This window comes from Xanthomonas fragariae (assembly GCF_900183975.1).
GTDB classification, from domain to species: Bacteria; Pseudomonadota; Gammaproteobacteria; order Xanthomonadales; family Xanthomonadaceae; genus Xanthomonas; species Xanthomonas fragariae.
Window position 1 is genome coordinate 737,501 of sequence record NZ_LT853882.1, and the last position, 57,285, is coordinate 794,785.

Genomic DNA, 57,285 nt, shown 5'->3' on the forward strand with positions numbered 1-57,285 from the left:
ACAGCTAAGGTCCCAAATTCATTGCTAAGTGGAAAACGATGTGGAAAGGCACAGACAGCCAGGAGGTTGGCTTAGAAGCAGCCACCCTTTAAAGAAAGCGTAATAGCTCACTGGTCGAGTCGGTCTGCGCGGAAGATTTAACGGGGCTAAGCAGTGAACCGAAGCTTGGGGTGCATAAAACTTGTTTTATGCGCGGTAGAGGAGCGTTCCGTAAGCCTGTGAAGGTAGATTGAGAAGTCTGCTGGAGGTATCGGAAGTGCGAATGCTGACATGAGTAACGATAATGCGGGTGAAAAGCCCGCACGCCGAAAGCCCAAGGTTTCCTTGCGCAACGTTAATCGACGCAGGGTTAGTCGGTCCCTAAGGCGAGGGCGAAAGCCGTAGTCGATGGGAAGCAGGTTAATATTCCTGCACCTCGCGTGAGTGCGATGGAGGGACGGAGAAGGTTAGGTGTACCGGGCGTTGGTTGTCCCGGGGAAAGGCGGTAGGTTTGAATCTTTGGCAAATCCGGGATTCTTTAAGACCGAGCACCGAGACGAGCCTTTATGGCAAAGTCACTGATACCACGCTTCCAGGAAAAGCTTCTAAGCTTCAGCTCACGAAGACCGTACCGTAAACCGACACAGGTGGGTAGGATGAGAATTCTCAGGCGCTTGAGAGAACTCGGGTGAAGGAACTAGGCAACATGGCACCGTAACTTCGGGAGAAGGTGCACCCTTTTTGGTGGCTCATGCGAGCTATAGCTGAAGAGGGTCGCAGAAACCAGGCCGCTGCGACTGTTTATCAAAAACACAGCACTCTGCAAACACGAAAGTGGACGTATAGGGTGTGACGCCTGCCCGGTGCTGGAAGGTTAATTGATGGGGTCAGCCGCAAGGCGAAGCTCTTGATCGAAGCCCCAGTAAACGGCGGCCGTAACTATAACGGTCCTAAGGTAGCGAAATTCCTTGTCGGGTAAGTTCCGACCTGCACGAATGGCGTAACGACAGCGGCGCTGTCTCCACCCGAGACTCAGTGAAATTGAAATCGCTGTGAAGATGCAGCGTTCCCGTGGCAAGACGGAAAGACCCCGTGAACCTTTACTATAGCTTTACACTGAACGTTGAGTTCGTCTGTGTAGGATAGGTGGGAGGCTATGAAACTGTGGCGCTAGCTGCAGTGGAGCCATCCTTGAAATACCACCCTGTCGTGCTTGACGTTCTAACCTAGATCCGTTATCCGGATCAGGGACCGTGTATGGTGGGTAGTTTGACTGGGGCGGTCTCCTCCTAAAGAGTAACGGAGGAGCACGAAGGTACGCTCAGCGCGGTCGGACATCGCGCACTGTGTGCAAAGGCATAAGCGTGCTTGACTGCAAGATCGACGGATCAAGCAGGTACGAAAGTAGGTCTTAGTGATCCGGTGGTTCTGTATGGAAGGGCCATCGCTCAACGGATAAAAGGTACTCCGGGGATAACAGGCTGATACCGCCCAAGAGTTCATATCGACGGCGGTGTTTGGCACCTCGATGTCGGCTCATCACATCCTGGGGCTGTAGTCGGTCCCAAGGGTATGGCTGTTCGCCATTTAAAGTGGTACGCGAGCTGGGTTCAGAACGTCGTGAGACAGTTCGGTCCCTATCTGCCATGGGCGTTGGAAGTTTGAGAGGGGCTGCTCCTAGTACGAGAGGACCGGAGTGGACGAACCTCTGGTGTTCCGGTTGTCACGCCAGTGGCATTGCCGGGTAGCTATGTTCGGAAGCGATAACCGCTGAAAGCATCTAAGCGGGAAGCGCGCCTCAAGATGAGACTTCCCGGGGCACAAGCCCCCTAAAGGAACCATGTAGACTACGTGGTTGATAGGTCAGGTGTGTAAGTACAGCAATGTATTGAGCTAACTGATACTAATGATCCGTGCGGCTTGACCATATAACCTCAAGTTGCCTTGGTCCCAACGAACGTTGGTAGATCATCAAATGCAAGCTACGTCACAAGTTAACTATGCGAGACGAGCGCCGTATGCGCTTCAACGCAGACGCTTGCACCTATGTGCGAACGCTTGCTGCGAAGCAAAAACTGGCGACTCTCCAAACGTCTCCCTGGTGAAATTAGCGCTGTGGAACCACCCGATCCCATCCCGAACTCGGAAGTGAAACGCAGCTGCGCCGATGGTAGTGTGGCTCAAGCCATGCGAGAGTAGGTCATCGCCAGGGGCTTTAACCGAAACCCTCTATCCGTAAGGATAGAGGGTTTCTTCTTGCCCGAAAGGTGATGTCGCGATCGATGGACCAGGCCCGACGTCCCCCCGCCCTGAGTAGCGGCCGGGTTTAGAGTCCGGGCCTGATGATATCGGTGTTTGCCAGATGTTGGGCATAAGCGGCCGGCGTCATGCCGCCGATTGCTTTCTTGGGTCGGTCCTCGTTGTATTCGCGTCGCCAGTGTTCGATCTCGGTGCGCGCGTGCAGCAGTGTTGGGAACCAGTGCTCGTTGAGGCATTCGTCGCCTAGTCGGCCGTTGAACGATTCGACGTAGGCGTTCTGGTTCGGTTTGCCCGGCTGGTGTTCGCTACGCTGAAGGCTGGTTTCTGGCAATTTTCACTCATGCGTACACGCCGTCCTGCTGCCGAAGACAGACCCGCCGCCGAGTTGTTTCGTTCGTGGCTGGAGAACCAGATCGATCTGCGTCATCCGCTGGCGCGGCTGAGCCAACGGATGCCGTGGACGGCATTGGAGCAAGCACTTTCATCGCGCTTGCCGGCCACCCAGGCCGGTGGCGGTCGGCCGGCATTGCCGGTGCGGCTGATTGCCGGTTTGCTCTACCTCAAACACGCCTACGACCTGTCCGATGAAGCGGTGTGCGAGCGCTGGCTGGAGAATCCGTACTGGCAGTTTTTCACCGGTGAGGTCGTGTTCCAGACGCGTTTGCCGTGCGATGCCAGCTCGCTGACGCGCTGGCGGCAGCGCCTGGGTGAGGCCGGGATGGAAGAGCTGCTGGCGCACACCATCAACGCCGCGCATGCGATGCAGGCGGTGGACGCACGCGAGTTGTCGCGGGTGATCGTGGACACCACGGTGCAGGAAAAGGCGATCGCCTATCCGACCGACAGCCGTTTGCTGGAGGTGGCACGCAAGAAGCTGGTGTTACTGGCCAAGCGGCACAGCATCGGATTGCGGCAGAGCTACGCGCGGCAAGGCCCGGCCCTGAGCCGCAAGGCAGGTCGGTATGCGCATGCGTGCCAGTTCAAGCGGATGCGGCGCGTCCTGCGACGTCAACGCACAGTGCTGGGACGGCTCGTGCGCGACATCCAACGCAAACTCGATCAGGTAAACACCGGCGTGCGCGAGCGCATCGCTGTCTGGCTGGAACGTGCGCAACGGCTGTACACGCAGCGTCCGAAGGACAAACAAAAACTCTACGCATTGCATGCCCCGGAAGTGGAATGCATCGGCAAGGGCAAGGCGCGTCAAGCGTACGAATTCGGCGTCAAGGTCGGCATTGCGGTCACCGCCTGCAAGGGATTGGTCGTGGGTGCGCGCAGCTTCCCGGGCAACCCGTACGACGGCGATACCTTGGCCGAGCAGCTGGAGCAGACACGCGGGTTGCTGCAGGATGTGAGCGTAGAACCGACGGTGGCGATCGTGGACCTGGGCGATCGCGGGCGCGAAGTCGATGGCGTGCAGGTCCTGCATCGCGGCAAGGCCAAGACGCTGACGCGACGGCAATGGCGCTGGATCAAGCGACGGCAGGCGGTGGAGCCGGTGATCGGACATCTGAAAGACGACTGCCGGTTGCGTCGCTGCAGGCTGAAAGGTGCCCAAGGCGATGCGCTGCACGTGCTCGGCTGCGTGGCCGGCTACAACCTGCGTTGGCTGCTGCGCTGGATCGCGTTTTTGCGTGCCTGGATGCGGGCGATGGGATGGTCATCCTTGAGCGCCGTGCCGCTGTCACCGACGGCACTTGGCGCTTGAAGGGGATTTTTCAGGGACGACTTTATAGGCTGCACAGGCGGACCAGCACTGTCAGTGTGCTTGTGGCTGGCCTCCTGTATCTGTGGATGCACGCCAGTTCAAGCGGATGCGGCGCATACTGCGACGTCAACGCACAGTGCTGGGACGGCTCGTGCGCGATATCCAACCCAAACTCGATCAGGTAAACACCGGCGTGCGCATCGTTGTGCGGTTGCAACGCGCATAACAGGTCCATGCGCAACGTCCCAAAGAAAAGCGAAAACTCGACGCATTGCATGCGCCGGAAGAGGCCCAGACCCTGACGCGACGGTAAGGGCGCTGGATCAAACGACGTCAGGCAGTGGAACCGGCGATCGGACATATAGACTGCCGGTTGAGTCGTTGCAGGCGCAAAAGCGCCCAAGGCGATGTGCTACACGTGCTCGGCTGTGCCGTCGGCTACAACCTGCGTTGGCCGATGCGTTGGATCGCGTTTTTGCGCGCCTGGATCCGGGCAACGGGATGGACATCCTTGGGTGCCGTGCACCGCTGACGGTTGGTGCTCGAAAGGAGTTTTTCAGGAACGACTAGGTATTTCAACGGCCTGCTACCAATAACGACCGCCACATCACTGGCAGCATGTGAAAAGCTGCGAGTGATGTGCCGGCTGCCCACCTGCAGCGAGCGCATTCGCCAACGATTGGAAGGCTTCGCGTTGTACGGCCCGCTTCGTAGGTGGACCGGTCAAAATCCGCGGCATGGCACCCGTCACCTTCAAGCCGGGCTCATCCGGCACAAACTGGTCTCTCCCTCGAGAGCAGCATCCGCCCAGCCAGATCTGGGAGCAGGCTGAGGCCAGCACTAGCGGCAGTAGGCCGCCGCTTCCACGGCCGCTGCCCAAACGGCGACGGGTAGAGCAGGAGGAGCCTGGGACGCCGCCGCAACGCAAGGCGCCCGTGCATGTGCGACCCGGAGCACGTGGCGGCGCATGGGACGGGCGCGCCCAGCAGCAGCCGGCAACCCACTCGCATCGACGCAATGATCCCACCCACTGGCGCGATACCGCGCCCGGGCGGCGCCCGGACAAAATGCCCGCTGACGCCGGCGCTGCGTCGTCGCATCTGCGGACACAGCGGCCAAGTCATGGCTTGGAGCTGACGACAAAGGATCTCTGCCTGGCCGAACAAAAGCTCGACCCGACGGCAAAAGAGCGGCTGTGGGAAGAGCGAGAGCGGTATCGGCGACCGTTGGAAACAGACAGCCTGATAGATCAGACGCACAACGCTCGCCTGTGCGTCGCCATGGCACGGGACAACGAGCTGGTGCGTCGTATCGTCGGCTGCAAGCTGGCCCTGCCCTTCCTGTATTGGAGAGACAGCGCGGAAGCCAATGCGCAGCGGCTCGGCAAATATCTTCAGATGCTTGCCAATGCAAGGCCGGCCGCAGGCGTAACGCAACGCGATCTTGATCATTGCACCGACCTCGCGGCGAAGTATCTCTACGAGACCGGGTGGTTCAACGGTGCACCGCTGGGACAGCTGGCCCATATGGGCAACAAGCTGAGCAAGCACCCGGACCAGCCGGCGTGCATGGAGGCAATCGCGTGGATCGCCGTACAGGTGGAGCAGGCCGATGGTCGGTTGGGCCTGAATGGCCGCGAACTGGCCCTGTTACTGAACGCCTTTGCCAAGAACACCAACAGCGGCAGATGCGAACGCGCAGCGGCTCGCCTGGCACGTTACCTGCGGCGTGAACCCCGGGCCCGGCAGTCTCTGAACGCACAGGGCATCAGCCTGGCACTCAATGCCTTCAGCAAGTGGTTCGATCACCCGGACTGCCGGTCCATGGCGCACTCGCTCGCCGCGCGGCTGGCCGACGATCGCCGTTTGCGCATCGACCTCAATCCGCAAGGCGTGGCCAACGCGTTGAACGCCCTGAGCAAATGGCCCGACGCGCCGGACTGCAAGGCCGCCGCCAGCGCGCTGGCCCCGCGGCTGGCCGACGAGCGCCGTTTGCGCAACGCCCTCAAAGCGCAAGAAGTGGCCAACGCGTTGAACGCCCTGAGCAAATGGCCCGATACGCCGGCCTGCCAGGCCGCCGCCAACGCGCTGGCCTCGCGGCTGGCCGAGGATTTCGGTGTGTGCAACGCCCTCAACCCGCAAGGCTTGGCCAACGTGTTGAATGCACTGAGTAAATGGCCCGACACGCCGGACTGCAAGACCGCCGCCACCGCGCTGGCCTCGCTGCTGGCCGAAGGCAATTCCGATTTGTGCAACGGCCTCGACCCGCAAGGCGTGGCCAACGTGTTGAATGCGCTGAGCAAATGGCCCGGATGCGCGAGCTGCAAGAAAGCCATCGACGCCTTGTCCGGGCGGCTGGCTGCGGACCACGATTTGCGACGGGCCCTGGATGCGCAACACGTGGCCAACGCGTTGAACGCATTGAGCAAATGGCCTGATACGCCGGTCTGCGAGGTGGCCGCCAGCGCTCTGGCCCTGCGGCTGGCCAACGAGCGCGGTTTGTGTAACGCCCTCAACCCGCAAGGCGTGGCCAACGCGCTCAACGCACTGAGCAAATGGCCCAAAACGGAGGACTGTGAGGTCGCCGCCAGCGCGCTGGCCCCGCGACTGGCCGACGATCCCCGTTTGCGCAACGCCCTCGATCCGCAAGAAGTGGCCAACGCGTTGAACGCACTGAGCAAATGGCCCGGACGCGCGAGCTGCGCGAAGGCCATCCACGCCTTGGCCGGGCGGCTGGCTGCGGACCACGATTTGCGACAAGCCCTGGATGCGCAACACGTGGCCAACGCGTTGAACGCCGTGAGCAAATGGCCCGACACGCCGGACTGCGAGACCGCCGCCACCGCGCTGGCCTCGCGGCTGGTCGACGACGATTCCGCTTTGTGCAACGCCCTCAACCCGCAACACGTGGCCAACGCGCTCAACGCCGTGAGCAAATGGCCCGACACACCGGACTGCGAGACCGCCGCCACCGCGCTGGCCTCGCGGCTGGTCGACGATGCCGGTTTGCGCAACGCTCTCAACCCGCTAGGCGTGGCCAACGCGCTCAACGCCCTGAGCAAATGGCCCGGACGCGCGAGCTGCGAAAAGGCCATCGACGCCTTGGCCGGGCGGCTGGCTACGGACCACGATTTGCGACACGCCCTGGAAGTGCAGGACGTGGCCTTGTCGCTCAATGCGCTAAGCAAATCGCTTGGAGGGGCTGCCTGTCGTCAGGCAGCGTTGCTGCTCGCCGAGCGCCCAGGCTCGGCCGAGTTGCCGTGGCAGCAGTTCGACATGCTCGGGCTCGCCCAGTTGGGCAACGCGCTGTCCCGCCTGCTACGGGTAGACGAGGAAGAGTTTCAAACCTTGGGCAGCGACAAACTGAAGGCGCTGGCCGGGCACCTGGAGCTGCACCGCGCGCGTTTTGAGTCCGCCTCGGTCTCGGAGATCGGGCTGATCTTCAAGGCCCTTTCATCGGCCCAGCTTCATTGCCAGATGCGTCCGCTGGCGCGACCGGCGCTGGAGCGGGTTGCCGCGCTCATGCACGAGGATGGATTACGCGCAACGAACCTCGAGGGGCTAGGCAATCTGTGCATGGGCCTGCTGCCGCTGATCCGCAGTCCGGAGCTGACCCCTCGCCATCGCAGTCACGCCCTGAGCGTATTCAACACGTTGCAGCCGATCGTAGAGCGCAAGATCGCCTTGTACCTCACGGTCGGTGGCTCACCTGCATCGGCTCAGACCGAACAGCACGCCACACGTTGCCCGGCGTTGACGTTCTTCCAGGTGCTCAAGGCCTATGCGGTGGTGAGTCGGCAATGGAAGCCGCGCCACGTCCAAGGCGCGCGCCAGGAACTGCACCAGCGCCGCGAGCAGCTGGCGCAATGGGTCGACCAGACGCTCGAGCGCACGCGCGAGGCCATCGAGGCGGACCTCGGCGAGATGAGCTGGAACCTGATCGCGCAGATCGAGGCGGGCGACCAGGTGTTCGACGCCCTGGACCGGCGCATGGCCAAGGAGGCGCCAAGGATCGCGCAGGCCCATCCACCGAGCCGCTTCGACCTGGGCGCTGGGCGCCTGGGCATGCGTTCGGCACCCGGCCAGCCCGTCGCGCCGGCACCCGGCACCGGCAGCACGACCCACATCGTGGTCGATCTGCGTGGCAAGCAAGTGTCGACCAACGCGACCGAGACGGACAAGCCTTACTCGCTGTTCACGCGGCTGACGGGCCTGCCGCTGGTGGAGGTTCAGCTGCCGGGATCGATTTCAACGTTCATGCTCGCGCGCACGCTCACCTACCAGGGCCAGCCCTGGCGCTTCGACATGTTCGGCGGCAGCCGCGCCACGCGCGGCCACCTGAGCCGCCCCTCCGACCTGCTGTCCGGCGCATCTGCATCGCCGTCGCTGCTGCCGGCGATCCGCTATGCCGACACCGTCCCGGGCAGCAGCCTGATGAAGCTCATCACCAAGCTCGCCCCGCAGCGCGAGGACTGGTCGCGCATGCAGCGCTCGCTGCTGGAGATGGTGCCAAGCGACCACGTCGTGGAGGGCACGCTGCGCCTGGGCTTTTTCGACGACGTCAGCGGCCCTGCGCACCCATTCAAGCCCACAGCACCCGACGGGCGCCCCCTGGCGCTGTGCCCCAACGATGGCTGCGGCTTTCTGAAGCTGGAGGTGGCCCAGCGCATCCCTGCCTTCCGTGCGTACTTCTCCGCCTGGGAAGCGGTGCAGGCCGGCCGGGCTAGCCAAGCCCAGCGCGACCTTCTGGCCAAGGACAAGGGACCCACGCGGCTGGCACCACAGGCGCTGCAGCACTTCCCACGCGACCAGGCGGCGCTGCAGGAGGCGCACGAAGCGATGCAGCGCCGGCTGCAGGCGCTGCCGCCCGAGCTGAGCCAACTGGTGCTGTACGAGCTGGCCACCAGCGGCGGCTACGAGGGCCAGAGAGTCCGGGCGGTGCCCTCCGCCGACAACCAGGTGCACCTGCCGCGCGAGCGCAGCCAGGCCTTCGACGCCGCCGGCGGCGCCTTGCTGATCGGCAAGCCGCCTTACGACAAGGAGAACCTGCTGCCGGTGCCGCAGGAGTATGTCGCTACCGCGGCGCAAGGCGATGCCACGGCCGAATTCCTCTCGCAGTGCTTCGGCATCCAGTACAGCTACACCGGCTTCGACGACAGCGCGGGCGACGCTGCTGGCAGCGACCCGGCGATGCTGCACAGCAAGGGCATGCTCATCGTAGTGCCGGCGCAGAACTGGCCGGCGCAGTTCGCGGACGTGGACCTGGCCTGCTCCAAGGAAGATCTCAAAACCCTGTCGCGCTGGACCGCCGGACGCGACCGCAGTGCCGTGCCGCAGGACATGCTCAGCACCGGCAGCCTGCGGCTCAAGGACATCGTGGAACCCGGGCGTATGGGCGCACTGCCGATCCCGGAGCTGCGCAAGCGCAACATGGACACCGACGGTGACGATGCGTTCGTGTACGCGGGCTACCCCAGGCTGGCGGAGCTGATCGCGCGCGAGATGGACGATCGTGCGGCGCGGCGCGGCCAGCCACGCTCTTTCAAGCCGCCGAAGACGGCCACGCCGGCCATCGACCCAGACAGCGGCCACTACCAGGCCGGGCGGCTGTCCGAGATCATGTCGCTGCAGCGTGGCGGCCAGATCATGGGCGCGGCCAGCACCCTGGCGGCGCGCTTCATGGCGCAGCCCGACCAGCTGCGCAAGGCGATGGCGCGCAAGATGATGTTCGGTACGTACGACGGCATCGAGCGCGACCTGCGCAACGGCTTGCGCCAGGTACTCGACGGCGAGACCACAGATCGCGAGGTGTTGTTGGCGCAACTGCGCGCCCAGGCGCACGAAGCGATCAGCCGCGCCCACATGCCCGAGGCGCGTGAAGTGGCCGAACTGCTGCACGCGCAGCTGCTTGAGCTCGAACTGGCAACGGCTCGCTCAGCCGAGGCGCCAGGCTTGCCCGACGCACTGGCTTCAGCCGAGGCGCCAGGCCTGCCCGACGCGCCGGCTTCAGCCGAGACGCCGCGCCTGCCCGACGCGCTGGCTGAGGCGTTCCCAACGCTCGCCCGGGCCTACATGGCTGCGCCTGATGCCGACGCACGTCTGCGCGCCATCCTCGACAACTACCCGGTGTGCCTGTTATCGCACGCACAGTTCCCGGAGGGGCAACCGGGGTTCATCCCCAACGAGCCGGAACTGAGCATGCGCAACCTCTTCACCATCGCCATCAAGGTGGGCACCGATGCGCTGAAATCCGACACCGGCACAGCGCTGTTCGCCAAGATCGTGGAGTCTTGCGAACGCTCCGAGCGAGCGTTCGCCGAGCGGGTACGCAGCGTGCCCTACGGCAAGACGACTGCCCGGGCCATGCACGAGGGCCGCTTCGACGCCGAGCAGACCAAGGTGCTGCTGCAGAACATGCCGACGATGGCGGCGGGCGTCATGCAAGACGCGCTGCACTCGCTGCAGCAGGCAGGCCTGATCGACCCGCCGCCCCCGCCGGCCGAGCGCCTGCGCGCCGTGCAGCACGAGGACATCGTGCGTGCGGCCGAGGCCCTGCGGACACGCGCCGGCGAGATGGAGCCCGTAATCACCAAAATGCTGATCGGCGCCGCCAAGCTCCATGGTGGGCACCTGGAGGGAATGGGCCATAAATTCAAATCGACCGGCTCGCTGGCGGAAAAATTCAGACAGCAGATTGCTTTGAAACACAAGACCCTGGAAGAAGCGGCCGCTTGCATCAACGACGCGCTGCGCTACAGCGTGGTATTGGAGCCGCAGCACTTCACCGCCGGCCTGCGCGGCGTGCTGGCCTCACTGGACAATCAAGGCCATGTGCGCGTCAAGCTGCTCAACCTGTTCACGCGGCAGCGGCAGGCATTCAAGGCAGTCAACGTCACGCTGCGCAGCCCGGAAGGCGCGCTGTGGGAGATCCAGTTCCACACGCCGGACACCTTCAAGCTCAAGGAGAAATTCCACGACGTGTACAAGGAAAGCTTTGCGCTGCAGCTTAAGAGCGCCTCACAGGTCGATCAGCACCAACTGCAGGCGTCTGCGCAGGCGGCCTTCAGCGGCGTGAATGCGCCGCCGGGCTGCGAGGAGATCGACGATTGGAAATAGCCCTGCCTTTGGCGCGGCGCACGCCGCAGTAGGAGCGGTGTGAGGCGCAGTGGAACGGCAAACCGGTATAAGCCCAGTACCAACCAGGCAGGACCAACCAGGGTTGTTGACGTATTGCGGCGTGCCGACGCCGGCACCGGGCGTGAGGTTCTGGCGCACGCCGGTCATGAATGCGCCGAACCTGGCAGTGCAGCACGGCGATGCGCGTCGCAGGCCGCCACGGCCTAGTCACGCAAACGCGAGCTTGCAAACGTGTGCTCTGCAAGCTGCTGCGCGTGTCCACGAGTACGTGCTCGTGGGCAGCACCATAATAGGTATTCACTCAAGCGCTCAGGCGTCTTTCGCTATTATCGCGCAATGACTTCTGCCCCCTGTCTTGCCAGTGTTTTCGTCGGCCTGCTGTGCCTTGGCAGCACTGCGCTGCATGCCCAAAGCCTCGACCCGCCGTTGATGGCCATGCACGATGCCATCGCTGCCGCAGAGCGCGGCCAGTCCGATGCCGGTCAGCTCAGCGCGTTGAGCCGCCATCCGCTGTATGGCTGGCTGGAACTGGCCACGCTCAAGCGCACTATCGACAACGTCTCAAACGCACAGGCGCAGGGATTTCTGCAGCGCTACGCAGGCCAGCCGGTGGCCGAGACCTTTCGCAGCATCTGGCTGCCGGCGGTGTCCCGTCGTCAGGACTGGACCACACTGCTGGCGAACTGGAAGCCCTCCGACAACGTGGGCCTGCGCTGCGCACAGCTGACCGCGCGCCAAGCTACTGGCAAGGCCGATGCGCAGTGGAGCCGCGATGCGCTGACGCTGTGGCGCAACGGCAAGGCAATGCCCGATGCGTGCGACCCGGTGGTCGCCGGGCTGGATGCACGCGGCGATCTGACGCCCGCATTGCGTTGGGAGCGCGTGGAAGCGGCCGCCGATGCGCAACTGCCTGCGGTGATGCGCACTGCCGCGCGCGGATTGCCGGCCACCGAATTGGCGCTTGCCAACGATTACGCCGCCTTTCTCGACAAGGTGCATCCGCGTGCCTTGACTTGGCCGAAGACCGAGCGCAGCCGCCGCATCGCCGTCGATGGCCTGGCCACATTGGCCAAGACCGACCCGGACGCCGCCGAGCAGCAGCTTCCCCAATTCGCCACAGCGCTCGGCTTCAGCGAGGCGCAACGTGGGCAAGTGCTGTACCAGATCGCGTTGTGGACGGTGGCCTCGTACTTGCCGGGTTCGGCACGCCGCCTCAACGCAGTGCCCGATGCGTTGTACGACGAACGCCTGCACGAATGGCGCGCGCGCGAGGCGATGTCGCGCGGCGATTGGCCTGCGGCGTTGGCCGCGATCCGCAAGATGCCCGCGACCCAGCGCAGCGATTCGCGCTGGCAGTATTTCGAAGCACGCCTTACAGAGAAAACCGGCACTGCTGCTGCCGCACAGCCCCTGTATCGCGCGGCCGCGCAGTCGCCGACCTTCCACGGCTTCCTGGCCGCCGACCGCCTGCAGCAGCCGTACCGCCTGTGTCCGTGGGAGCCCAAGGACAGCCCGCAGGCCAAGGCCACTGTTGCGCGTGATCCGGCCTTGATCCGCGCGATCGCCTTGTTCCAGATCGACCGCCCCGGCTGGGCGGTGGCCGAGTGGAACGATGCTGCGACCCGCTTCGACGACACGCAGCGCCGCCTGGCCGTGGAAGTGGCCAGCGACAACGGCTGGTTCGACCGTGCGGTGTTCGCGCTTGGCAAGCAGCCGGACGAACAGCGGCTATATTCGCTGCGTTTTCCGCTGCATCACGACGACAGCATTCGTCGCCAAGCAGCCAAGAACGCGATCGACCCAGCCTGGGTAGCGGCGGAGATTCGTGCCGAAAGTATCTTCAATCCACGCGCGCGCTCGCCTGCCAACGCGATGGGCCTGATGCAGGTGTTGCCGGGCACCGGCGCGGCCGTGGCCAAGGGCATCGCCCTGCCCGGCTACGCGGGCGCGACCAGCCTGTACGAGCCGGATACCAACATCGCCATCGGCACGGCCTATCTACGCCAGCTGCTCAACACCTATGGCCTGCCCTATCTCACCATCGCCGCCTACAATGCCGGCCCCGGTCCCACCGGCCGCTGGCAATCGCAACGGCCGGGCTTGGAGCCGGATTTCTGGATCGAGACCATCAGCTACAAGGAAACCCGCGAATACGTTGCGCGCGTGCTGGCTTTCAGCGTGATTTACGACTGGCGCCTCAATGGCGACATGCTGCCGCTGAACGATCGCCTGATGGGCAAGCTGGCGGACAAGCGCTTGAAGCCGGTGTGCACACCGGGTCAGGCGGACAATAACGCGGCCCAGAACTGAGAGCGACCGACAAACTACTGCGCTCACCGTCAGGCGGGCGTGGCCGGTGCCTGGAATCGGCATGTACCACTCGTCCACTGCGGTTCTGAGCGCGCCGTCCGCACTCCACTAACGACTGCTCGCTAGGTGTTGTTAGCCACTCCAGGAGCGCGCACGCCGCATCGGGCATCATGTGCGCATGAAGACCTATCTCGTTGGCGGCGCGGTCCGCGATGCTCTGCTTGGTCAGCCAGCCGGGGACCGCGACTGGGTCGTGGTCGGTGCCGATCAGGCACAGATGGACGCGCTGGGTTTCAAGCCGGTCGGTAAGGATTTCCCGGTATTTCTGCATCCGCGCAGCGGCGAGGAGTACGCGCTGGCACGCACCGAGCGTAAATCCGGGCGGGGCTACCGCGGCTTCGTGGTGGATGCCGATCCGTCGGTAACACTGGAAGAGGATCTGCTACGTCGCGACTTCACCATCAATGCGATCGCACGCGACGAAGACACTGGCGAGTTGTTCGATCCTTACAATGGCGCACGCGATCTGCAGGCGCGCGTACTGCGCCATGTGGGGCCAGCGTTTGCCGAAGATCCCGTGCGCGTGTTGCGCGCGGCGCGCTTCATGGCGCGGCTGGCACCGCTTGGTTTCACTATCGCGCCGGAAACGGCTGCATTGATGCGCGAAATGGCAGCCAGCGGCGAACTGGACAGCCTGGTGCCGGAACGTGTGTGGCAAGAGCTGCGTCGCGTGTTGGCCAGTGCACAGCCATCGGCATTCCTGCGCACCTTGCACGATACCGATGCACTGCGCAGCATCCTGCCCGAAATCGATGCATTGTATGGCGTGCCGCAGCGCGCCGATTTTCACCCGGAAGTGGACACCGGGATTCACCAGGAAATGGTCAGCGACATGGCCGCGCGATTGGCACCCGGCGATGCGCTGGTGGGCTTTGCTGCGCTCACCCACGATGTGGGCAAGGCACTCACGCCACCTCACGAATGGCCACGCCACGTGATGCACGAACAACGCGGCGTCGCGCCATTGCAGGCACTGTGCGAACGCCTCAAGGTGCCGCAGGATTATCGGCAACTCGCCGTCACTGCCTGCCGCGAACACTTGAACGTGCATCGCCTGGCAGAACTCCGCGACCGCACCGTGCACGAGCTGCTGGTGCGCTGCGATGCCTTCCGCCGGCCGGAGCGCATCGCACAACTCGCACTTGTCTGCGAAGCGGATAAGCGTGGCCGACTAGGCAGCGAAGAGGCCGCCTACCCGCAGGGCGAAGAACTCAAACGTTTGCATGCTGTCGCACTGGCGATCAATGCGCGCGATCTGGCAGCAACAGGATTGCAGGGCCCGCAGATCGGCGAGGCATTGGCCAAGGCACGGATCGCTGCGATTTCCGAGGCGCGCACAAGGTAGATATCGGTGGATGCCGCGGCTGGATTTGCCGCGCATTTCAGCCACGGTGCACGCCGCAACCGGCAGCCCCTAAACCGTCGCGTCACATAGTCATGCTGGGCTGTGATTGTGATTGCAGGCGGTCTTGGGCGATGCGCTGGGCGATCTGTGCATGCTGCAGATCGCCGGCCTGGGCCACCTGCATCGATTCTTGGATCGACGGTGCCGGCGCGTGCATAGGCACGCATGCGCAACCGAGCGGGTGGTCGTTATTGGACGCATACACCGTATCGCGCGCCACATAGAATTCGCCCTTCCAGCCGGGCTTGAAGTAGGACTCGTTCAGCGCCGCGGTGATCTGGATCAGACGCTCTTCTGAAAACTGATGGCCTTGCGCCTGCATCCGCTCCTGTACGTCCGCATAAAGCGCATGCCGGGGATGGGTGGGGTCGCTGTAGGGCAGCAAACCAGGCAACGCCTGCGTGCGTTCGCTCTGGGCCGCAGTGGCAGTGGCCGACTGCTCCGTGTCGCGTTGCGCATCGCGGGTTTTTTCGTCTTCGGCGCGTCGCTCCTGCTCCCGCTGCTGCTCTTGTTGCTGCTGCTCTTGTTGCTGCTGCTCTTGTTGCTGTTGCTCTTGTTGCTGTTGCTCTTGTTGCTGGAGCTGCAGTTGCGATTACTGGTTCTGCTGCAATTGCCACTGGCGTTGCTGTTCTAGCGCTTGCGCGTGCATGTCCTGCTGCTGCCCGGACTGCGCGCTGGCATGCGGGTTCGGCGCTGCTTGCATCGCTGCGGTCTGCTGAGGTTGCGGCGGTTGCACGGTCATAGCAGGCAGCGTCGTCACAGCCTGTGCTGGTGGCGCAGACGCATCGCGCATGTCTTGCACATCGGTTGCGCGCTGCTGCGGCGCATCGTGCGATGGCGCCTGCGCCTGATGGCGTGCCTGCACCTCGCTCATTGCCTGGCGGATGTCTTCGCTGCTGGTGGTTGCTGCGACACGCACCACAGCATCGGCATCGCGACGTAAATGCTGGATCGGGCTATCCACCGAATAATGCCCAAAGGCATCGCGTTGCAACGCCAGCGAGGTGGTTGCTGCATCGATCCGGTTCGCATCGCGCGTGCGTTGCACGGCAAGCTGGATCGCTGCTGCGGTCGTAGCGTTGGGCGCAACGCCATAAGCAATATAAGTTGCCTGAGTGTTTGCTTGGTCCTGCTGTTGCAGCGTTTGCCTCTGCCGCGTGGGCATCTGCGCCATCGCCTTTGCATGCTGCTCCAACGCAGGTTGCAGCCGTGCGCGCGTGGCTTCCAGTTCCAATGCCACATTGCCTTGGGCAACATCATCTTGGTGCCGCCACTGGCCTTGCGCATCACGCTGATAGTGTTCGCCGTTCGATGCTTGCAGCGAGTCCGGGTTCAATGCGGTTTGTACAGCGGCAGGCATGGGCCCAACGTGGTCCCAGCCGTTGCGCTGGTGTGCGGCTTGATAGGTCGCTGCAATCACCGCTGGTCCACGGGCGATGTTCGCTTCCACCACTTGAGCCGCTTGTTGGTCCAACGCGGCATTGCGCTCGGGGCTTGCACAATCAACCGTCCATATCGGCCGATCGTTCTGGTCGACTTGGTCGGCCACCATCCGTGACCACTGGCCACTCGCAGGATCATGTCGCCAATCCCTTTGATAAAGATGCGAGGCGTCGGTCTCGCTGGATAGCTGCACATACGGATTACTGGGCTGCACCTTGCCCAGCGCCTGCTCCGTCGCTTCGCGACTGGCGTGATAATTCAGCTCGCGTGCTTTTTCTGGCAGCGCGAACATCGCCTGCTTTTGCAATGTATCCACGCCATCATTCGGCAGATCGGCTTTTTGTTGCCGCAACCACTGATTACCGTTGAACTCCCAGCTCACGCCCTCTTTGTCGGTCTGCGTATAGATCTGACGGTTATCCCAACGTGTCGCGGCCTTGTCGGCAGCTGCACTGAACAGATAACCATCGGCCACCACCAGCGCGACTGGGCCCGCACCTGTTGTGCCCACCACGGCAGCGGCGGCGGTTCCTCCCGCCCAACCGCCCACGCCGCGGGCGCCGAAGTGCAATGCTTCTGAGCGTGCAGCGGTGAGGTTGTCCTGTGACAGAAGCGTGCTCACGCGCTCGCCGGTCTGCACCGCATCGTAGGCGCTTGCCGCGACTCCCAAACCTGCCAGGCCTGCGGTCATTCCTGCGCGGTGCAGGCCCGGGATTTCAGGCTCTGGCACGGGAACGCGCGCGGGCGGAGCGCCTGGGCGCACGAGTTCGTCGATGGTGGCGATGCCTTCCAGCCGACTGGCAACCCCGTCGCTGACGTTGAGCTCAGCGTGCTCGGCGAGCAATTTCGCGCTGATGGCAGGGTCGGAATTAGGAATATCTTGCGCATGTGCTGGCAGATCCCAATGCCAATCGGCTTGTTGCTGCCATTTCTCGCGCAGCTGCTGTGTGACGGTAGGATCCTTAAACCACGCATTGCGCGCTTGCTCTAATGCCTGTCCGGGCGGACGCGCGTCGGTACGGCTGTCGTAGAGCTCTGCACTCTGACGATTGAAAATGCGGATTGGCGCAGTAGTTTGTTTGTGTACGGTGTCCAGGCTGATCGGCAGTTTGGTGTAGATGGCTTCGCGTGCGCCTTCGGGGACGTAGCGGCCGTAGCCGCGCTGATCCAGCGATGCTGAAAAGCGCTCATCGACTCCATGTTCGCTTTCCAGCTTGTGCGCGGCCATTGCACGCACTTCGACATCATAACCTCGTGATTGCAGATTCTTGATCAGATCCGAACTCCACTGGCCATTGCTGAGCGTGGTGTCGAAGATCAGGTTCTTCTTGTCTTCGATGGTGGCCTGCAATAGCTCGTCGGCCCAGCGGCTGGCGTCGGGGTGGGTGTAGCCTGACCATGTGTAGGGGTGGGCGTTGCGTAGGACTTTTACGTGAGGGTGCGCTTCACGCAATTCGTCGGGATCGATTACAACGACATCCCCGCGCAGTTCATTATCTGCGGCTCTTGCAAGGTTTCCTTTTCCTGAGCCGGGCTGACCCGCGAGGATGATTGCTCTTGGTTTTTCAAAATGATGACTTTGTTTCTAGTGAGGCATCATCAAGAATCTTTTGCTCAAACACCTTGCGATGCTCGGCATCACTGAGACGAGAATCCTGTTCAGTCATTTCAGAGACTCCTTATGCGCTTCGATGTAATGCCAAAGTTCGTTTAGGTCTGACATGCCACGATTTCTTGACCTGGCATGACGCGTGGCACGCTCTTTTTCTTCAGCTTTGATTATTGCACTGGGTGCACCGTCCGTCTGCGCTACGCGAAGCTCCTCCCGGGCTTCGGAGATGAAGGAGCTAAGCTCATCCTCCAACATCCATATCGCCCACTCAAATATAGGGGGCACCTTTGAAGGGCGTTGCATGACATTATTTAATTGCTGCTGAATCCGTTCAATAAGCTCCGGATAGTCCTTGAGTATTTCCCGCAATTTCTGCGGCACGGGCGGCGGCGGAATTGGTTTTTCCTTGAATGGATTATTGAACTTGAACATGTCGGAGTCGCCGATATCGGAGAGGGGAGCTTGCGGCTGAGCAGGCGCATCGGCATCGAGTGTAGACGTATCCAGCACCGGCTGCTCCCACGGCGCGCGTTTCGGTTTGCGCTTGACCTGCACCGGCAGGCCATCACGTGGCAACGGACCAAGCTCGCGCACCGTGCGCTCGTTGATGATTTGCAGATCGCGCAGTGGCTGCGCTTCATGCGCCTCCACAACGCGGCGCGCCAATGCAGCGTAACGTGACTCTGGCGTATCACTCATCTGCTTATCGCCCTCCTTCGCAATGGGTCTGATTGAACGCAGCAAAGCACATTCTTCCATCTGCGCTGCGTCTTATGAATAGCGTTGAGGTTAAGAATGTATCCGCAAATAGATAACCTATCGATTCGAGCCGCATGGTACGCGGCGCTGGATCTAGATCACGGCCAAACGTGTAGCGTCCTGGGTGGTAAGCGATGAGTTCTGGTAGCGGGTGGAACCGCTGATTCCTGCGCGTGCAGTGGCTGACAGGGTCTACCGGTGCAGACCGATCTGCGAGGCCGTCTCGACTGGTGTTGGAGGCCATCGTCTATGTGCTGCGCACCGGCTGCCACTGCCAAGGAACGCTTCGGCAGCTCAAGCGCCATTCATAAGCGCTTGCTGGAATGGGAAGCTGTGGGCTTCTTTGAGGTGCTGTGGAAAGCGGGCCTGGCCGAGTACGACCAGATGCGGGGCATTGCTTGGCGCTGGCAGAGCGTGGACGGCGCGATGATGAAGGCGTCGCTGGCACAGCAGGCCGCGGGGCCCAACCCAACGGATCGTGGAAAAAAGCAGCAAGCGCCACCTGCTGGTGGACGGCCGTGGCGTTCCGTTGTCGATCGTCGTGACCGGGGCCAACGCCCCTGACTGCAAGCGGCTTGATGAGGTGCTCAACGCCATTGTCGTCAAGCGCAAGAACCCGCAACACCGGCGAAGCCAACATCTGTGCGTCGACGCGGGCTATCGCGGCGCGGCACACCTTCGCACCATCGAGGACCACGGTTACATCCCTCATGTTGTTGACCGGCGCAAGGCAGCCGAAACCAAACGGCGCGATCGGAAAAACAAGGCCAGGCGCTGAGTGGTCGAGGTATCTCATAGTTGGTTCAGCCGCTTCCGCAAACTGCTCGTGTGCTTCGAAAAACGCGAACGCAGTTTCCTCGCACTCAACCATCTTGCCGCGGCGATCATCGCGTTCTGCAAGGTGCCTTCGAGCGTTAATATTATTTACGGATAAGTTCTTAGAACCTGTTCACGATCTTTCCTGATTGGTGCAGACTCTGCGGATGCGCCAAAAAACCTATCCGAGCGACATGAGCCGGGAGCGTTTCGAACACATCCTCCCGATCCTAGAACAAGCGCGCAAGCGCACCAAGCCACGCCGAGTGGATATGTATGAGGTGTGGTGCGCAGTGTTGTACGTGCTGCGAACCGGTTGCCAATGGCGAGCGCTACCCAGCGACTTTCCGAAGTGGCGGACCGTGCACGCGTACTTTGCCAAGTGGAGCGAGTGCGACGATGAAGGAGTGAGCCTGCTGGAGCGGGCGCTCAAAAAATCAGGTTGGCGTGGCCCGCCAGAAACAGGAGCGCAACATCTTCAGCAGGTTCTTGATCGTGGACGCGCAGAGCGTCAAGAACACGGACACAGCCGGGCAAAAGGGATATGACGCGGGCAAAAAGGTGTCGGGCATCAAGCGGCATATCGCTGTTGATACCCAGGGGTTGCCCCATGCCATCGCGGTGACGACGGCGGAGGTGACCGACCGCAAAGGTGCGCTGCAGGCGCTGGAGCGCTGTCAGTCAAACTTGACGCATGTACAAAGCCTGCTGTGCGACAGTGGTTACACCGGAGTACCGTTTGCCGAAGGCGTACGAGAGATTCTAGGCGAGCAGCTCACGGTGCAGATTGCCAAGCGCAGCGAACTGCACACCTTCAAGGTCATGCCCAAGCGCTGGATCGTCGAGCGCAGTTTTGCCTGGCTGGAGAAAAACCGAAGGCTGTGGAAGAACTGCGAGCGCAAACTCAACACCAGCTTGCAGTTCATCCATCTGGCCTTCTTGGCGCTTCTACTCAAAAGATCGTGAACAGGCTCTTAGTTAGTCGCACCTGAAAAACCCCAACCACCCAACGACCGCAAGGCCTTGATGTCTGCACCGGCGTGCCAAAACTACCAGTGTTCGCTACGCTGAAGGCTGGTTTCTGGCAATTTCCGCCCATGCGTACACGCCGTCCTGCTGCCGAAGACAGACCCGCCGACGAGTTGTTTCGTTCGCGGCTGGAGAACCAGATCGATCTGCGTCATCCGCTGGCGCGGCTGAGCCAACGGATGCCGTGGACGGCGTTGGAGCAAGCACTTTCATCGCGCTTGCCGGCCACCCAGGCCGGTGGCGGTCGGCCGGCATTGCCGGTGCGGCTGATTGCCGGTTTGCTCTACCTCAAACACGCCTACGACCTGTCCGATGAAGCGGTGTGCGAGCGCTGGCTGGAGAATCCGTACTGGCAGTTCTTCACCGGTGAGGTCGTGTTCCAGACGCGTTTGCCGTGCGATGCCAGCTCGCTGACGCGCTGGCGGCAGCGCCTGGGTGAGGCCGGGATGGAAGAGCTGTTGGCGCACACCATCAACGCCGCGCATGCGATGCAGGCGGTGGACGCACGCGAGTTGTCGCGGGTGATCGTGGACACCACGGTGCAGGAAAAGGCGATCGCCTATCCGACCGACAGCCGTTTGCTGGAGGTGGCACGCAAGAAGCTGGTGTTACTGGCCAAGCGGCACGGCATCGGATTGCGGCAGAGCTACGCGCGGCAAGGCCCGGCCCTGAGCCGCAAGGCAGGTCGGTATGCGCATGCGCGCCAGTTCAAGCGGATGCAGCGCGTGCTGCGACGTCAACGCACAGTGCTGGGACGGCTCGTGCGCGACATCCAACGCAAACTCGATCAGGTAAACACCGGCGTGCGCGAGCGCATCGCTGTCTGGCTGGAACGTGCGCAACGGCTGTACACGCAGCGTCCGAAGGACAAACAAAAACTGTACGCATTGCATGCCCCGGAAGTGGAATGCATCGGCAAGGGCAAGGCGCGTCAAGCGTACGAATTTGGCGTCAAGGTCGGCATTGCGGTCACCGCCTGCAAGGGATTGGTCGTGGGTGCGCGCAGCTTCCCGGGCAACCCGTACGACGGCGATACCTTGGCCGAGCAGTTGGAGCAGACACGCGGGTTGCTGCAGGATGTGAGCGTAGAACCGACGGTGGCGATCGTGGACCTGGGCTATCGCGGGCGCGAAGTCGATGGCGTGCAGGTCCTGCATCGCGGCAAGGCCAAGACGCTGACGCGACGGCAATGGCGCTGGATCAAGCGACGGCAGGCGGTGGAGCCGGTGATCGGACATCTGAAAGACGACTGCAGGTTGCGTCGCTGCAGGCTGAAAGGTGCCCAAGGCGATGCGCTGCACGTGCTCGGCTGCGCCGCTGGCTACAACCTGCGCTGGCTGCTGCGCTGGATCGCGTTTTTGCGTGCCTGGATGCGGGCGATGAGATGGTCATCCTTGAGCACCGTGCCGCTGTCACCGACGGCACTTGGCGCTTGAAGGGGATTTTTCAGGGACGACTAGTTATCCAAACGCATTCGAAGCCGAGCGGGAGTTTGCTAAGACTGGAATTCCAATCTCAGAGAAGAAGCAACGTTCAGCATCTATACGTATAGAAGATTGGCAGTGTGATACGCCCAGGGTTCCGTAGACCCTCAAGACCCTCGTTGCGCGTAGCGCCGTTCAAACTCTACAGGGGACAGGTCGCCAGTTGAATCGTGGCGGCGGTTGGGGTTGTAGAACATCTCGATGTAGTCGAATACCTCGGCGCGAGCGGCGTGCTTGGTGGAATAGGTCCGCCGCCTGATCCGCTCGCGTTTGAGCAGTCCGAAGAAGCTCTCCACGGGTGCGTTGTCGTGGCAGTTGCCACGCCGACTCATGCTGCACACCACGCTATGGGACGCCAGGAAACTGCGCCAGTCATCGCTGGTGTAGACAGACCCTTGGTCCGAATGAACCAAGCAACCAGCGTTGGGTTTGCGCCGCCACACCGCAGACAACAAGGCCTGCACGACCAACTCGGTGTCGGCCCGATCGCGCATCGCCCAGCCGACGACCTGCCGGGAAAACAGATCGATCACAACAGCCAGGTACATCCAGCCTTCATGCGTGCGGATGAAGGTGAAATCGCTCGCCCAGGCCGTGTCCGGCTCAGTCACGTCGAACTGTCGGTCAAGCAGGTTGGCCGCCGCCTTGCACTGCATTCCTCCATGGAAGCGCGGTTTGCGACCATAGCCCACCTGGGCACGCAGTCCCTCGGTGCGCATCAGCCGATGCACCCGATGGCGACTGCAACGCTCACCCAGATCGCGCAGATCCCTGGTGATCTTGCGATGCCCATAGACACTGCCGCTGGCCAGCCAGTGGTGCTTGATCAGTCCAAGCAAGCGCTCATCTTCCTTGGCGCGCTCACTGTTGGGCGAGCACAACCAGGCGTAATAGCCCGACCGGTTGACCCGCAATACCCGGCACATCGCACACACCCTGAATTCCCCACAGTGGGCTTGCATGAAGGCGTACTTTGCCCTTACCCCTTGGCAAAGTACGCGGCGGCCTTTTTTAGGATGTCGCGCTCCTCGGTCACTCGACGCAACTCTGCCTTCAGCCGCCGAACCTCGGCGCTCTGGTCCACCTCGGCGCGCTGCACCACGCCAGGCTTGCCGAACTTGCGCAGCCAGGCGTAGAGGCTGTGCGTGGTGACACCCAGTCGCTCCGCGACTTCTGCCACCTTGAAACCACGATCGGTCACTTGCCGGACCGCCTCGATCTTGAATTCATCCGTATACCGCTTGCTGCTCATAGACACCTCCGAATTGACCATTTTCCATGGCCTTGAGATGTCTAGGAAACCCTGGGCTTATCAGTGGGCGTCTCGTACATCTGACTCTTTTACGAATAGACGGATGTCCGTGGCAGGCCGATTGCGCATGTTCTCAACCAGAAGGTTGAGTGCAATTCCGTCCTTGCCAAACTTGTGCGCTGTGACACGTGATGAAATAAGCGGACTGTTAGAGCGTGTTATGAACTTTGAAAGAGGGTGGCTGCATTTCCAAGCATCAGGATCGTGAAGACGACGAAGTGCAAACCGGCCAAGGTTTCCGGCAATCGCTCGTAGTCGCGTGCCAGCCGTCTGAAACGATTGGCCCATCCGAAGCTGCGCTCGACAACCCAACGGCGCGGCAGCAAGACAAAGCCTTTTTTCGCTTCTTGCAGCTTGATCACGTGCAACTCAATGCCTTCTTCCGTGGCCGCCTGCGCCGGTTCTTGACCGGTGTAGCCCTGATCAACAAAGGCGATCTTGACCGTTTCACCGGTCACGTGTTGTACCTCTTGTGCCAACGATCGGACTTGCGCGCGCTCCTGCTCATTAGCCGGCGTCACCTGGACAGCGAGCAGATGTCCAAGCGTATCGACGGCCATGTGTACCTTGCTGCCTTTCTTGCGTTTATAGCCATCGTATCCAGCACGCGGCCCGCTTTCGCAGGTGGACTGCAGCGTGCGAGCATCGAAAATGACCGCGCTCGGCTGGCCTTTTTTCCCTTGCGCCACACGCAAGAGTGAGCGCAGATCACTGACCATGGCCTCAAAGCAGCCCGCTTGCAGCCAGCGCTGTGTTTGCTGATACACCGCTTCCCAGGGCGGAAAATCGTTGGGAAGCAATCGCCATGGTGCGCCGGCGCGCGCGATCCACCGCAGTGCGTTGAACATCGCGCGTAGCTCATACTTGCGCTGCGGTGCCTGCACGTCCATCAGCGTCAAATAGGGAGCCGCAAAGGCCCATTCTTCGTCGGAAATATCGGTGGAATAAGGCTTACGAGGCTTCATCCGTATACGTTAGCGTGACAAGGGCAAAGTTCATAACACGCTCTAGGGAACTTCTGAACAACGCACTTCAAATGCGCGACACTACACACCTACGTTGAGGAGTCATCCATGCAACTGACGTTTGGTGACGCTGAAGGTTTGGGCAAGCGCAAGCAGACTCGCTGCGAGATCTTCCTGGCCGAGATGGAGCAGGTGGTTCCGTGGAGGCATTTGCTCGGACTGATCGCGCCGCACTATCCGGTGTCGGGGCGGCCTGGTCGACAGCCGTACGCACTGGCGACGATGTTGCGGATTCAATCGTTTCAGAGCGGTTGCCAAAACGTAGCGAGCGGCATTCAAGTGGGTGCGGACGGCGCGAAGGAACCGCAGTGTACGCGTGGGACATGCCGATTCCGAGCACCGGATGCGCCCGCCTGGCGGTCGCGCAGTCGTTTTGTCAGGCTTTCCTGGTATCAAGGTAATAAGCTGCCACCTCACCCTTGATCTTCACCGTCATCGGATTGCCGCGACGGTCGCGCGCCTTGCCGACCTGCACCTTGATCCAGCCCTCGCTGACCGAATACTCCTCCACGTTGTCGCGTTCGACACCGTTGAAGCGCACGCCGACGCCGCGGCTGAGGGCATCGGCGTTGTGGAACGGGCTGCGCGCGTCGATGGCCAGATGATCGGGAGGGGTATCGCTCATGGGGAAGGCGTCATAGCGGCCGGGATGGCCGTCTTCGACCGCACAGGATACGGGCCTGCGCCGTGAAGACCAGCCCCGGCGACGCAGCCGCGCGCCGATCGGTTTGCTTGCGCGGCGCCAAGCCTCACACTTGCGCCTTGCAATCTTTAAGTGAGACCCGCAATGCCCGACAACAGTGCCGACTACGAAGACGACGAAGGCCTGCAGCCCGAGAGCGACGAAGACGATGTCGACGACCATCCGGCGCGGGTGTGGAATTTACTGGTGCTGATCAATCCCGGCGACGAAGACACTGCACTTGCCCAGTTCGATGCCTGGCGCGAGACGCAGGCCGATGAAGGCGGCGATGAAGTCGACGATGCCTGGTTGTGGGCATTGAAGGATGCGATCGACTGGCGCTCGGGTTTCTATGTGGACGGGAAGGACACCGACGCGTTCATTGCTGCCATCGACGAACTCAGTGCGCGCTGGAACCTGCGCATCGACTGGGGCGGGGATCTGGACGACGAAGAATTTTCCCGCGGTCTCAGTGTGCCCGACCTGATGGCGTTGGCATTCGATCGCCTGCGCGAGCACGGCTATTCGCTGTGGAACTGGAACACCGACGGCGACGCGTATTCCGGCTGGATCGCGCTCAGCCGCGACGATGAAGCGATGCTGGCACTGACCTCGCTGCTCGGCGTGGAAGTGCGGCTGGGGAACGAGGCGTTCTGAGAGTTTGGTGATTGGGAAATCGGCAGTGTGGATCGGCAATGCGCAAGAGGGGAAGTGCGGTGCTAAACGCCGTGGCTCTTGTCATTCCCAATCCCTAATCACCACACCTCGCCCCGCGCCTGCGCACGTGCATTGACAATCGATGCCTTGAGCAAGATGCGGTCGGTGTGACGCGAGATCGGGATGGCACCGAGGGCGATCGCCTCGGCGCGTCGCGGAGCAGGCACATCGTAGTGCGCGCCGCTGAGTTTGTTTTGAAAGGCGCGGCGGGGAATGCCCAGCCGCGCCGCCATCGCATGCAGCTCGTCCAGCGTATCGCCTAGCAGATGCGCCCAGCGCTGATCGCGCCACAGATGCACCGCATCGTCAAGGTAGACGGCCACAGATTGGCCTTAGGGCTATTTGCTCTGCTTTTTCGTGCTGCCATCGGTCGCATCTGCGTCATCGGATACGTCCTGCGCGTCGTCGTCGGCGGTGTCGGCAGCGGCATCTTCGGCCGCGTCGCCAGTTTCGGCAGCTGCCTTGGCACCGGTTGCTACGTCGGCGCCGGCCTCGTCGCCAGCGCCGTCTTCATCAGCCTCGTCGTCTTCACCGGCTTCAACGTTCTCGAATTCGGATACCAGCGTGGTCAGGTATTCCTCGGCGGTCTTGCCGTCCTCGGCAGCCAGGTCGTCGATCATCTGCTGCAGCTGGGTCGAGTATTCCAGCGAGATGGTCTTGCCTTCCTTTTCCTGCAGGTTGGCCAGATGCTTGAGCATGGCCAGCATCGGCACCGGATTGTCGGCGCTGCCCATGGTCTGGCCGCCAATCGACAGCATCCACTCGCTGCCACCTTGCAGACCGATCGCGGCCACCACGCGGTCTTCGGCGTCCCGCAATACGGCATGGTTGATGACCTGGGGCGCTTGACCCAGACGGACGATGGGGCGCTGGGGTTGGGACTTCTTGCGCTTGTCGCGCTTGGCCTTGGAATTGCGGGACACGGTGTTCTCGACGCTGTGAATGGCCGGCCATTCTAGAGCGCTTGTGCGTGGTGCCGTTCACGCGACGCTGCCAGGCTCGGCAACGGGGCGACCTCGCTGATCGGTCCTTCCAGCATCCTGCAGGCCTGGGAAGCTGGCACGTCAGCCCACCTGGAGCGTCCTGGAATTCTTGCGCTCACCGTCAGGCGGCGCGGATGGTTGTCAAAAATGGGCGCCTGAGACGGCGCGCTGCACGCAGCCAGCTGACGACTATTCGCCAGGTAACGTTGGCCACGCTTAGCGCTGCTCGGGCGCCTTGCTGACCGACGTACGTGGCGTAGCCGCGGCGGCTTCGGCAGCCTTGGCCAGCGCAGTGGCCGCGGCCAGCTGGGTGCGCGTGGAAACGCGCGGTGCGGCCGGCGCCGCGTCGCTGACAGTGCCCGCTGCCGCAGCCGAAGCAGGCGCCGTAACCGGCGCTCCCACCGCACCCGTCGCAGCGGCACCGGTGGCGGTCGCCACGCTCAGGTCCGGCACATGGGTGTCGGCGTCGTGGGTGGACTTGCCCAGCGTCACGCCCTGACCGGCGCCGTCCAGCGCGGTCTGCTCGGCGTCCTGAGTCATCACCACGATACTGATGCGGCGGTTGATCGGATTCTGCGGATTGGTCTTGTCGAACAGTACCGATGACGACAGCCCCACCACGCGGCTGACCTTGGGATCGGCCATACCGGCGCTCACCAGCGCGCGGCGCGCTGCGTTGGCACGGTCGGCGCTCAGTTCCCAGTTGGTGTAACCGGCATCGCTGCTGTAAGCGGTGGTGTCGGTGTGGCCGGTGATGCTGATGTGGTTGGGCACCTCATTGATGAAGCTGGACAGCTCGCGCAGGATATCCACGGTGTAGGGCTTTAGCTGATCGCGGCCGATGTCGAACATCGGGCGATTCTGCTTGTCCACGATCTGGATGCGCAGGCCGTCGGGGGTTAGGTCGAGCAATAACTGGTCCTTGAACGGCTCCAGCGCCTGGCTCTTGTCGATGGCTTCCTTCAAGTCCTGCATCAGCGTTTCCAGGCGCTGCTTGTCCTTGGCGCGGCTGTCTTCGTTGGTGTCTGTGGCGTTGTCGCGCTTGCGGCCCATTTCGTCCTTTTGCCCCTTGGCCATGTCGGCGGTGCCGCCGAGCTTGATCATCGAGGTGCTGGCGCCGCCTGGGCCGTTCATGCCCGGCGAAGGCGCGGGCGATTTGCCCGACAATGGGCTGGGATTGCGAAAGTATTCCGAGATCGCCGCGCGCTGTTCCTTGGTGGTGGCGGCCATCAGCCACAGCACCAGAAAGAACGCCATCATCGCGGTCACGAAGTCGGCAAACGCCACTTTCCACGCGCCGCCGTGATGGCCGCCACCCTGCACCTTCTTGATCCGTCGGATGACGACGGTGGATTTGCCCTCGGCCATGACTGCGGGCCTACTTGATCGTCTTCAAGTGCGTTTCGAAATTGCCGAAGCTCGGACGCACGCTGGAGGGCAGCGTCTTGCGTGCGAATTCCAGCGCAATCTTCGGGTTGTAGCCACGCAGGCAGGCCAGCAGCGCGGTCTTGACCGCTTCGTACATGCGTCCATCCTGGTCTGCGCGCGCTTCCATCGCCGCCGCGAGCGGTGCCACAAAGCCATAGGCCAGCAGGATGCCGAGAAAGGTGCCAACCAGCGCGGCGCCGACATGATGACCGATCTCTTCGATCGGCCCGCCGATCGAGCCCATCGTGATCACGATGCCTAGCACCGCCGCCACGATGCCGAAGCCGGGCAGGCCGTCGGAAACCTTGCTCAAGGCATGCGAGGGCGCCATCGCCTCGTGGTGATGTTTTTCCAGTTCCAGTTCGAGCAGCGGCTCTAGCTCGTGCGGCTCGATGTTGCCGCCGGTCATCAGGCGCAGGCAGTCGGTGATGAAGTCCAGCAGGTGATGGTCGGCAAGCACCTTTGGGTAGTTACCGAAGATGGTGCTGTCCTGCGGCTTTTCGACGTGATCTTCCAAGGCCATGAAGCCGTCGCGGCGGGCCTTGTTCAACAATTCGTAGACCAGGCTCAGCGTGTCCCTGTAGTCATCGGACTTGTACTGCGGGCCCTTGAATACGCCCAGGACGCTGCTGAAGGTTTCCTTGACGATCTTGGCCGGTGTGCTGACCAGGAAGGCGCCCAGCGCCGCACCACCGATGATCAACAGCTCGTACGGCTGCCACAGCGCACCCAGTTTTCCATGCGACAGCACATAGCCGCCGAGGACACTGACGATGACGACGATGAAGCCGATGATGATGAGCATGGCGCAGCCAGAAGCAAACAGAGGTTGCTGTTGTTTCGGCTTGCGCGGCGGATTCTTGAAGCGCGCGGTGTGAAGATGTGCGCTGTGACTGAACGATCAGCCGATTGTCGCTGCAGCTTCATGCACGTAAAGGACCGGCCGCGCCGTCGGCCGATGACAGCGAGAGCCTTGGGTCGGCTGCGGTGATGCCTTGTCGTCGCATTGGGCCAGCACGCAGATGCCTGCAGTGGCGTCGTCTTTGGTAGTTGCCACAACGTCTTGCCGCAGACATCAGGCCGGCTGCGCTTCGGCACCACCGCGCTGCAATGGGTTGGGCAGCGTTTGGCCGTTTTCGGTAAAGCCCAGCGACACCGAATTGAGGCAGTGGCGCTCGCCGGTCGGCGGCGGGCCATCCGGAAACACATGGCCTAGGTGGCTGTCGCAGCGCGCGCAGACGATTTCGGTGCGGATCATGCCGTAGCTGATATCGCGGATCTCGCGCACATGGGCCGGATCATAGGGCGCAAAGAAGCTCGGCCAGCCGGTACCGGACTCGAACTTGGCGCTGGAGCGGAATAGCGGTAACCCGCACAAGCGGCAGGTGTAGACACCGTCCAGCTTGTTGTCCAGGAACACCCCACAGAAGGGCGCCTCGGTGCCATGTTGCAGCAGCACGCGCTGTTCCTCGCCGCTGAGCCCGGCGGTCAGCGCATCGCGTTGGGCGGGGGAAGGAGGGGTCAGATCGAACTGGCTCATAAGGCTCTCGCATACGCTCGCCCGCGGGGTGCCGACGCCTGCCCCCAGTGATGTGGGCGGCGGGCGCATGGTTCAATCTGGCCGCGCCGCAAGCCCCTCTCCCGCGGAAGGGGTTGGGGTGAGGAATTGCCTGAGAAGGGAGGAGTCAGGCGGGGGGGCAGCGGAATTGCGTCTTCGCGCTGCAATAACCTAACGAAAGCGTTCATCCCGTAGCCGACTCCCTGCATTGCTGCCGCACGCTGGCGCCCCCATCGAAGTAGGACTCCTCGATCACTTAAGGTGCTTGTCATGGCGACCTATTCTTCAATGCGCGGTTTGCTGCTGTGCGGCCTGCTGACCATTGCCGGTACCGCGGTGGCGCAATCGGCAACCGGTACGCGTTCGTCCAATACCCTGCAGCCCGTTACCACGCCGACTCCGGTGCAGCCCATCGTCACGGCGCCGCGTGCCGTCCAGCCGGCCGCGGCCAGCACGCCGGTTCCGTCGCAGCTCGGTCAGCGCCAGTCTGCTCCGACCATCCCGACCCGCGGCCCGGCACAGACCCCCGTTGCGCCCGTCGGCAGCCAGGTCGCGCCGGCCACCGCACCGATGGTCTACGACCGCAACGGCCGCTTGCTGCAAGGCATGCAGCCGGCCGGTGCCAACCGGGTGCTGGACACCAAAACCGGGCGTTACTACGACGCAGTCCCGGCCGGTGATGGCATGCGCGTGGTGCGCTGAACGTTATTCGACGAATGCGGCAGGAAGGCTGGCGACCGCTGCGGATCGCTGGCGACGCGCAGCCGGCCTGGACTCGCGCACATGCGGCATGGTCGGCAAGGTGCTGCCGAGCAGTTTGCGATACGACGCCATCTGGCTGATGCGCGCCTTGAGCGGGTAATCGAAATCGCCCGAAACCGGGTGGCATTCCAGCACGATGGGGAGCTTGAGCGCGGCGCGACGGAATTCTTCGAAGATGTCGCCGGATTTGTAGGCCAGACTGATTTCAATGAACACCAGCAGGCTTGCTTTGAGAGAGTGCGGGTCCAGTCGCGTGTAGTAATCGGCGATGGCGCCGCCGCGCTCCAGCCGTCGCACGCGCTCGGTGCAGGGAGTGGTCGACAGGCCGATGCGTTCGCCCAATTCGGTAAAGGTAATTCGCTCCTCCTGCTGCCGGATGCGCAGGATCTTGCGGTCGATCTTGTCCGGTTCGCGCAGGCGGGCAGCCATGGGGTCTGTCTCCACAAGGTGTGACAGGAGGTTTCACGGCAAAGGCGTGCCGATTTCCGAAATGGCACTGCCTGGCTCGCAATATACTGCGCCCGACCGTCTCCCCCGGCGCTTGGTTGTGGGGGAATATCTTTTCCAGGAGAACGACATGCGTGTGCTCATTCTCGGTAGCGGCGTCATCGGCACGACGACTGCGTGGTATCTGGCGCAGGCCGGCTGGGAGGTCACCGTGGTCGACCGTCAGCCAGCGGCGGCGCTGGAAACCAGCTACGCCAATGCTGGGCAGCTGTCGTTCGGTTACACCTCGCCCTGGGCAGCGCCCGGCGTGCCCGGCAAGGCGATGAAGTGGTTGTTCGAACAGCATGCGCCGCTGTCAATCCGGCCCACCCGCGACCTGCGCCAGCTGGCGTGGCTGAGCCAGATGTTGCGTAACTGCACTGTCGAGCGGTATGCGGTGAACAAGGCGCGCATGGTGCGCATGTCCGACTACAGCCGCGATTGTTTGAACGAGCTGCGTGCCAGCACCGGCATCGAGTTCGAAGGCCGCCAGCTTGGCACCACCCAGTTGTTCCGCACCCAGCAGCAACTGGATGCTGCCGCGCAGGACATCGAAGTATTGACGCAGTATGGCGTGCCGTATGAGTTGCTGAGCCCGGCGCAGATAGCGCAATTCGAACCCGGCCTGGCTGGCGGTGGTGCGCAGATGGCCGGCGCCTTACGCCTGCCCGAAGACCAGACCGGCGACTGCCGGCTGTTCACCCAACGCCTGGCTGAGCTGGCCGCGCAGGCCGGTGTGGAATTTCGCTATGGGCAGCAGATCGAGCGACTTGAGCACGATGGCCGCCGCGTCACCGGCGTGCAGATCGATGGCCGCATCGAAACCGCCGACCGTTACGTGCTGGCGCTAGGTAGCTATTCGGCCGACCTGCTGCTCTCGCTGGGCCTGCATCTGCCGGTCTACCCGCTCAAGGGCTATTCGCTGACGATTCCGATCGTCGATGCGCAACGCGCGCCGACCTCCACGGTGCTGGACGAGAGCTACAAGATCGCGCTCACCCGTTTCGACGAACGCATCCGCGTCGGCGGCATGGCCGAGGTGGCCGGCTTCGATCTGTCGCTGCCTCCGCGTCGTCGCGCCACCTTGGAAATGGTGGTCAACGCTCTGTTTCCCGGCGGTGGCGATCTGGCCCGGGCCGAGTTCTGGACCGGCCTGCGCCCGGCCACGCCAGATGGCACACCGGTGGTCGGCGGCACGCCGTATGCCAATCTGTTCCTCAATACCGGCCACGGCACCCTGGGCTGGACCATGGCCTGCGGCTCGGGCCGCTATCTGGCCGACGTGATGCAGGGCCGCCCGCCCGATATCGATAGCGAGGGCCTGGACGTGTTCCGTTACCTGTCGCCACGCAGCGCCCGCACGCAGCAGGAGGCCGCGTAGTGCGCCCTGCGCAAGCGTCGATCGATTTGAATGCATTGCGTCACAACTACCGTCTGGCCAAGCGCCTGGGCGGCAGTAAGGCCTTGGCGGTGGTCAAGGCCGACGCTTATGGCCACGGCGCGGTGCGCTGCGCACGGGCGCTGGACGGCGAGGCCGATGGCTTTGCGGTGGCGTGTATCGAAGAAGCTCTGGAGCTGCGTCAGGCCGGCATCCGCGCACCGATCTTGTTGTTGGAAGGCTTCTTCGAGCACGACGAGTTGCGCCTGATTGCCGAGCACGATCTGTGGACGGTGGTGGCCACACCACAGCAGGTGCGTGCGCTGGCCGATTTCCAGAGCCCGCGTCCGTTGCGGGTGTGGTTGAAGTTGGACAGCGGTATGCACCGGTTGGGCCTGTCGCCGGAAGATTTTCGTGCGGCGTGGTTGCGTTTGCGCGGGTTGCCGCAGATCGCTTCGATGGTGCTGATGACCCACCTGGCGCGTGCCGATGAACTGGAGTGCAGCCGCACCGACGAACAGGCCGTCGCCTTCGCCTTGACCGCTGGCGGGATGCGTGCGGAAACCAGTCTGCGCAATTCGCCCGGGCTGCTCGGCTGGCCGGCCTTGCGCAACGATTGGTCGCGTCCGGGGCTGATGCTGTACGGCGCAAACCCGTTCGCGCGGGAAACCGACACCACCGCGCAACTGCTCCCGGTGATGACGCTGCGCTCGCGCATCATCTCCGTGCGCGAACTGCCAGCCGGCGAGCCGGTCGGCTACGGTGCCCGTTTCGTAGCCGAACGGCCGACCCGTGTCGGCGTGGTGGCGATGGGTTATGCCGACGGTTATCCGCAGTTCGCGCCCAACGGCACGCCGATGCGGGTGGATGGCCAGGTCTGCCCGTTGATCGGGCGCGTGTCGATGGACATGCTGACCGTGGACCTGACCGATCATCCGCAGGCCCAGATCGGCGCCAGCGTGCAGTTATGGGGCGAGGCGCCGCGTGCGAGCCCGTTGGCTGCGCAGTGCAACGTCAGCGCGTATCAACTGTTGTGTGGACTCAAGCGCGTGCCGCGGGTGTATGTGGGTGAGGGTGAAGCAGGCTAGGGTTGACGTGGTAAATCGGTTAGAAACTGCACGCTGTCGTCGCGGTGCGATGCGTCGAATCACAACCGAGTTGATGTTCCGGCGACGCCAGCGCCAACCCATCACAACCCAGCAGTACTGCGATCGCCCCGGAATTGCTTGCGCACCCAGTCATCGATCATTGCTTTTTCGAAGCGCAGCGGGTCGCTGTCGGTCAGTGGCGGTCCGCTCATCAGAAAGGCTGAATCCACCAGCTTGCGTTCGCCCTGATCGATCACCCGGCCGTCGGCCCCGGTCAGCGTGTACGTGAAGCTCAAACGCGGCGGGTAGATGTCCTTGACAACGCGCACGTTTTGCATGCGTGGTCCATGCCAGGGCTCGTACTGGCCGGCGCGGCGGATGTTGGTAATGGTCACGCTCAGGTGCTGGCTGTCTGGTAGCTGCCGCGCAGCGCTCTGCTGAAAATGCGTTGCCAGTTGGGTCACCCAATCGCCACGTTGCGCTTCCCAGCGGTTGCCGCTGAAGCGCACTTCAGAGAATTGAGCGGGGTCGGTCCAGCACACATCGACCTTGCCATCGCTGCGCAGCGCGCGTTGCGCTTCGGGGTCGGTGACGTTGTGCACTCGGGCCTGCACACCGGCCGCCGCGGGCAGTCCTGCCAGCAACAGGCTGGCCCCGGAAAGACTGTAACGTTTCATGCAAAACCTCCAAGCGGAAGGTACGCGGCGTACCGGGCGTTCCAGCAGTGTGGGAGTGCGCCCGGTCGCCCGCAACGCTTGGCGCGCCAGGGCTCGCAAGCGTGTTGCCGCGCGGTTAATTCGCATCGGCCAGGCCGTGACGGTGGGTTCACAGCGCCTGCGCCCGCGCTTCACGGCATAGTCCAGAAGATCATTCGCATGGGCACCCACTCTTTCCGCACAAAGTCAGCTTCTTCGGCGCCGGCACACATGCCGTCGGACGTGCGCCTGCAGTTTATCGACTGGGCGAAACAACACGGTCATAACCCCGCCACCGGCGCTGCAACATTTGTGGCCCTGCAAAGCGATGTGGATCTGGATCTGGCCACGCGCGCGCTGCGTCTGAAGCCGGGCACCGATGCGCGTGATGCGCTGCGCGAGCACTTGGCCGCGCTGGCGCGTCAGCTCGATGTCGCTGTGCAGTTCCCGCCGGTTTATATCTACACCGCTGCCAATGGCCTGGATTACCGCTATTCGCTGATGCTGGTGATTGCTGAGGATTGCGTCGAGTGGACTTGTCGGGTCTGGCAGGACCTTGACTATCAGGGAATGCTCACCGGCCGTGGACAGTGTCCGCGCGCCAACTATTCACAACTGGCGCGGATGGCGCTGGAACACGAGCTTGATCAGGAGCGCCCGCGTTATGTCCAGGCATGAATTCGAATTGCAGCTGCTGCTGGGCGCGCAGATCGCCAGCGGCCAAGACGGCTTCAGTCAGCGCTGCCGCAGCGAATGTGTCGAGCTGGGGCTGCCGCGGGTGCGCCTGTTGTTGCTGGACGCCGACGACGTACGTTCTAGCGCCTGGCGCCAGGAAGCACAGCGCTGGATGGACGAGCAACTGCGCCGCCAAGGCGAGTGGGTGTTCCGCGGCGTGATCGCCGGAATCGTGGTGTCGGCGGCCTGCATTGGCTTGGCCGCTGCGAGCTTGTGGTGAAAGACGGGCCGGTCGAACGCCCGGCTGGCGGCAGCGTGAGCCGGGTCAGACTCCTGTGCACCCGCTGACGACATCAAGCATGGTTTTATCCGCTCGTCATCCGCACTGGCATTATCCGTGGCCCCCGATTTGAGCACCTCGACCCCCAGTCCCGACCCGGCCACTGGCCTTCCCGCGGCTATCGCGCAGCCATTCCTAGACCAGGGGATGTACCACGAGATTTTCCATAACGTAGACGCAGGTTTCTGCGTCATCGACATGGTGTTCGAGGGCGACCAGGCGGTCGATTACGTCATTCGCATGACCAATGGCGCGTTTGAGCGCTATACCGGTCTGTCCAACGTGGTGAATGTGTCTATCCGCGGCATGCTCGCCGAGCATGAGCAGGAGTGGTTCGACCGCTACGGCCATGTCGCGCGCACCGGTAATCGCATCCACTTCGAAATGCAGGCCAGGGCGCTGCGCCGCTGGTATTCGGTAGATGCGTTCCGGGTCGGAGAACCGGACCAAGCGCGGGTCGCGGTGCTGTTCATGGACATCACCGAGCGCAAACGCGTCGAGCGCGAACTGGCCGAGAGCGAAGCGCGTTTCAGCGCGCTGGCCGACGGCCTACCGATGCCGGTGTGGGTGCTGGACGCGCAAGGCGTGGTGCGTTTCGTCAACAGCGCCTATGGTGAATTCTTTGGTCTGGATATTTCCAGCGGCACGGTATCGGCGTGGAGCGAGTTGCTGCATCCCGACGACTTGCCGATTTTCCAGTTCGAACTTGCCGCTTCACTGGAAGAACAACGCGGCCTGCGTGCGCTGGTGCGCGCACGTCGCCACGATGGGCAGTGGCGCTGGATCGAAATGACCGCCACGCCGCGCTATTCGGCCGATGGCCGGTTTATCGGCCTGGCCGGTAGCAGCCCGGATGTGACCGAGCAGCGCGAAATCGAACTGGCGCGCGAGCAATTGCTTGAATCGGAGCGCAGCGCGCGCAGCGAAGCTGAGAGCATGGCGCGGCTGAAGGACGAATTCCTGGCTACGCTATCGCATGAATTGCGCACGCCGCTGACCACGATCCTGGGTTGGAGCGAATTGCTGCTGCAGCGGGTCGAAGAGGGCCATCCCAACTACAAGGGCCTGTCGGTGATCGCCAGCAGCGCACGTGCGCAGAAGCGGCTGATTTCGGACATGCTCGATCTTAGTAGCATGCTGCTGGGCAAGGTGCAGCTGGAAGTCGAATCGCTGGATCTGGCCGAGCAGGTGCGCGAAGCCTTGACCACCCAGGAACTGGCGGCCGAAGGCAAGGACCAGGTGCTGGAGTTGCATGTGCCGTCCACGCCCTGCCTGGTGCTCGGCGACGCCACGCGCCTGCAGCAGGTGCTGTGGAATCTACTTTCCAACGCAATCAAGTTCACCCCGGCGCACGGCCGTATTGACGTCAGCATCGAACGCGACGACGGCCATCTGCTGGTGGCCGTGCGCGATTCCGGCGACGGCATTGCGGCCGAATTCCTGCCGCATCTGTTCGGGCGTTTTCGCCAGGCCGATGGCACCACCACGCGCCAGCACGGCGGCTTGGGTCTGGGCCTTGCGATCGTGCAGCAGCTGGTGGAAATGCACGGTGGCCAGGTCGGTGCGACCAGTGGCGGCCGCGGCAAGGGCGCGACATTCACCGTGCGCCTGCCCGAACATATTCCCGACCAGGCCAAACGCCCGCGACGCGAACTGCGGCGGCGCCTGATGTCCGAGCAGATCGTCGAAGCGCGCGCGCTCAACGGCCTTCGTCTGCTGGCGGTTGAAGATCAGCCGGACATGCTCGATTATCTACGCCGTCTGCTCGAAGAGCAGGGCGCCGAAGTGATCACTGCCGGCAGTGCTACCGATGCGTTGGCGCTGATCGATCATCGCGGTTACGCACGCTTCGATCTGATCCTCACCGATATCGGCATGCCGGGCATGGATGGCTATGGGTTGATCCGTACCGTGCGCGAAAACATGGGTCTGGATGCCACTGCACTACCGGCTGTGGCAGTGACCGCGCTAGCCCGCGACGATGATCGCAAGCGGGCGCTGGACTCTGGCTTTCAAGAGCATCTGGCCAAGCCGTATAGCGTGGCGCAGTTGGTCACCGCAGTGCGTGCAGCGCGCGAATCGGTGGAGTGATGCACGTGCGGCGCGAATGCCGCGCAATTGCAGGTACAGCATAAACACGCAGTTTGCTGCGTCTTTCACGCACACTGGCCTAGCGTGGCACGCTCCTGTGGTGGAGATGTCACGATGCCGAAATACGCCCCGCATGTTTATTCGGAACAGGTACAGATCGCCACGCTTGAGCACTGGGTGTCCTTGCTCGATGGACAGGAACGCGTGCGCATCGAACTCGATGACGGCAGCATGATCAGCGGCACGGTTGCAGTGCGTCCGAGTATCCAGACCTATCTCGATGATCAGGACAACGAAGGCTTGAACGGGCAACTGCGTCTGGATCAACTGGATGCCTCGCAGGAGCCGCAGTGGATCTGGATGGATCGGATTGTGGCGGTGCACCAGCTGTTGTTGGGAGCCGATCCGCAAGTCATGCCTTGAGGCCGGTGTGTTGACGGTGTGTTTACTTCTCACCGTCGTGCTGTCGGCATGATGACCGACTGTCGCAACCGTTCAGGATTCCTCGCAATGAATGCACCCGTGTTGAAGTTCGCTCGCTGGCCGCTGTCGTTGATGGTTGTCGCCTTTCTTGCCGCGTGCGGCGATACCGCCACGCTGGCCATCGAACAGGGTACCGGGCCAAATCCGCAATTACCCCAGCCGGTCAAACGTGTGATCCCTACTGTCAAGGTGGCGCCGGTCAAGCGCTGGGCCGCAAACGCCAAGCCCATCGCTGCCGATGATCTGCAGGTCAACGCTTTTGCCCTCGACCTGGATCACCCGCGCTGGCTATATGTGCTGCCCAATGGCGATGTGTTGGTGGCCGAGACCGCCGAGCCGCCGAAGCCGGAAGGTGCCGAAGGCGACAGCGGTCTGCGCAAGAAAGTGCAGGGCGCGATGATGAAAAAGGCCGGCGCCGTGGTGCCCAGCGCCAACCGCATCACCTTGTTGCGCGATGTCGATGGCGACGGCGTTGCCGAGGTGCGCACGCAATTCATCAGCGGCCTATTTTCGCCGTTCGGCATGGCGCTGGTCGGTGATCGTTTCTATGTCGCCAATGCCGATGCGCTGGTGAGCTTTCCCTACAAGCCCGGCGATACGCATATCACCGCCAAGCCGACGCTTGTGGCCAATCTACCCGGCGGCCTCAACCATCATTGGACCAAGTCGCTGCTGGCCAGCCCGGACGGCAGCAAACTGTACGTGGGCGTCGGCTCCAACAGCAACGTGGCCGAGAACGGCATGGAGGCCGAACTCAACCGCGCGGCGATCCTGGAGATCGACCCGGCCACCGGCAGCAGCCGCGTATTCGCCAGCGGCTTGCGCAATCCGGTTGGCACTGCATGGGAGCCGCAGAGTAAATCGCTGTGGGTGGTGGTCAACGAGCGCGATGAAATTGGCAGCGACCTGGTGCCGGACTACTTGACCTCGGTGCGCGACGGCGGCTTTTATGGTTGGCCGTACAGCTATTACGGCCAACACGTGGACGAGCGGGTCAAACCGCAAAACGCCGAGCTGGTGGCCAAGGCAATCAAGCCCGATTACGCGCTGGGCCCGCACACCGCCTCGCTCGGTTTGACGTTCGCCAGAGGCAGCTTGCTGCCGGAACGTTTCCGCCAGGGCGCCTTTATCGGCCAGCACGGCTCATGGAATCGCGATCCGCCCAGCGGCTACAAAGTACTGTTCGTCCCGTTCGTCGATGGCAAGCCCAGCGGTACGCCGATCACGGTACTTGATGGATTTCTGGATGCCGAAGGCAATGCCCAGGGACGTCCGATAGGCGTCTTGCCTGACAACAGCGGCGCGCTGCTGGTAGCCGATGACGTGGGCAATGTGATCTGGCGCGTGACGCCGAAAACGCGCTGAGCGCGGCTGGCACACGCACTGGGCAAGTGTGTCCAGTGAGTCTGAGCGAGGTTGCCGGTGAGAGCTCAGGACTGCGATGCGTGCCTGCTGCGAGCGCTCATCGGCTGGGTCGCGTAGCAGACGCGTCACTCGCTGAAGGCACGCATTCGAACAACGAAAAACCGGTCGTATACCCGGTTTTTTCACATACGTCGCTTATGTGCATCTGTGAGGCAAGCCAATCAACGCGGCGCCTCTGGCGATGCGCTGAAGCGGCGTGCATATCCGCGCTCTTCGGTAATGCGGCTGATATCGTCGTCAGCCATTTCCGGTGCGCCGTAGACCGCGTAGGCCACGCTGCCGTTTTCGCGCTCGCCCACCTGATGCAGGCGGTAGCGGGGCCGGCCGGCCCCGGTGTTTTCGGGGTAGTGCATCGGTGGCGGCGTGTCGTCCAGATCCATTTCGCTGTTATCGACAACTCCACCCACGAATAGGGCTCGCATCGCGTCTCTCCGGTGTGGGGGCTGATTTCAGCCTAGGTGGGCGGATGTTGCGTACGCATCAATAGTCCGTACAGGCATTGGAAGACATTCGGCTGGAGTCCCTAAAGTCGACAAACCCCTCCTTTCCTTTTGACGGCGCGGCGGGCAACCGGCAGCGGTCCCTTACAATGGCGGCCTGTTCCTTACCCGATGATGTGATGGCTGGCCCGCACGATGCCCCGCTTCAAGCCCTGTTCCTGCCCTTCGCCCAAAGCGTGCTGCCGTGGCCCCAGGGGCCGGTGCTGTTCCTGCGCGCGCGCGACGGTTTCCCGTTGCGCGAGCGGGCCACTGCCGACACGCTGACCTGCGAGCAGAGCTTTCGCCCATTCGCCGAGGCGCTGGAGCGCAGCGGTTGGACCGTGCGCGAAGAGAGCGAGATCGAGGCCGACAGCACGCGCTACGCGTTGGTACTGGTGTTGCCGCCGCGTCAGCGCGAAGAAGCGCGTGCGCTGTTTGCGCGTGCAGTGGCGCTGACCGCGCCGGGTGGCCGGGTGGTCGCCTGCCAGTCCAACAACGAGGGCGCGCGCTCAGGCGAAGCTGATCTGCGCCAGCTCACCGGCTTGGCCGGCAGCCTGACCAAGCATCACTGCCGCACCTCTTGGAGCCTGCCGCTACCTGCCGACACCGATGTCGCGCTGCAGGCGCGCTGGGCGGTGCTGGATGCGCCACGCAAGATTCTGGATGGGCGCTTCATCAGCCGGCCCGGCGTGTTTGCCTGGGACCGCATCGATCCTGCATCCGCCTTGCTCGTCGAGCATCTGCCGGCCACGCTGGCCGGGCATGGTGCCGATCTGGGCGCAGGCTTCGGCTATCTGTCGGCCGAAGTGCTTGCACGCTGCCCCAAGATCACTGCGCTGGATCTGTATGAGGCCGAGGCGCGTGCGTTGACGCTTGCGCAGCGCAATCTGCAGGACATCGCGCATCCGGCGCAGCTGCAATACCACTGGCGCGACGTCACCGCCGGCCTGGTGGCGCAGTACGACTTCATCGTCAGCAATCCGCCGTTCCACACGCCCTCGCGTGCGGACCGCCCGGATATCGGTCGGCGCTTCATTTCCGCGGCAGCGCAGGCGTTGCGCCCCGGAGGGCAGCTGTTGTTGGTTGCCAATCGGCATCTGCCGTACGAAAAAGTGCTCAACGAAGGTTTCGGCCAGGTGCGTGTGGCCGCCGAGCGCGACGGTTTCAAGCTGATCTTTGCCACACGCGGCCGTGGAGCGCACGTATGAAGCTGGTCAAGCACATTGCCAATCTCGGCTATGGCAGCCGCAAGCAGGTCACCCAGCTGTTCCGCCAGGGCGCAGTCACCGATGTGCAGGGTGAGGTGTTGTATGCCGACGACCAGGTGGAGCACGACGCGATCCGCATCGACCGCGAGCCACTCGATCCGCCACCGGGTTTCAGCCTGCTGCTGCACAAACCCAGCGGCTACACCTGCTCGACCAAGGACACCGGCCGGCTGATCTACGAACTGCTGCCAACGCGCTTCCGTTCGCGTGCGCCGGTACTGGCGCCGGTGGGGCGGCTGGATCGCGAGACCAGCGGCATGCTGCTGATGACCGACGACGGCGCGCTGTTGCACCGGATCATTTCGCCCAAATCCGCGCTGGACAAGGTCTATGAGATCACGCTGGCCGACGATTTGCGTGGCGATGAAGCCGCGCTGTTTTCCAGCGGCACGCTGCTGTTAGAAGGCGAAACCAAACCACTGCTGCCGGCCGAACTGGAAGTGCTCGGCCCACGTCAGGCACGCTTGACCTTGCACGAGGGCCGCTACCATCAGGTGCGGCGTATGTTCGCTGCCGCCGGCAATCATGTGGCGGCGCTGCACCGCAGCCGTATCAGAGGGCTATCGCTGGATGCGCTGCCATCGGGGCAGTGGCGCGCGTTGGAAGCAAGCGATCTGGAAGTGTTGTTCGGGCCGTCTATATTCTAAAGATCGATCCGTACAGCATGTATTTTTGATTAACCCTTGCCTCGCTCTACTTCCATAAGCTCCCTGCTCCCGAATGCTGGACTAGGGAGCCATCTCCCAAAAATAACGATAAGGATTAAAATGGCTGTGTGGGATTGTCGATGTCCCCCCTGCTGGTGGGTCCCCTGAATTGATAGCCGGTTAGCTGCCAAGATCCGCCAGACTGTTGACCTTTCCACTCATAATCCCATTGTTCGAATGCACCGCCGGGAAATTCGTTGCGGATGGTTATTTTTTCGCCATTGATTCCACCGGCCGGCAGAGGGGCAGGTGGGCCCCCCGGTCCGGACTGAATGTTCATGAATCCCGATGAGGAAAAAGTGCGAGAGACGCTGAGATTGCCAATTTTCAAAAGAGGCGGATATTTTGGAGATTGCTGTTTAATCCAGGACGCTATGAAGTTGGATTCGGTGGTTCCAGATTTAGAGCGTCTAACAAAACCCCTTGAATCTTGTCTCGCCGGTGGCAAAATTGCGGACATGACACGTCGCAAAGAGATCCCCATTGCGCTGTGGAAGCGCATCGAGCCGCTGATTCCGCAAGTGAAGCGTTCGCCCAAAGGTGGACGGCCGCGTATCAGTGATCAGCAAGCCCTCAACGGCATCGTCTATGTCCTGCGCACGGGCGTGCCGTGGGAAGACCTGCCTATGGAGCTGGGTACGGCAGCGGCATGACCTGCTGGCGCCGGTTGCGTGATTGGCAGGCCGCCGGTGTGTGGCATCGTCTGCATCAGGTGTTGCTGGCCGAGCGACGTCGCGCTCAGACGCTGGACCTGAGCCGAGCTGGTCTGGACGCCGCTAGCGTAGCCTCCCCCCGGGGGGCCCATATACCGGGCCGAACCCGACCGATCGCGGCAAACTCGGCAGCAAACGGCATCTGATCGTCGATCGCAACGGCATCCCCTTGGCGGTGTGCGTCACCGGCGCCAATCGGCACGACTCGGTCGTGTTCGAGGAGTTGATCGACGCCTTGCCGCCAATTGGTGGCAAACCAGGGCGCCCGCGACGTTGGCCAGACAAATTGCACGCCGACAAGGCTTACGACATCGACCGCTGTCGCGCCTTCCTCAAGCAGCGCGGCATCATTGCGCGGATCGCACGCAAGGGGATCGCGCGCAACGACCGGTTGGGCCGTCATCGCTGGGTCGTCGAGCGCACCCATGCCTGGTTCGCAGGCATGGGCAAACTGCGCATCCGCTTTGAACGCCGCATCGATCTCCACTTGGCGTTGCTCTCGCTTGCTTGCTCCATCATCTGCTTACGGTTTCTTCCCGGGTTTTGTTAGCCGCTCTAAGAGCCTGTTCACGATCTTTTGAGTAGAAGCGCCAAGAAGGCCAGATGGATGAACTGCAAGCTGGTGTTGAGTTTGCGCTCGCAGTTCTTCCACAGCCTTCGGTTTTTCTCCAGCCAGGCAAAACTGCGCTCGACGATCCAGCGCTTGGGCATGACCTTGAAGGTGTGCAGTTCGCTGCGCTTGGCAATCTGCACCGTGAGCTGCTCGCCTAGAATCTCTCGTACGCCTTCGGCAAACGGTACTCCGGTGTAACCACTGTCGCACAGCAGGCTTTGTACATGCGTCAAGTTTGACTGACAGCGCTCCAGCGCCCGCAGCGCACCTTTGCGGTCGGTCACCTCCGCCGTCGTCACCGCGATGGCATGGGGCAACCCCTGGGTATCAACAGCGATATGCCGCTTGATGCCCGACACCTTTTTGCCCGCGTCATATCCCTTTTGCCCGGCTGTGTCCGTGTTCTTGACGCTCTGCGCGTCCACGATCAAGAACCTGCTGAAGATGTTGCGCTCCTGTTTCTGGCGGGCCACGCCAACCTGATTTTTTGAGCGCCCGCTCCAGCAGGCTCACTCCTTCATCGTCGCACTCGCCCCACTTGGCAAAGTACGCGTGCACGGTCCGCCACTTCGGAAAGTCGCTGGGTAGCGCTCGCCATTGGCAACCGGTTCGCAGCACGTACAACACTGCGCACCACACCTCATACATATCCACTCGGCGTGGCTTGGTGCGCTTGCGCGCTTGTTCCAGGATCGGGAGGATGTGTTCGAAACGCTCCCGGCTCATGTCGCTCGGATAGGTTTTTTGGCGCATCCGCAGAGTCTGCACCAATCAGGAAAGATCGTGAACAGGCTCTTAGAGTGGCTAACAAAAACTACCGCGCACTCGCCGTGCGGGCGCGGCCGGTGCTCGGAATCGGCGTGTACCACTTGTACACTGCGAATCCTTCGCGCCGTGCGCACCCACTTGGCGACTGCTCGCTACGTTTTGTTAGCCACTCTCATAAATATTTTTTTGAGTGGTGACCGACGTCGAGGAAACGATGTCGCCGCGATTGCTCTGGCCGTATACAGTGCTCGACATGCCTGACATTAGGGTCAAGATCGCAGCCAATGTTGTGAATTTCACTTCAATCCTGTTGTCGAAACCAGCTCATTTTTGCTGCAATCGACTCTTGCATCGCCTTTGACAATTGTCAACAGAATGCTGATGCTATTGAAAATTTATATTTCAATAGTGTATATAAAATGTGGGTCCTATAATATAAAGCTTGGTGCGCCATCGAGGCGCGGATGATTCATTCCAGTCGCGCACCCAGTTGTTTTAGGTCGAGCCCACGTTGGGGCTTCTACAACAAATGCTTCAGACGTATTGCATTTTGCGCGACATCTCGCCATCGACGATGAAGTTCTGCACGGTCACAACGCCGGACAACTGCGGCGACAGCAAGTAGATCGCCGAGCTGCGCGATGGCAATCGGTCGCTGCCGATTGCGCTGTACTGGCTGCATCGTCTGGCCGCGATAGCCAATGTCAGCAAGCGCGCTGATTGCGGCTGCCACACGTTGCATGTATCTGCGCGACGTGCCTGCGTTGGCTCAGTGTTCGCCCCCGTTCAACACACGGTCCCAGCCATCGCGCCCCAAGCGTTCCAGCGTCTCGATATTGCGCTCGACGATGACATCCGGATCCGGAAACGCTGCCACCGCGCGCTCCACGCTGTCTTCGCGCAACAAGTGCAGGGTGGGGAAGGGTGAGCGATTGGTGAAGTTAGCCGCATCGTCCAGCGCCGCGCCGGCAAACTGATAATCCGGATGGAAACTGGCCACCTGCAATACGCCTTGCAGATCCAGTGCTTCCACCGCCGCATCGGCGTTGTCCAGGAAGTCGTTGTAGTCCAGGAAATCGGTGAGCACGTCCGGATGCACGATCAAGGTGGTGTCGATCTGCTCGGCCGGAGTATCGCGCAGCAGCACCAGTTCTTCGGCCAATTGCTCCAGCAATGCCTCCGGCGTGCTGGCATCGCTGAGCACCAGCCGCACCTGATCTTTTACGTAAACCGCCTTCGCGAACGGGCACAGGTTCAAACCGATCACCGCGCGTTCGATCCACTTGCGGGTGGCGGTCAACGGATCGGGCGTGGCAGGCGTGGTGGTCATCGGGGCGGCGGCGTGATGGCATGCCAGTGTATGTGATCAGTGCACGCTTAGCCGGGAGGGTGCCGCGCGGTTGTCTGTCCTGCAGCAAGCGCAAACGTCGATGGTCGTGCACAGCGCAAACAACGTAGCTCGGCCGAGGCACGCTATCGGCACATCCTGTTACCGATTTATCGGTTACCGGCGAGCGTGGTGCCAGCAACCACCGTGCCGCCCACCTGCACGTAAGAAGTCGATGGATGTCTGCGCTACTACGCCCGCCAGCGGCGTCTTATGCGGCGAACCGATCGCATGCGCACCGGTGTCGAAGGCAACCGCCAGTTTGCGCGCAGGCGCGGTGCCAAGTGCATCGAACATGCGCAGCATCGTCGGCACAGATTACGCGGCGTGTTGCCACTGGCAACGCGCCGCGTTGCCCGGTTTGAGCGCAGTGGCGTGCATGGTCGTCGTGCTGTTTGAGGATGGCCAACAACTCGTACGCATGGATCGGGTTGGACAGATAACCCGCCGCTGCAGCTAGCAACATCAGCACGAAGGTGCTGAGCAACACCGGGTACGTGGCTTTTTGCCCGTAGCGAGCGAGTGCGGCAATGTTGATGAACGGCAGAAACGCGTTCAACGACATCAGCAGGATGAAAGCCAGATAGGTCTGAATGCCATGAACAGCAAGTTCATCGCGACGCAGGGGCGGTATTCCAGAAGCGATTCGAACAGCAGCACGAACCTGTCGTTAAGCAGCTGCCTGGCCTCCTGAATCATGCCGGTCGCTGCGCGGTTGGATGCGCCACGCATCGGGGTGTGCGGCGCCGAGAGGGGGCGCACGTCGGTCCTGCTTGACAAATAAACCAGCGGCCGTGGCCACCGCAGTGAAGCGCAGCGCAAGTGTGGCGCCCAGTGCGTTGCGGCTTACATTTTCACGCAGGTGGTCGCGGCCGGTACGTGTGTGTCGAGCGACGTGCATGCGCCACTGCACCGCAACCCAGCGCAGCGTGCGCACTCCCGCCAATCACCGCAATCACGCAACCGCACTCAGTCGCGAAAGTTGTCGAACTGCAACGGCAGCTCGAAATCGGCCTTTTTCAGCAGCGCGATCGCATCCTGCAGGTCGTCTCGCTTCTTGCCGGTCACGCGCAGCTTGTCGCCATTGATCTGCGCTTCGACCTTGAGCTTGGCTTCTTTGAGCTTGCCCACCAGCTGCTTGGCCTGCTTCTGCTCGATGCCTTGTTTGACGGTGACCTTCTGCCGCGCGCCTGCCAGATTGGTTTCCACATCGCCAAACCCCAGGCAGCGCACGTCGATACCGCGTGCCAGCAGCCGTGCGCGCAGGATGTCGGTCATCTGCTTGACCTGGAAATCGCTGGGTGCGGACTGGTTGATCACCTTGCCGTCTTCCAGCTCGAACTTGGCCTGGACCCCCTTGAAGTCGAAACGCGTTTCCAGCTCGCGGTTGGCCTGATCCACCGCATTGGTCAGTTCGTGCTTGTCGACTTCGGACACTACGTCGAAGGAAGGCATGCAACGCTCCAGCTATTCTGAAAACAGCGGCCATTCTAGAGCATCGCTCCAGGGCATCGCGTCGTGGACACTGTCGAGGCGGGTGTTGGCGGTCTGCGCGCGCGCAGCGCTAATGCGCCATGCCCAACACCGGCTCTGCGCTTCCCGCCATCGCCTGGATGGTGTCGGCCGTGGCCTGTTTCTTGTTGCTGGATGCGGGAATAAAGCTGCTGTCGGCGCACTATCGGCCGCTGCGGGTCACCTTGTTGCGTGGCGGCGCATTGCTGCCGTGATGATCGCGCCGCTGGAATACACCGGCCTTGGTCTGGGTGATCGGCTGGGACTGGCTGCTGTGGCAGACCTTGCCCAACAACTGCACCTGGACCGACGCCGGCATCATCGTCGCCACCGGGCCGTATTTGCTGCGTCGGGAGCGTATTCGCAAGGCCTATCGCTCAGTGCCGCTGAATAGGCTGTGAGGTCGGGATTGGGGAGTCAGCATTTGGGATTTGTGGAAGCAAAGGCGCTGTTGCTTCGGCCCGGACGCATCCCCAATGCCGACTCCGTGGTCCCCAACTTATGAACAGAATGAAATAACGTCCGGAAACAGCGACTGGTAGGCTTCACACCCCTACCCCCAATCGGCCATGCGCGGTGATCCGGTTTCAGCGCCTGCACAAGTCCTATTCTGTTGACAGTCGCCAGGTCGTGGCGCTGCACCCGCTCGATCTGCAGATCGGTCCCGGCGAAGTCTTCGGCATCATCGGCCATTCCGGCGCCGGCAAATCCACGCTGATCCGGCTCATCAATCGGTTGGAAGAGCCCAGCGGTGGCAGCTTGCTGATCGGCGACGAAGACGTCACGGCGCTGGATAGCCAGGGCCTGCGCGCATTGCGTCGCCGCATCGGCATGATCTTCCAGCACTTCAACCTGCTGTCTTCGCGCACTGTGGCCGGCAATGTGGCGTTCCCGCTGGAGCTGGCCGGCACCCCGCGTGCCGAGATCGATGCACGCGTGACCCAACTGCTGGCGCGGGTCGGGCTGGAGCAGCACACCTGCAAGTATCCGGCGCAGCTGTCCGGCGGGCAGAAGCAGCGGGTGGGCATCGCGCGCGCGCTGGCCACCCGGCCACAAATCCTGCTGTGCGACGAGGCCACCAGCGCGCTGGACCCGCAGACCACCTCGTCGGTGCTGCAGTTGCTGGCGCAGATCAACCGCGAGCTCGGCTTGACCATCGTGCTGATCACCCACGAGATGGAGGTGATTCGCCGTATCTGCGACCGCGTGGCGGTGCTGGACGCCGGCAAGCTGGTGGAAACCGGCCCGGTGACCGAGGTGTTTCTGCATCCCAAGCACGCCACTACCCGGCGCTTCGTCTTCGAAGCCGAACACGTGGACGAAGCCGAGCTGCACCGCGATTTCGCCGCCGTGGGCGGGCGCATCGTGCGCCTGACCTTACTCGGCAACGGCACTTACGAGCCGGTGCTGGGCCACATCGCCCGCGAGACCGGGATCGACTACAACATCCTGTCTGGGCGCGTGGATCGCATCAAGGACACACCCTATGGCCAGCTGATCGTCGCCTTGACCGGCGGCGACCAGAACGCGGCACGCGCCGGCTTTGCTGCCGCTGGCGTGCACGTGGAGGACCTGCGCGTATGACCCTGCTGCTCGCCGCCGCGGACGGTTTCTTCCGCAATCTCGATGCTGCCAAGTGGAGCGACATCGGTCAGGCCACTCTCGACACGTTGCTGATGCTTGCCGGCGCGTTGCCGCTGACGCTGTTGATCGGCCTGCCGCTGGGCGTTGCGCTGTTCCTGTGTGGTACCCCGCAGTTGCGCCGCCGCCCGGTGCTGTACGGCGCGCTTGCGGCGCTGATCAACCTGCTGCGCTCGGTGCCTTTCATTATCCTGATGATCGCGATGATTCCGCTCACGCTGATGCTGATGGGCACCTCGCTGGGCGTGCGCGGCGCGATCCTTCCGCTGGTGGTCGGTGCCGCCCCGTTTTACGCGCGGCTGGTGGAAACCGCCTTGCGCGAGGTTGACCGCGGCATTATCGAAGCCAGCCAAGCAATGGGTGCCACCACCCGGCAGCTGGTGCTGCGCGTGCTGTTGCCCGAAGCGCGCCCTGGCCTGATCGCCGGTGCCACTGTGACCACCATCGCGTTGATTGGCTTCACCGCGATGGGCGGTGCGATCGGCTCCGGTGGCCTGGGCGATGTGGCCTATCGCGAAGGCTATCTGCGGTCGCATTCGGACGTCGCGCTGATCACCGTGATCGCCTTGCTGGTGCTGGTGCAGCTGCTGCAGATGCTGGGCGACCGGTTGGTGGCGCGCTACAGCCGGCGTTGAGCTTGCAGTGAGGCCGTGTGCTGAGCCGGCGTGGAGCGCGCCGGTCCGGCATCGACGCTCGGCCGCACCAGCCGACGCAATCGCATCAACCCGCGAACACAGGTCCGACGCATCGCTGCTATAAGCGGTGTCTGTTAGGTTTACCGCCTGCGGCAGTGCCGCATTCCTCCTCCCACGGATCCCTCTATGAGCACATTCGCGTTTCGTTTTTTCCTGGCTGCGGCCACGCTGGCGTTGGCCTCCTGTGGCGGCAACGGTAGCAGCGGCGGCGATACCCTCACCGTGGCCGCCACAGCGGTGCCGCATGCCGAGATCCTGCAAGTGGTCGAACCGTTGCTGGCCAAGCAGGGCGTCAAACTGGACGTGCGCGTGTTCAATGACTACGTGCAGCCCAACGACCAGGTCGTGCAGAAGCAGATCGACGTCAATTATTTCCAGACCGCGCCGTATCTTGATGCCTATAACCGCGACCGCAAGAGCCAGCTGGTGACGGTGATCGGTGTGCACATCGAACCGTTCGGCGCATATTCGCGTCGCTTCAAGGCGCTAGCCGACCTGCCTACCGGCGCCGATGTGGTGATCCCCAACGACCCGAGCAACAACGGCCGCGCGCTGATTCTGCTCGACAGGGCCGGGGTGATCGAACTCAAGGATCCTAGCAACGCGTTGTCGACTCAGCGCGATATCGTCGAAAACCCCAAGCAGGTGAAATTCCGCGAGCTCGATTCGGCGATGCTGCCGCGTGTGCTGGATCAGGTCGATCTGGCGCTTATCAACACCAACTATGCACTCGACGCCGGGCTCGACCCGACCCGCGATGCGCTGGCGATCGAGAGCAAGGAATCGCCGTACGTGAACTTCTTGGTGGCCCGCCCGGACAACAAGAACGACCCGCGCGTGCAAAAGCTGGCCAAGGCCCTGACCAGCCCGGAAGTGAAAGCGTTTATCGAGCAGAAGTACAAAGGCGCGGTGTTGCCGGCTTTTTAAGAGCGGTCATCAAAAGATTGCGCAACCTCCCGGCGGGTGCTCGGTTACGCTCCGATTCTGAGCGCGCCGTCCGCATCCAGCTGACAGCGCTCGCCATGCTTGCCAACCATTCTTCGCCGCAACCGATCATCTGATGCCACTTCTCCTCGCTATCCCGCTGGCCGTGATCGTCGCCCTGGCGGTGTTCGCGGTGCTGTTTCCGCTGTCGCTGGTGCAGCGCTTTCGTGTCGGCACGGCGCGTCGGCAGGCGCGTGGTTGGCTGTTGACGATGAATCTGGTGTCGGCCGGAATGTCCAGCGTGTTGTTCGTCATCTTCACCTTGATCGCGGCGGCGTTCTGGCCCGGCGCGATCGGCCACGCTGCGTTCGGCTGGGCCTGCGGGCTGGCACTGGGCATGCTGGCCTTGCGCCTGACCCGCTTCGAGCGCACTACGCAGGGCCTGTTTTATCGGCCCAATCTGTGGCTGGTGCTGGCATTGACCGCATTGGTAGTGGCGCGTGTGATTGTGGGCATGGTGCAGGGCTGGCGCAGCACCTGGCAGGGCGTGGTCTGGCCCACCGAAGGCTGGCTTAGTCATGCCAGCTTGTTGGGCGCAGCCGGCGTCTTGCTCGGCTATGCGCTGGCCTACGCGACGTTGCTGTGGTGGCGCTGGCGCAGTGCGCGTCTGCGCAGCAGCGTCTACTGGCGTTGAGCTAACGCTCGCAAGTGCAGTGGGTGGTGATGCGCATTCGGCAAGCCCGAACTGCTGTCGCCTCTCACGTGCGCATGCAGGTCGCGCGAAAGATTTGGCACGCCGAGCTTTGCAAGATCGCGCGCTCCACGCATAAGAAAAACGGGCCTTTCGGCCCGTTTTTCTTCAGCTGAAACGTGCTTCAGGCAGGTGCTTAGAAGCGCGCGCCGATACCGAAGCCGACAGTCCACGGATCCAGTTCCAGCTCGCTGCCGGTGCCCTGGCCGCCCACACGCAGTTCCGGACGCGAACGCATGTAGCGGGCGTCAGCACGGGCGAACCAGGTGGAATTGATGTTCATGTCCACACCGACGGTGCCGATGACACCCTTGGCGGTATCCAGGCCCACGTGCTGACCACTGGTCGACGCTGCATCGATCTTCTCGTTGCTGAAGTTCGACTCGTAGTAGCCCACGCCCACGAACGGACGGAACACATTGTCAGCCTGGCCGAGGTGGTATTGGCCGCTAATGGCGATCGGCTGCTGCTCGACCGTACCGACCTTGCCCACGCCATCGGCGTTGACGCGATGGTTGAACTTGTCTGCTGCACCCCACAGTTCAACGGCGAAGTTGTCATTGATGTAGTAGCTGGCGCTTAGCGTCGGTGCCGGGCCGCCATCGACGTCCAGGCCCGGGGCCGGGTCGTTCTTCGGCTTGATCAGGGCAACACCGCCGACCACCGCCCAATGCTTGCCAGAGGCGCTATCGGCGCTGGTGGAAGCCGAGGAGGTATCACCGGTGTAGCCAGTGTCTTGTGCAAAAGCAGACGGTGCAAACGCAAGTGCGGATACAGCAGCCAGGCTCAGGATGGAAATGGAACGCATTGAGATCTCCTCGTTTTCTTGTCAGGCCCGTGGAGTGGGCCGCGCCAAAGCTATTCCTGAAAATCTGAATCCACGCCTACCCGTAGCTCGCTAAAATTTCGTTTGTTCAGCAAATTTCCGAAGAAGGCCGTGGTTGCGACATGCACCCCGAAAACGACATTCACGCAGGTGCGATTGCTGTGACGAAAAGCATCACGCTGCAATGCCTGCCAGCGCACATTCGCAGCGATTGCCGCACGCTAGTGCTCGGCTCGATGCCAGGGAATGCCTCGCTGGAGACAGGCAGCTACTACGCCCACCCGCGCAATCGGTTCTGGCCGCTGATGCAGGTGTTGTTGCACATCGATGCAGGCGCTGCGTACCCAACGCGCCTGCACACACTGGCCGAACGCGGCGTTGGCTTGTGGGATGTGATCGGTCAGTGCGAGCGGCGCGGCAGCCTGGATACGGCGATCGTGCCAGGCAGCATCGTGGTCAACCCCATCGCCTCATTGCTGGCAACACTGCCGCAACTGCGTGCGGTGGTCTGCAATGGCGCAGCTGCTGCGCAGGCATGGCGTCGACATGTGCAGCCGTTGTTGCCAGTAGAGCTGCGCGCAGTGCCGTTGTGGGCATTGCCATCCACCAGCCCGGCCAATGCCGCGTGGTCGTTGCCGCGTCTGTGCGAGGCTTGGCAACCGCTGCGCGCTGCGTTGGACTAGCTGCGTCTGAGGAGTGGCGGGTTGAGCTACGTGCAAACGTTGCGGTGGGCTGAGCCAACGCGTACGTACCGCAGTGCTGGCCGTGTGCGCGTGCGGCGCCGCCAACGGATGCGCGTGCGAAGCAGAGCTTCAGCAAAAACCAGTTGACCCCGATCGATATCGATAACGACATCGGTGCGTTAGTGGCTGAACCGCTGCCGCAGCTGATCGGCGATGTTGTGGCCGGTGCGGTGCAGCCGGCACTGACCGAAACGAGCTGCAACTGCGTTGTGGAAAAGCCCATCGAGCGTCTGATCGCGCCGCAAGCAGGTGCACTGCGACCCTGCGCCCAGCAGTGATGCGAGCGGGTCGAAGCCGTTAATGGACTGGACAATGCGCTGGCGTATTGTTTGCCCTCGGGGGGTAGCCACTGCGCCTGTTGCGGGTCGATCGACGTGCATCGAAATGAGCCAGCGCATATGCGTGCCGACGCTGTATCCCGCCCAGCGCGCGATTTTTCCACAGCAATGGTTGGCGCTGCGGCCCGCAGCCGGCCACAATAGGGGTTTCCCCTCATTCTGTTGCCGGAGTTCCCCGTATGGCCGAAATCAAGGAAGCACTTGTCCCCGATATCGGTGACTACAGCGATGTCCCGGTGATCGAGGTGCTGGTGTCCGTCGGCGATACGGTCAGCAAGGACCAGAGCTTGGTCACGCTGGAATCGGACAAGGCCACGATGGAAGTGCCCTCGTCGGCCGCTGGTGTAGTCAAAGAACTGCGGGTCAAGGTGGGCGACACCCTTTCGCAGGGCAACGTGGTGGCGATCATCGCCGCCAGCGGTGGTGGCGCCGGTGCGGCGCAGTCGCCGGCCAAGCCCACCACCGAGTCCTCCGAGACCTCCGGCAAGGTCGAGCCGGTCGCCGTGTCCGAAGTGCCGGACAAGCTTGCCCAGCGCGAAATCGCGCAGGTGCAGGGCGCGCGCCCCAGCGGGCCGTCGCAGCCTGCCCAGCAATCGCAGGGCGGCCAGCCGTCGGCCGGTAGCCCTAGCAGCCCGCCGGTGACCTTCGATGCGGACAGCGTGCTGCCGTCCAAGGTGCCTTATGCCAGCCCGGTGGTGCGTGTGTTCGCCCGCGAGCTCGGCGTGGACCTGGGCCAGATCAAAGGCAGCGAAAAGGGCGGCCGTATCACCCGCGAGGACGTGCAGCGCTCCGTCAAGGCCGCACTCAGCGGTGGCGCGCCTGCCGCAGCCGGCGCCGCGACGGCCGGTGGTGGCAATGGTCTGAATCTGCTGGCCTGGCCGAAGGTGGACTTCAGCAAGTTCGGCGAAACCGAAACCCAGCCGCTGTCGCGCATCAAGAAGATCTCCGGTGCCAACCTGGCGCGCAACTGGGCGATGATTCCGCACGTCACCCAGTTCGAACAGGCCGACATCACCGACCTGGAAGCGCTGCGCGTGGCCCTCAACAAGGAGAACGAGAAGGCCGGCATCAAGTTGACCATGCTCGCTTTCCTGGTCAAGGCCAGCGCTGCGGCCCTGAAGACGTTCCCCGAATTCAATGCTTCGCTCGACGCCGCCGGCGAAAACCTCACGCTGAAAAAGTACTTCCACATCGGTTTCGCGGCCGATACGCCGAACGGCCTGGTCGTGCCGGTGATCCGCGATGTCGACAAGAAGGGCGTGCTGCAGATTGCGCGTGAAAGCGGCGAGCTGGCCAAGAAGGCGCGCGACGGCAAGTTGGGCCCGGCCGACATGAGTGGCGGCTGCTTCTCGATCAGCTCGCTCGGCGGCATCGGTGGTACTGCGTTCACGCCGATTATCAATGCACCGGAAGTGGCAATCCTGGGCGTGTCCAAGTCGGCGATCCAGCCGGTCTGGAACGGTAAGGAATTCGCCCCCAAGCTATTGCTGCCGCTGTCGTTGAGCTACGACCATCGCGTCATCGACGGCGCGCTGGCCGCACGCTTCACCACCTACCTCAGCCAGGTGCTGGCCGACATGCGACGCATCCTGCTGTGAGAGCAGCGCTGCTAATGCTCGGCGTGCCGCCGTTGACCAGTGCGCAGCACGCGAGTGCGAAAGCACGATCGGGTGCGGCTGGTCGCCGGCAGTGGGCAATGACGGTTCCGTGACCACTTTTTCGATGATGTGCGTGACAACAGCGCGTCCGAGCTGCGGCGGGGGCGAGTTGCTGTTGCAGCAGGACGCATTGCTGATCGAAGGCAGCGAAGGCAAGGAAAACAAGCGCGACAAGCGCTGGACCCAAATCGAATCGTCGCTGGATGAACTCCAGCAGACGCTTGCCGGCACAGCCGGTTGAGTTACAGGAGAAGCAAATGGCGGTCATTGAAATCAAGGTTCCCGACATCGGCGATTACAGCGATGTCCCGGTCATCGAAGTGCTGGTTGCCGTTGGCGACAGCGTGGCCAAGGATCAGGGCTTGGTGACGCTGGAGTCGGACAAGGCTACGCTGGAAGTGCCGTCCTCGGCCGCAGGTGTGGTCAAGGAGCTCAAGGTCAAGGTCGGCGACAACCTGTCCGAAGGCGCAGTCGTGCTGCTGCTGGAAACCGAAGGCGCCGCCGCTGCACCACCGGCGCCCGCCAAGGCTGAGACCAAAGCCGCGCCGGCTGCTGCTGCACCCACGACCGCCGCGCCGGGCAGCAAGCCACCGGTGACTCCGTCGCATCGTGCCCCAGCCGAACCGGCCGCGCCTAAGCCAGCGCTGACTAGCGGCAAGCCGGCCGATATCGACTGCAGGATGGTGGTGCTCGGCGCTGGCCCCGGTGGCTATACTGCTGCGTTCCGTGCCGCCGATCTGGGCCTGGATACCGTGCTGATCGAGCGCTACGCCAGCCTCGGTGGCGTCTGCCTCAACGTCGGCTGCATTCCGTCCAAGGCGCTATTGCATGCCGCTGGCGTGATCGATGAGGTGTCGCACGCAGACGATTTCGGTGTGCACTTCGGCGAGCCAAGCATCGCGCTGGACAAGCTGCGCGAGTACAAAGATAAGGTTGTCGGCAAGCTCACCGGCGGCTTGGCCAGCATGGCCAAGCAACGCAAAGTGCGCACGGTCACAGGTGTGGCCAGCTTTGTCTCGCCCAACGAGCTGGAGATCGTCGGCGACGACGGCAAGATCCAGTTGCTGCGCTTCGAACACTGCATCATCGCGGCCGGTTCGCAGGCGGTGAAGCTGCCCAACTTCCCGTGGGACGACAAGCGCGTGATGGACTCCACCGACGCGCTGGAATTGCACGACATTCCCAAGACCCTGCTGGTGGTCGGCGGCGGCATCATCGGCCTGGAAATGGCCACGGTGTACAGCTCGCTCGGCAGCAAGGTCACCGTGGTCGAGTTCATGGATCAGCTGATGCCGGGCGCTGACAAAGATCTGGTCAAGCCGTTGGCCGATCGTTTGAAGAAGCGTGGTGTCGAGGTATATCTCAAGACCAAGGCCACCGACGTCAAAGCCGATGCCAGCGGCATCACCGTGTCGTTCGAAGCGGCCACCGCAGGCCAGACGCCAGCGCTGCAACCTACCGCTTACGACCGCGTGCTGGTAGCAGTGGGCCGCACGCCCAACGGCAAGAAGCTCGGCGCTGAAAAGGCCGGCGTCACCATCACCGAGCGCGGCTTCATTCCGGTCGATCGGCAGATGCGCACCAACGTGCCGCACATCTTCGCCATCGGCGACATCGTCGGTAACCCGATGCTGGCGCACAAGGCCACTCACGAGGGCAAGTTGGCCGCCGAAGTCGCTGCCGGCGAGAAGAAGGAATGGGTTGCACGGGTGATTCCGTCGGTTGCCTACACCAACCCGGAAATCGCCTGGGTCGGCGTCACCGAGACCGAGGCCAATGCCAAGGGCTTGAAGGTCGGTGTGGCCAAGTTTCCGTGGGCCGCCAGCGGCCGCGCGATCGGCATCGGTCGCACCGAGGGCTTCACCAAGCTGATCTTCGACGCGCAGACCCATCGCGTGATCGGTGGTGCTATCGTCGGTGTGCATGCCGGTGATCTACTGGCCGAGATTGGATTAGCGATCGAGATGGGCGCGGAAGCCGAAGACATCGGCCACACCATCCACGCACATCCGACCCTGAGCGAATCGGTCGGCATGGCCGCCGAGGTCTACGACGGCACCATCACCGATCTGTACATCCCGAAGAAGAAGTAACAAGCCGCACGCCTGTGCTGCCTACAACGCCCCACCTTGCGCGTAATGCTGTTCATTCGATTGCTCAAGTGAACAGCATTACGCAAAAAGCGGGCTTTTTCGGATAACGGGTCAAGCACATCAGAACGCGAACGTCACGCCGGCGACCGGGCCCTTGAACTCCTGCTTGAGGCCGATCAAGCCGTCGCTGCCGCGGTGGTCGCCGTCGAGCTTGAACCAGTCGTAGCCGGCGAAGATGCCGAAGTTCTTGGTGACGCGGTATTCGGCAATCGCATTCGCGCGGCTCAGGTCGCCGTCGTAATCACCGAAGTCACCCCAACTGGTGTCGAGGTACTGGCCCTGCACGTTGAACAACCAGTGTTCGCTCGGGCGTGCGGTGAAACGGATGCCGACCACCGGAGCAACACCGTCTTCGCTTTCATCCAGTACGTCGCCACTGAAGACGCTGCCCAAGTCGGCCTATGCATTGGCTTGGACCTTGGCGTATTCGGCACCGATCTGCAGGCCCATGCTGAATTCCGGTGACTCGATGACCGAGTAGTCGTACACCAGGGTGGTGACCTGGTACTTCAACTTACCCTTGATGAAGCTGCCTGTCGGCACGGTGAAGCCGCCGCCAACGATGTCCTGGGTCAGGGGCTCGCGGCGATCCTTGTCGTACTTGAAATAATCGAAGATCAGGCGCTGACGGGTGCTGATGCGGAACACCCCATCGGTGCGCGGCTCCCATTCCTTGCCACCCAGTTTGAAGTCTTCATTGACCGACACGTTGTTGCCTGCAATCAGCGTGTTGCCGCGGATGGTGTTGTCGTTGTCGACGTTCATCGCACCGAGACGGATCTGGAAGCGGTCATCGGTATCTTCGGCGTGCGCAGGCGCGGCATAGGCAACGGCCAGAACGCACGGGATCGCCAGTGCGAGGAGGTGTTTCATGGGGAGCTCCAAATGCTTGGAATGGTCAGGCGGTCGAGCCTGTGCTGCGCATATTGGATAAGGTAAAGTCTTCCATAAGTGAAGGAGTTGTCGAATACCTGTCAAGGT

44 protein-coding genes, 2 rRNA genes, 3 other RNA genes and 11 pseudogenes (1 of these 60 running past the window's edge) are annotated in these 57,285 nt (G+C 62.6%); 36 read left to right on the forward strand and 24 right to left on the reverse strand.

The features are described 5' to 3' along the window. Together PD885_RS03325 and rrf are read left to right on the forward strand one after the other, a co-directional pair. Positions 1-1,907, forward strand: a 23S ribosomal RNA gene (locus PD885_RS03325); it begins 974 nt to the left of the window's first position. Positions 1,908-2,076: 169 nt separating this feature from the next. After that, positions 2,077-2,191 (forward strand): 5S ribosomal RNA (rrf, locus tag PD885_RS03330). Positions 2,192-2,305: 114 nt separating this feature from the next. Here rrf and PD885_RS03335 read toward each other — a convergent pair. Continuing rightward, a pseudogene (locus PD885_RS03335) lies at positions 2,306-2,542 on the reverse strand (integrase core domain-containing protein); the annotation flags it as partial. Between the two features lie 36 nt (positions 2,543-2,578). On the opposite strand from PD885_RS03335, the gene PD885_RS03340 reads away from it, so the two are divergent. The 6 genes and pseudogenes from PD885_RS03340 (at position 2,579) to PD885_RS03365 (ending at position 14,797) form a co-directional block, all read left to right on the forward strand. Continuing rightward, entirely contained in the window at positions 2,579-3,946 is a 1,368-nt protein-coding gene (locus PD885_RS03340; protein ID WP_088056654.1) for an IS5 family transposase, read from the forward strand. A gap of 88 nt (positions 3,947-4,034) precedes the next feature. Beyond that, positions 4,035-4,478, forward strand: a pseudogene (locus tag PD885_RS03345) (hypothetical protein); the annotation flags it as partial. Positions 4,479-4,683: 205 nt separating this feature from the next. Beyond that, a complete protein-coding gene (gene xopAD / locus PD885_RS03350; protein WP_386270885.1) occupies positions 4,684-11,061 on the forward strand; it encodes a XopAD/skwp family type III secretion system effector in 6,378 nt (2,125 codons plus the stop codon). Between the two features lie 357 nt (positions 11,062-11,418). After that, positions 11,419-13,392 (forward strand): transglycosylase SLT domain-containing protein, encoded by a 1,974-nt coding sequence (locus PD885_RS03355; protein WP_002810933.1) that lies wholly within the window; start codon positions 11,419-11,421, stop codon positions 13,390-13,392. Positions 13,393-13,453: 61 nt separating this feature from the next. Continuing rightward, positions 13,454-13,530: non-coding RNA, sX9 sRNA (locus tag PD885_RS03360), on the forward strand. A gap of 40 nt (positions 13,531-13,570) precedes the next feature. Beyond that, positions 13,571-14,797 (forward strand): multifunctional CCA addition/repair protein, encoded by a 1,227-nt coding sequence (locus PD885_RS03365; protein ID WP_002810932.1) that lies wholly within the window; start codon positions 13,571-13,573, stop codon positions 14,795-14,797. Positions 14,798-14,879: 82 nt separating this feature from the next. Here the strand turns inward: PD885_RS03365 and PD885_RS03370 are convergent, their stop codons facing one another. Continuing rightward, positions 14,880-15,179, reverse strand: a complete 300-nt coding sequence (locus PD885_RS03370) for a hypothetical protein (RefSeq protein ID WP_065975397.1) — start codon at positions 15,177-15,179, stop codon at positions 14,880-14,882. On the opposite strand from PD885_RS03370, the gene PD885_RS21290 reads away from it, so the two are divergent. Continuing rightward, entirely contained in the window at positions 15,162-15,491 is a 330-nt protein-coding gene (locus tag PD885_RS21290; protein ID WP_088056655.1) for a hypothetical protein, read from the forward strand. The two genes, PD885_RS03370 and PD885_RS21290, sit on opposite strands and share 18 nt — an antisense overlap. Here PD885_RS21290 and PD885_RS03380 read toward each other — a convergent pair. Beyond that, complete coding sequence (locus tag PD885_RS03380) at positions 15,450-17,852, reverse strand: zeta toxin family protein (RefSeq protein ID WP_231892763.1); 2,403 nt, start codon at positions 17,850-17,852, stop codon at positions 15,450-15,452. The genes PD885_RS21290 and PD885_RS03380 overlap by 42 nt on opposite strands. A gap of 111 nt (positions 17,853-17,963) precedes the next feature. After that, on the reverse strand, positions 17,964-18,671 hold the full coding sequence (locus PD885_RS03385; RefSeq protein WP_231892680.1) for a hypothetical protein: 708 nt from the start codon (positions 18,669-18,671) through the stop codon (positions 17,964-17,966). 151 nt (positions 18,672-18,822) lie between these two features. On the opposite strand from PD885_RS03385, the pseudogene PD885_RS03390 reads away from it, so the two are divergent. The 3 genes and pseudogenes from PD885_RS03390 (at position 18,823) to PD885_RS03400 (ending at position 21,952) form a co-directional block, all read left to right on the forward strand. After that, a pseudogene (locus PD885_RS03390) lies at positions 18,823-19,605 on the forward strand (IS5 family transposase). A 49-nt stretch (positions 19,606-19,654) separates the two neighbouring features. Next, positions 19,655-20,453, forward strand: a protein-coding gene (locus tag PD885_RS03395) for an IS5 family transposase (protein ID WP_088056611.1) whose coding sequence is annotated in 2 segments (ribosomal slippage) — positions 19,655-19,926 and positions 19,925-20,453 — 801 coding nt in all. Because the reading frame shifts where the segments join, the coding sequence is not laid out codon by codon here. Between the two features lie 131 nt (positions 20,454-20,584). Then, entirely contained in the window at positions 20,585-21,952 is a 1,368-nt protein-coding gene (locus PD885_RS03400; protein ID WP_065975201.1) for an IS5 family transposase, read from the forward strand. A 155-nt stretch (positions 21,953-22,107) separates the two neighbouring features. On the opposite strand, the gene PD885_RS03405 is transcribed toward PD885_RS03400, so the two are convergent. Beyond that, positions 22,108-23,252, reverse strand: a protein-coding gene (locus PD885_RS03405; protein WP_088056656.1) for an IS3 family transposase whose coding sequence is annotated in 2 segments (ribosomal slippage) — positions 22,108-23,015 and positions 23,015-23,252 — 1,146 coding nt in all. Because the reading frame shifts where the segments join, the coding sequence is not laid out codon by codon here. 218 nt (positions 23,253-23,470) lie between these two features. After that, positions 23,471-24,277: an IS5 family transposase gene (locus tag PD885_RS03410; RefSeq protein ID WP_002801519.1), complete on the reverse strand. Its 807-nt coding sequence runs from the start codon at positions 24,275-24,277 to the stop codon at positions 23,471-23,473. A 108-nt stretch (positions 24,278-24,385) separates the two neighbouring features. Between PD885_RS03410 and PD885_RS20430 the strand changes: the two are divergent. Further along, positions 24,386-24,583 (forward strand): annotated as a pseudogene (locus tag PD885_RS20430) (transposase); the annotation flags it as partial. Positions 24,584-24,586: 3 nt separating this feature from the next. On the opposite strand, the gene PD885_RS03415 reads toward PD885_RS20430, so the two are convergent. Together PD885_RS03415 and PD885_RS03420 are read right to left on the reverse strand one after the other, a co-directional pair. Further along, positions 24,587-24,662: non-coding RNA, sX9 sRNA (locus PD885_RS03415), on the reverse strand. A gap of 51 nt (positions 24,663-24,713) precedes the next feature. Continuing rightward, positions 24,714-24,962, reverse strand: coding sequence for a DUF3297 family protein (locus PD885_RS03420; protein WP_002814172.1), 249 nt, complete (start codon positions 24,960-24,962; stop codon positions 24,714-24,716). Between the two features lie 162 nt (positions 24,963-25,124). On the opposite strand from PD885_RS03420, the gene PD885_RS03425 reads away from it, so the two are divergent. After that, positions 25,125-25,676: a DUF6630 family protein gene (locus PD885_RS03425; protein WP_002814170.1), complete on the forward strand. Its 552-nt coding sequence runs from the start codon at positions 25,125-25,127 to the stop codon at positions 25,674-25,676. A gap of 98 nt (positions 25,677-25,774) precedes the next feature. Here the strand turns inward: PD885_RS03425 and PD885_RS03430 are convergent, their stop codons facing one another. The 5 genes from PD885_RS03430 to msrB form a co-directional block, all read right to left on the reverse strand. After that, positions 25,775-26,059 carry a DUF4031 domain-containing protein gene (locus PD885_RS03430; protein WP_002814168.1) on the reverse strand — a complete coding sequence of 95 codons (285 nt, stop codon included), beginning with the start codon at positions 26,057-26,059 and terminating at the stop codon, positions 25,775-25,777. A 15-nt stretch (positions 26,060-26,074) separates the two neighbouring features. After that, positions 26,075-26,659 (reverse strand): hypothetical protein, encoded by a 585-nt coding sequence (locus PD885_RS03435; RefSeq protein WP_002814166.1) that lies wholly within the window; start codon positions 26,657-26,659, stop codon positions 26,075-26,077. A gap of 276 nt (positions 26,660-26,935) precedes the next feature. Beyond that, a complete protein-coding gene (gene motB, locus PD885_RS03440; RefSeq protein ID WP_002814164.1) occupies positions 26,936-28,087 on the reverse strand; it encodes a flagellar motor protein MotB in 1,152 nt (383 codons plus the stop codon). 10 nt (positions 28,088-28,097) lie between these two features. Beyond that, positions 28,098-28,952, reverse strand: a complete 855-nt coding sequence (motA, locus tag PD885_RS03445; protein WP_002814163.1) for a flagellar motor stator protein MotA — start codon at positions 28,950-28,952, stop codon at positions 28,098-28,100. Positions 28,953-29,222: 270 nt separating this feature from the next. Further along, complete coding sequence (msrB, locus tag PD885_RS03450; protein ID WP_002814161.1) at positions 29,223-29,687, reverse strand: peptide-methionine (R)-S-oxide reductase MsrB; 465 nt, start codon at positions 29,685-29,687, stop codon at positions 29,223-29,225. A 288-nt stretch (positions 29,688-29,975) separates the two neighbouring features. Between msrB and PD885_RS03455 the strand changes: the two genes are divergently transcribed. Next, on the forward strand, positions 29,976-30,407 hold the full coding sequence (locus tag PD885_RS03455; RefSeq protein WP_040763019.1) for a superantigen-like protein SSL4: 432 nt from the start codon (positions 29,976-29,978) through the stop codon (positions 30,405-30,407). Positions 30,408-30,410: 3 nt separating this feature from the next. Here the strand turns inward: PD885_RS03455 and PD885_RS03460 are convergent, their stop codons facing one another. Then, a complete protein-coding gene (locus PD885_RS03460) occupies positions 30,411-30,896 on the reverse strand; it encodes a winged helix-turn-helix transcriptional regulator (RefSeq protein WP_002814157.1) in 486 nt (161 codons plus the stop codon). Between the two features lie 148 nt (positions 30,897-31,044). Between PD885_RS03460 and PD885_RS03465 the strand changes: the two genes are divergently transcribed. Together PD885_RS03465 and alr are read left to right on the forward strand one after the other, a co-directional pair. Next, the gene (locus PD885_RS03465; protein ID WP_088056657.1) at positions 31,045-32,334 is read left to right on the forward strand and encodes a D-amino acid dehydrogenase; all 1,290 of its coding nucleotides are present in this window, start codon (positions 31,045-31,047) and stop codon (positions 32,332-32,334) included. After that, on the forward strand, positions 32,334-33,419 hold the full coding sequence (alr, locus tag PD885_RS03470; protein ID WP_002814155.1) for an alanine racemase: 1,086 nt from the start codon (positions 32,334-32,336) through the stop codon (positions 33,417-33,419). The genes PD885_RS03465 and alr overlap by 1 nt, the downstream gene beginning before the upstream one ends. 101 nt (positions 33,420-33,520) lie before the next feature. Here alr and PD885_RS03475 read toward each other — a convergent pair whose 3' ends face one another. Beyond that, entirely contained in the window at positions 33,521-34,096 is a 576-nt protein-coding gene (locus PD885_RS03475; RefSeq protein WP_002814154.1) for a DUF3016 domain-containing protein, read from the reverse strand. Positions 34,097-34,345: 249 nt separating this feature from the next. Here PD885_RS03475 and PD885_RS03480 point away from each other — a divergent pair, with 249 nt between their 5' ends. The 5 genes from PD885_RS03480 to PD885_RS03500 all read left to right on the forward strand — a co-directional run bounded on the left by PD885_RS03480 (position 34,346) and on the right by PD885_RS03500 (position 39,068). After that, entirely contained in the window at positions 34,346-34,792 is a 447-nt protein-coding gene (locus PD885_RS03480) for a hypothetical protein (RefSeq protein WP_002814153.1), read from the forward strand. Beyond that, the gene (locus tag PD885_RS03485; RefSeq protein ID WP_002814152.1) at positions 34,779-35,069 is read left to right on the forward strand and encodes a hypothetical protein; all 291 of its coding nucleotides are present in this window, start codon (positions 34,779-34,781) and stop codon (positions 35,067-35,069) included. Before PD885_RS03480 ends, PD885_RS03485 begins: the two co-directional genes overlap by 14 nt. A 117-nt stretch (positions 35,070-35,186) precedes the next feature. Beyond that, the gene (locus PD885_RS03490; RefSeq protein ID WP_167699508.1) at positions 35,187-37,220 is read left to right on the forward strand and encodes a hybrid sensor histidine kinase/response regulator; all 2,034 of its coding nucleotides are present in this window, start codon (positions 35,187-35,189) and stop codon (positions 37,218-37,220) included. Positions 37,221-37,334: 114 nt separating this feature from the next. Next, positions 37,335-37,643 carry a DUF3247 family protein gene (locus tag PD885_RS03495; RefSeq protein WP_002814149.1) on the forward strand — a complete coding sequence of 103 codons (309 nt, stop codon included), beginning with the start codon at positions 37,335-37,337 and terminating at the stop codon, positions 37,641-37,643. An 87-nt stretch (positions 37,644-37,730) separates the two neighbouring features. Continuing rightward, a complete protein-coding gene (locus tag PD885_RS03500; protein WP_002814146.1) occupies positions 37,731-39,068 on the forward strand; it encodes a PQQ-dependent sugar dehydrogenase in 1,338 nt (445 codons plus the stop codon). Between the two features lie 221 nt (positions 39,069-39,289). On the opposite strand, the gene PD885_RS03505 is transcribed toward PD885_RS03500, so the two are convergent. After that, positions 39,290-39,550: a hypothetical protein gene (locus PD885_RS03505; protein WP_087946524.1), complete on the reverse strand. Its 261-nt coding sequence runs from the start codon at positions 39,548-39,550 to the stop codon at positions 39,290-39,292. A 197-nt stretch (positions 39,551-39,747) separates the two neighbouring features. On the opposite strand from PD885_RS03505, the gene PD885_RS03510 reads away from it, so the two are divergent. From PD885_RS03510 to PD885_RS03525, 3 genes and pseudogenes are all read left to right on the forward strand, one after another. Continuing rightward, the gene (locus PD885_RS03510) at positions 39,748-40,815 is read left to right on the forward strand and encodes a class I SAM-dependent methyltransferase (protein ID WP_002814142.1); all 1,068 of its coding nucleotides are present in this window, start codon (positions 39,748-39,750) and stop codon (positions 40,813-40,815) included. Then, positions 40,812-41,522, forward strand: a complete 711-nt coding sequence (locus PD885_RS03515) for a pseudouridine synthase (protein WP_088056658.1) — start codon at positions 40,812-40,814, stop codon at positions 41,520-41,522. The genes PD885_RS03510 and PD885_RS03515 overlap by 4 nt, the downstream gene beginning before the upstream one ends. A 518-nt stretch (positions 41,523-42,040) precedes the next feature. Beyond that, positions 42,041-42,845, forward strand: a pseudogene (locus PD885_RS03525) (IS5 family transposase). A gap of 17 nt (positions 42,846-42,862) precedes the next feature. Here PD885_RS03525 and PD885_RS03530 read toward each other — a convergent pair. Further along, positions 42,863-43,661, reverse strand: a protein-coding gene (locus PD885_RS03530; protein WP_088056659.1) for an IS5 family transposase whose coding sequence is annotated in 2 segments (ribosomal slippage) — positions 42,863-43,391 and positions 43,390-43,661 — 801 coding nt in all. Because the reading frame shifts where the segments join, the coding sequence is not laid out codon by codon here. Positions 43,662-43,768: 107 nt separating this feature from the next. On the opposite strand from PD885_RS03530, the gene PD885_RS03535 reads away from it, so the two are divergent. Further along, positions 43,769-43,844, forward strand: a non-coding RNA gene (locus tag PD885_RS03535) — sX9 sRNA. A 366-nt stretch (positions 43,845-44,210) separates the two neighbouring features. Here PD885_RS03535 and PD885_RS20435 read toward each other — a convergent pair. The 5 genes and pseudogenes from PD885_RS20435 to PD885_RS03560 form a co-directional block, all read right to left on the reverse strand. Next, a pseudogene (locus PD885_RS20435) lies at positions 44,211-44,306 on the reverse strand (oxidoreductase); the annotation flags it as partial. A gap of 139 nt (positions 44,307-44,445) precedes the next feature. Continuing rightward, positions 44,446-45,006: a DUF1415 domain-containing protein gene (locus tag PD885_RS03545; RefSeq protein ID WP_002814136.1), complete on the reverse strand. Its 561-nt coding sequence runs from the start codon at positions 45,004-45,006 to the stop codon at positions 44,446-44,448. 174 nt (positions 45,007-45,180) lie between these two features. After that, positions 45,181-45,381 (reverse strand): annotated as a pseudogene (locus tag PD885_RS03550) (hypothetical protein); the annotation flags it as partial. A gap of 79 nt (positions 45,382-45,460) precedes the next feature. Further along, positions 45,461-45,795, reverse strand: a pseudogene (locus PD885_RS03555) (hybrid sensor histidine kinase/response regulator); the annotation flags it as partial. Between the two features lie 237 nt (positions 45,796-46,032). Continuing rightward, a complete protein-coding gene (locus PD885_RS03560; protein WP_002814135.1) occupies positions 46,033-46,518 on the reverse strand; it encodes a YajQ family cyclic di-GMP-binding protein in 486 nt (161 codons plus the stop codon). A 181-nt stretch (positions 46,519-46,699) separates the two neighbouring features. Here PD885_RS03560 and PD885_RS03565 point away from each other — a divergent pair. The 5 genes and pseudogenes from PD885_RS03565 to PD885_RS03585 all read left to right on the forward strand — a co-directional run. After that, positions 46,700-46,976, forward strand: a pseudogene (locus tag PD885_RS03565) (EamA/RhaT family transporter); the annotation flags it as partial. Between the two features lie 175 nt (positions 46,977-47,151). Next, positions 47,152-48,159, forward strand: coding sequence for a methionine ABC transporter ATP-binding protein (locus PD885_RS03570; protein ID WP_002814133.1), 1,008 nt, complete (start codon positions 47,152-47,154; stop codon positions 48,157-48,159). Further along, positions 48,156-48,851 (forward strand): methionine ABC transporter permease, encoded by a 696-nt coding sequence (locus PD885_RS03575; RefSeq protein ID WP_002814130.1) that lies wholly within the window; start codon positions 48,156-48,158, stop codon positions 48,849-48,851. Before PD885_RS03570 ends, PD885_RS03575 begins: the two co-directional genes overlap by 4 nt. Before the next feature lie 186 nt (positions 48,852-49,037). Further along, complete coding sequence (locus PD885_RS03580) at positions 49,038-49,838, forward strand: MetQ/NlpA family ABC transporter substrate-binding protein (protein WP_002814128.1); 801 nt, start codon at positions 49,038-49,040, stop codon at positions 49,836-49,838. Between the two features lie 133 nt (positions 49,839-49,971). Then, the gene (locus PD885_RS03585; protein ID WP_002814126.1) at positions 49,972-50,529 is read left to right on the forward strand and encodes a CcdC protein domain-containing protein; all 558 of its coding nucleotides are present in this window, start codon (positions 49,972-49,974) and stop codon (positions 50,527-50,529) included. A 193-nt stretch (positions 50,530-50,722) separates the two neighbouring features. On the opposite strand, the gene PD885_RS03590 is transcribed toward PD885_RS03585, so the two are convergent. Further along, the gene (locus tag PD885_RS03590) at positions 50,723-51,394 is read right to left on the reverse strand and encodes an OmpW/AlkL family protein (RefSeq protein ID WP_002814123.1); all 672 of its coding nucleotides are present in this window, start codon (positions 51,392-51,394) and stop codon (positions 50,723-50,725) included. A 140-nt stretch (positions 51,395-51,534) separates the two neighbouring features. Between PD885_RS03590 and PD885_RS03595 the strand changes: the two genes are divergently transcribed. The 5 genes and pseudogenes from PD885_RS03595 (at position 51,535) to lpdA (ending at position 56,244) form a co-directional block, all read left to right on the forward strand. Continuing rightward, positions 51,535-52,095 (forward strand): DNA-deoxyinosine glycosylase, encoded by a 561-nt coding sequence (locus PD885_RS03595; RefSeq protein ID WP_002814120.1) that lies wholly within the window; start codon positions 51,535-51,537, stop codon positions 52,093-52,095. A gap of 107 nt (positions 52,096-52,202) precedes the next feature. Next, positions 52,203-52,543 (forward strand): annotated as a pseudogene (locus PD885_RS03600) (hypothetical protein); the annotation flags it as partial. 129 nt (positions 52,544-52,672) lie between these two features. Then, complete coding sequence (locus PD885_RS03605; protein ID WP_002814115.1) at positions 52,673-54,091, forward strand: dihydrolipoyllysine-residue acetyltransferase; 1,419 nt, start codon at positions 52,673-52,675, stop codon at positions 54,089-54,091. A 133-nt stretch (positions 54,092-54,224) separates the two neighbouring features. Continuing rightward, positions 54,225-54,392: a hypothetical protein gene (locus tag PD885_RS21300; protein WP_156775370.1), complete on the forward strand. Its 168-nt coding sequence runs from the start codon at positions 54,225-54,227 to the stop codon at positions 54,390-54,392. A 16-nt stretch (positions 54,393-54,408) separates the two neighbouring features. Next, entirely contained in the window at positions 54,409-56,244 is a 1,836-nt protein-coding gene (gene lpdA / locus PD885_RS03615) for a dihydrolipoyl dehydrogenase (RefSeq protein WP_002814111.1), read from the forward strand. Between the two features lie 120 nt (positions 56,245-56,364). Here the strand turns inward: lpdA and PD885_RS03620 are convergent. After that, positions 56,365-57,177 (reverse strand): annotated as a pseudogene (locus PD885_RS03620) (hypothetical protein). Between the last annotated feature and the right edge of the window lie 108 nt (positions 57,178-57,285).

Coding starts and splice junctions, on each gene's coding strand:
- PD885_RS03545 (WP_002814136.1), bottom strand. CDS start 45,006: ATGACCACCACGCCTGCCACGCCCGATCCGTTGACCGCCACCCGCAAG.
- PD885_RS03485 (WP_002814152.1), top strand. CDS start 34,779: ATGTCCAGGCATGAATTCGAATTGCAGCTGCTGCTGGGCGCGCAGATC.
- PD885_RS03590 (WP_002814123.1), bottom strand. CDS start 51,394: ATGCGTTCCATTTCCATCCTGAGCCTGGCTGCTGTATCCGCACTTGCG.
- PD885_RS03455 (WP_040763019.1), top strand. CDS start 29,976: ATGGCGACCTATTCTTCAATGCGCGGTTTGCTGCTGTGCGGCCTGCTG.
- PD885_RS03560 (WP_002814135.1), bottom strand. CDS start 46,518: ATGCCTTCCTTCGACGTAGTGTCCGAAGTCGACAAGCACGAACTGACC.
- PD885_RS21290 (WP_088056655.1), top strand. CDS start 15,162: ATGGCCTTGCGCCTGCATCCGCTCCTGTACGTCCGCATAAAGCGCATG.
- motB (WP_002814164.1), bottom strand. CDS start 28,087: ATGGCCGAGGGCAAATCCACCGTCGTCATCCGACGGATCAAGAAGGTG.
- PD885_RS03580 (WP_002814128.1), top strand. CDS start 49,038: ATGAGCACATTCGCGTTTCGTTTTTTCCTGGCTGCGGCCACGCTGGCG.
- PD885_RS03505 (WP_087946524.1), bottom strand. CDS start 39,550: ATGCGAGCCCTATTCGTGGGTGGAGTTGTCGATAACAGCGAAATGGAT.
- PD885_RS03400 (WP_065975201.1), top strand. CDS start 20,585: ATGCGTACACGCCGTCCTGCTGCCGAAGACAGACCCGCCGACGAGTTG.
- lpdA (WP_002814111.1), top strand. CDS start 54,409: ATGGCGGTCATTGAAATCAAGGTTCCCGACATCGGCGATTACAGCGAT.
- PD885_RS03595 (WP_002814120.1), top strand. CDS start 51,535: ATGCACCCCGAAAACGACATTCACGCAGGTGCGATTGCTGTGACGAAA.
- PD885_RS03575 (WP_002814130.1), top strand. CDS start 48,156: ATGACCCTGCTGCTCGCCGCCGCGGACGGTTTCTTCCGCAATCTCGAT.
- PD885_RS03370 (WP_065975397.1), bottom strand. CDS start 15,179: ATGCAGGCGCAAGGCCATCAGTTTTCAGAAGAGCGTCTGATCCAGATC.
- PD885_RS03355 (WP_002810933.1), top strand. CDS start 11,419: ATGACTTCTGCCCCCTGTCTTGCCAGTGTTTTCGTCGGCCTGCTGTGC.
- PD885_RS03510 (WP_002814142.1), top strand. CDS start 39,748: ATGGCTGGCCCGCACGATGCCCCGCTTCAAGCCCTGTTCCTGCCCTTC.
- PD885_RS03515 (WP_088056658.1), top strand. CDS start 40,812: ATGAAGCTGGTCAAGCACATTGCCAATCTCGGCTATGGCAGCCGCAAG.
- PD885_RS03425 (WP_002814170.1), top strand. CDS start 25,125: ATGCCCGACAACAGTGCCGACTACGAAGACGACGAAGGCCTGCAGCCC.
- PD885_RS03475 (WP_002814154.1), bottom strand. CDS start 34,096: ATGAAACGTTACAGTCTTTCCGGGGCCAGCCTGTTGCTGGCAGGACTG.
- PD885_RS03340 (WP_088056654.1), top strand. CDS start 2,579: ATGCGTACACGCCGTCCTGCTGCCGAAGACAGACCCGCCGCCGAGTTG.
- PD885_RS03480 (WP_002814153.1), top strand. CDS start 34,346: ATGCCGTCGGACGTGCGCCTGCAGTTTATCGACTGGGCGAAACAACAC.
- PD885_RS03420 (WP_002814172.1), bottom strand. CDS start 24,962: ATGAGCGATACCCCTCCCGATCATCTGGCCATCGACGCGCGCAGCCCG.
- PD885_RS03605 (WP_002814115.1), top strand. CDS start 52,673: ATGGCCGAAATCAAGGAAGCACTTGTCCCCGATATCGGTGACTACAGC.
- PD885_RS03460 (WP_002814157.1), bottom strand. CDS start 30,896: ATGGCTGCCCGCCTGCGCGAACCGGACAAGATCGACCGCAAGATCCTG.
- msrB (WP_002814161.1), bottom strand. CDS start 29,687: ATGAGCCAGTTCGATCTGACCCCTCCTTCCCCCGCCCAACGCGATGCG.
- PD885_RS03410 (WP_002801519.1), bottom strand. CDS start 24,277: ATGAAGCCTCGTAAGCCTTATTCCACCGATATTTCCGACGAAGAATGG.
- PD885_RS03365 (WP_002810932.1), top strand. CDS start 13,571: ATGAAGACCTATCTCGTTGGCGGCGCGGTCCGCGATGCTCTGCTTGGT.
- PD885_RS03495 (WP_002814149.1), top strand. CDS start 37,335: ATGCCGAAATACGCCCCGCATGTTTATTCGGAACAGGTACAGATCGCC.
- PD885_RS03585 (WP_002814126.1), top strand. CDS start 49,972: ATGCCACTTCTCCTCGCTATCCCGCTGGCCGTGATCGTCGCCCTGGCG.
- motA (WP_002814163.1), bottom strand. CDS start 28,952: ATGCTCATCATCATCGGCTTCATCGTCGTCATCGTCAGTGTCCTCGGC.
- xopAD (WP_386270885.1), top strand. CDS start 4,684: ATGGCACCCGTCACCTTCAAGCCGGGCTCATCCGGCACAAACTGGTCT.
- PD885_RS03385 (WP_231892680.1), bottom strand. CDS start 18,671: ATGGAAGAATGTGCTTTGCTGCGTTCAATCAGACCCATTGCGAAGGAG.
- PD885_RS03500 (WP_002814146.1), top strand. CDS start 37,731: ATGAATGCACCCGTGTTGAAGTTCGCTCGCTGGCCGCTGTCGTTGATG.
- PD885_RS03465 (WP_088056657.1), top strand. CDS start 31,045: ATGCGTGTGCTCATTCTCGGTAGCGGCGTCATCGGCACGACGACTGCG.